We start from the raw sequence: 48,658 nt of genomic DNA on the forward strand, positions 1-48,658 counted from the left end.
AGACGTTCTCCTTTTACGCGAGGCCGGAAGGCAGCCCGTTGGGCCGCCCTGGCGATGACCTTGAACGGAATGTATCGGACCCGGGCGGCGACGATCGCCCGGCGCGAGCGGACTAAGCCGCCGGTCGAGCCCGGACGTGGCGGGCGGGGGCATTGCGGGACTCTGCATGGAATCCTCCTGCTGGGTTGGTAGCCGGGCCCTGGACAGCCGCGGCCGCGCCCCAGCCGCGCGGCGGACGTCGGCGGCCCGAGAGACTCCTCCAGCTCGGCCCCCGCCGCGCCTGAGCCCGCCGACCACGGGGGCCAGCGCAGCCACACCCCGCCGCCGAAAACACGTTGCCGTCCTTGGAGGCAGCCGCCAACCGTGCGGTCAGACGTTCACCGCACGGACCGTTGTCGCCGCGACTGCCATTGCACCCCCGTCGGCGGCGCGCCTACGAAGCGCCCACAGCACGACGGTTTCGATGACCACCCCAGTGCCCTACGGAGCCCCCGTGTGCTGTGTGCGTCCCTCCGCCTACCGGTTGACGGACCGCATCCCTGCCTCGTCGTACCGCTCACCGGCCGCCTCGGGCATCTCCGCGTCGATGCGGGCCAGGTCGTCCTTGGTCAGGTGGATGTCGACGGCGGCGGCGTTCTGCTCCAGGTAGGTGCGGCGCTTGGTGCCCGGGATCGGCACCAGGTCCTCGCCCTGGGCCAGCACCCAGGCGATGGCCAGCTGAGCCGGGGTCACGTCCTTCTCGGCGGCGATCTCCTTCACCTTCGCCGCCAGCCGCCGGTTCGCCTCCAGATTGGCGTCCTGGAAGCGCGGGTTCTGGCGGCGCCAGTCGTTGGCGTCCAGGTCGTCCGGCGAGGTGAACCGCCCGGCGAGGAAGCCCCGGCCGAGGGGCGAATACGGGACGAAGCCGATACCCAGCTCCCTGCAGGCCGGCAGCACCTCGGCCTCCACATCCCGCGACCACAGCGAGTACTCGCTCTGCACGGCCGTGACCGGGTGCACGGCGTGCGCACGCCGGATGGTCCGGGCGCTCGCCTCGCTCAGCCCGATGTGGCGCACCTTGCCCTCGGCGACCAGTTCGCCCAGCGCGCCGACCGTCTCCTCGATGGGCACGTTCGGGTCGACCCGGTGCTGGTAGTACAGGTCGATGTAGTCGGTCCCCAGACGCGTCAGCGAGCCGTGGACGGAGCTCCGGACGTGTTCGGCCGAGCCGTCCTGCGGGCCGACCGTGCTGATGTCGCCCGGTACGGCGTCGTCCATCCGGTAGTTGAACTTCGTCGCGATCACATACTCCTCGCGGCGCCCCCGGATCGCCTCACCGACGAGGGACTCGTTGGTGAGCGGGCCGTACATCTGCGCGGTGTCGAGGAAATTCACCCCGAGGTCGAGGGCGTGCCGGATCGTCGCGACGCCCTCCTCCTCGTCGGCGGTTCCATAGAAGGCGGACATGCCCATGCACCCCAGGCCGATGGCCGATACCTGCAATTCCCGCAGACTACGCTTCTGCATGTTGTGTCCCAACCTTCCTTGCACGCTTGATCGTCCTCCAGGCGGCACGAAGTCTCCCGTCCATCCAGGCACAGCCGCCGTCACCCGGCATCCCGGGAGGAGCGGACGCTGAGACGGCCTCGTGCGCCGTTGCGTCCTCGACGCTATGACTTCGAGCGCACTCCATGGCAAGTGTGAGGCGAGAAGGGCCCGGCTGCTGGTTCCCTCCCAGACGATGGTGACCGTGGCCCCTCCGGGTGGCGCGCCTCCGGCGTGATGAGCCGACCCGACGGGGAGGAGTACCGGGCAGCGTGCATCTCCTCGCGGTGTCGGGGCGAAACAGGGTGGAGAACGACGACCACAGAGGAGAGGGCTCGGATGCTTGTCTGCCGGCTTGTCGGAGGGGCTGTGGACCTGGTCTGTGGAGGCGTTGCCCCTTCGTGACCGTGGCCGGGCTCTCGTGGTCGCTCTTCTGGTCAGGTATCCGCAGGCGGCCGGTTGGGCGTAGGAGTCCGGGTCGTGGTTCACGGATCACCGATCACCGATCACCGATCACCGATCACCGATCACAACAGGATCGACGACATGTCGGCTCGTCAGCACCTGCGCCTACCTCCACCAGCGAGCCACACCTCAGGGCTCCCGAGTCGAAATGCCTCAACATCACCACTCGACCGGGCAGTCCGCGATGGGCGACGATCCGTCGTGATAGAGCGTGGATGTGTATGCGCGTCCCCACCCTCTGGTGAAGGCGGGGCTGGACTGGCTGTTCAGGCCTGGTGTTCGGCGACGTCGTGTGCGGTGCGCAGGAAGCGTATCCAGCGGATGACTGCGGCCGGGCAGGTGCCCGCGGAGGCGAGGCGCAGGGCCTGGATCTGGCGGAGGATGTCCGGGTCCAGGTCGGTGGGCGGGCCGGCGAGGAGGTCCGGCCTGGCTGCTTCTGGATCGAGGAGGCGGGTGGCGTTGAGCCACAACGCCTCGCCCGTTTGCGGAGCTCGGGCTGAGTCGCGCTGTACCTGATTCAAGGCGAGGCCCAGGACCGAGCCGGCGGTCTGGAGGAAGTCGTCGGCCGGCTCGCCCCAGGAAGCCAGCCGCTGTTCCTGGCGGCGCAGGGCGTCTGGGTGACTCAGGTGATCGTCGAGCAGGCGGCGGGCCCGGTTGATTTGGTCGCGCAGCCCAGCAGTGGGCATCAGGGCTTCCGGCGCGGTGAGAGGAACGTATGAGGCGCTGGAGGCGCCGCCTCACACACCGGGTATCACAGGCACTTGACGGTCAGTGTCCCACTGGCGGCGGCCCCGGACGAGGTGCTCCCTGAGGACACTTCCGACCTCCCGGCATCGGCGGTCGCTACGATCTGCAGCGTGTGCGCAAACATTGTGATCGCCGAAGACGACGCGAAACAGGCCGAATTGGTGCGCCGCTACCTGGAGCACGAGGGTCACGCCGTCACGGTCGTCGAGGACGGGCGGACGGCTCTCGAGACGGTCCGGCACCAGGAACCCGACCTGGTCGTCCTCGACGTGATGATGCCCGGGGCCGACGGTCTCGACGTCGTACGGATCCTGCGCGCCGAACGCCGGGAGGTGCCGGTGCTGATGCTGACGGCCCGCAGCACCGAGGACGATCTGCTGCTCGGCCTCGACCTCGGCGCCGACGACTACATGACCAAGCCGTTCAGTCCGCGTGAACTCACCGCTCGGGTAAGGACGTTGCTTCGCCGCAACCGACGCGGCCCCGACCCGGCTCCGGCGACCGTACCCGCCCCCGCTCCCGCCTCGGAGGCCGAAGCGGCCCTGGACGACGAGGTGTTGACGGTCGGCGCGCTCAGGGTCGATCCCTCGCGGCACGAGGTGTCGGTCGCCGGGACGCCCGTCGAGTGCACGCCCGGTGAGTTCCGTATCCTCGCGGCGATGGCGGCCGAGCCCGGCCGGGTCTTCACCAGGGCACGGCTCCTGGGCGAGCTGCACGGCTTCGACAAGTACATCAGCGGCCGGACCGTCGACGTGCACGTCATGAACCTGCGCAAGAAGATCGAGCGCGCCCCACGACGGCCCGCCCGCCTCATCACCGTCTTCGGCGTCGGCTACAAACTCACGGACCCCGCGAAGAACGTGCGCCATGCGTCATCCTGACAGGGGAGGTGCGGCGGGGGCCGCCCGGCTGCCGCTGCGCAAGAGCCTGGCGGGGCGGCTGTTGACCGTGACGGCGCTGGTGGCCTCGTGCTCGGTCGCCGCGACCGCCTGGCTGGCCGTGCAGACGACCTCCGTCGCGATCCGCCAGGAGCAGGGGCAGAACCTCAAGTCCGACGCGAAGATCTACAACACCCTCCTCGGCTACGCCGCCACCCACCCCGACTGGGACGGCGTCGACACCACCGTGCGGGATCTGGCCCAGGAGTCCGGGCGCCGGATCGTGCTCACCACGCCGGGCCGACGCCCGATCATGGACTCGGCCGACTCGCGCTCAGCGGGCGGTGGTTCGTCCGACGCTCTGCTCGCTCAGCAGGCCTCGGCGGTCGTGGATCCACGCTCCGTCGACACGGTGCTGGTGCCCGACGCGGCCAAGGCCGGCGCCGACCGCGTCGATCCACGGGCCGTGGGGCCCTTCCGGCTGTCCGCGAAGGAACACAACGCACTGCGGAAGGCCGCCGCCGGGAGGGTGGAGTGCCTCAGCCGGATGGGTATCGCCGCCGACGTCGTCGAGAGCCCAAGCGGACGGCCCCGCGTCCAGTTCGTGAGCGACGAGACCGAGGGGGACACCGAGAGCGTCACCGACCGTGACATGGAAGCCAAGTGCTTCGCGTCCTACCCGGTCGGTCCCACCGCGACCGAGCGGAAGGCCCTGAGCGCCCTCAATCAACTGGCTGACGCCTGTCTGAAACGACAGGGTCGCACCGCCGTGAAACTGAACCTGGACCTGTCCTGGGACCGGAGTTACGCATACCGGCGGGACGACGCGGTCTCCGCCGCCGCGGACGGCCTCAGCGATCGGGAGGCGAAGGCCCTGGCCGCCAAGAAGGCGGAGGACGCCGCGACGGCCGAACGCAAAGCGGCTTCCGGCGGCGCACTCGACTACGCCCCCGCCGAGATCCGCGACAGCGCGTACGACCGGGCCGTGGCCAACTGTGTCGCAAGCGCCCGCCGGGAACAGCTCACGGGCTACGTCGCCGAGCCCGCACTCCTGTTCATCGACGGCCCCGGTGCCGCCGGCGTGCCCGGCTTCGACCTCTCCCCCGCCAACACCGCACGCATCGCCGGTGTCACCGCCCTGGTCCTCGCCCTCACCGTCGGCGCCTCGGTGCTCGCCGGAGCCAGGCTCGTACGTCCGTTGCACGCGCTCACCGGCGCCGCCCAGCGCATGCGGGAGGGCCTGGACGCGACGCCGGTGCCCGTGCCCGTCGTCTCCGACAATGAGATCGGACGGCTGACGGCGGCCTTCAACGACATGGCCGCGCACCGGGCCCGCCTGGAGGAGCAGCGCAAGGTCATGGTCAGCGATGTCGCCCATGAGCTGCGAACGCCGCTGAGCAACATCCGGGGCTGGCTGGAGGCGGCCCACGACGGCCTGGCCGTGCCGGACCCCGCGTTCGTCTCCTCGCTCCTGGAGGAGGCGGTGCAGCTCCAGCACCTCATCAACGACCTCCAGGACCTGGGCGCGGCCGACGCGGGCGCCTTGCGGCTGCACCGGAAGCCGGTACGGATCGACGAGCTGCTCGGCCAGGTCGCCGCCGCGCACCAGGGGTTGGCCGAGACGGCGGGCGTCACCCTCACGGTCCTGGCACCGGCGCCGGGCACCCCTCACCCACCGCTCCTCGACGCCGACCCCGTACGGCTGCGGCAGGCCGTCAGCAACCTGCTCTCCAACGCGGTGCGCCACACCCCGGCCGGCGGCACGGTGACCCTGCGCCGGTACGTCACCGACCCGGGGGACGAGCTCGCCGTGGAGGTGTCCGACACCGGCAGTGGCATTCCGGCGGGCGACCTCCCGTACGTGTTCGACCGTTTCTGGCGGGCGGAGAAGTCCCGCAACCGCAGCACCGGCGGCAGCGGCCTCGGCCTGGCGATCGTCCTCAAGCTCACCGAGGCCCACGGCGGCACGGTGGACGTGGCGAGCACCGAGGGGAAGGGGGCCACCTTCACCCTGCGGCTGCCGACAGCCGAGTCACGGAAGCCGGAGGACACCGGTCGACCCTGATGGGATGACGACAGCGCTCTGACAGTTTTCTCACAAGTGGCCGTCAGGGTGAAGCCATGCCCGGAACCTGGTGCGGATCGGCAACCAGGAACGACCAAGCCGGGCTGGAACTGGAGCCCTCACATGTCCCGCCGTCTCACCCTGCGCCCGCTGCATGTCGCTGTCCTGACCGGCGTCGCGGCCGGCGCGCTGCTCGTCCCGGCCACCGCGGCCTTCGCCACCGACGCGACTCCGTCGCCGCGCGCGACCGACTCGACCCCGGCCGACAAGGAGGCCCTGGCGAAGAAGAAGGCCGAGGACGCCAGGACGCTCAAGGAGGCCGAGGCCCGGAAGGCCGCCGAAGCCCAGAAGACCGGAGGCAAGGACTATCCGCGTGGCGGTGTCGCCGCGGGCGAGGCCCCTGCCCAGGACGACAACACCGGCACGCTGATCGGTTCGGCCACCGGCGCGCTGCTGCTCGCGGGCGCCGGCACCTACGTACTGCGCCGCCGCACCACCGCCCGCCGCGAAGGCTGACCCGGCAGCACGACCTCTCGTACGACACGGTGGCGCAGCCCTTCACCAGGCGGCGCCCTGTGCGTTCCGGCGAACCCTCGCACCCTGTTCTGGAGCCCGAGTTGCCCCCTGCACACCGTCCGGCCCTGTCCCGGGCCCACCTCACGACCCTCACCCTGTTGACCCTCGTCACCCTGCTCACCGGCTGTTCGTCCGGCCCCGACCCGACGGTCCGGGTCGCCCCCACCGCCCCCACCGCCGCGTCGGGCGCTCCGAAGTCCGAGCGGCCCGCGGCCGACGCTCCGGCGGCCCCTGCCGAGGTGGCCGTTCCCTCCGTGGGGATCACCAGTTCGCTGATGGAGTTGGGCCTCAACAAGGACCGGACGGTCCAGGTCCCGCCTGCCGAGGAAGGGATGACCGCGGGCTGGTACACGGGCGGTGCGGTGCCCGGTCAGATCGGCGCGGCCGTCATCATCGGCCACAACGACACCCGCTTCGGCGAGGCCGTCTTCCACGACCTGAAGAAGATCAAGGAGGGTGCGGACATCACCGTCACCGACAAGACGGGAAAAGCCCTCCACTTCACCGTCACGGCCACGGAGAGCGTCGCCAAGAACGCCTTCCCGACGGAGAAGGTCTACGGGCCGACCCAGGAACGTGCTCTACGGCTCATCACGTGCGACGGCGACTTCGATGCGCAGGGACACCCTGTCGACAACCTCATCGTGTACGCGACAGCGAGCTGAGGGCCGTAGGCGTGTCCGTTTCGCCCTGTCGTCACGAGTGACGTCCGCGGCTCGGTCGTCAGCGGCCGGTTCCAGGAGCGCGCCGCCGAACGGTCGGTAAGCGTCAGTCACGGCGAGGCGAGCCGCCGCCGCGACTGCCTGGCGGCCGTCATCGCTCTCGCCTGCGCCGCCGGCGACCACCGCCGGGCGATGTGGATGCGCGGCGACGCCGTCCTCAAGAACTCCTAACGAGAAGCCTCTTCGGCGGTCTGTGGGTCCTCGTCTCTCGGTCCGGTGGCATAGGCCAGCGGGGGTGCGATGGCTTGGGCATCGGCTCCCTCGCCGACCCACAGCCCGATGAAGAGTGCCGCGGTCGCTTCCAGGAGTCCCGCTCGTTCGAGAGAGCCGCCAGCCACGGGTTCGCAGCCGACATGCCGCACCAACTGGTGCACAAGTGCGAGAGCCGTTTCGTCGTCGCCGCAGACCGGAACAGCCAGTCGCCGCCGGTCAAAGATGGGCGGCGACATACGCCACACGTCCTCGTGGCAGAGATTGAACGCCTTGACCACATGCGATCCCGGTGCCGCCGCGGCCAGTTGCTGTGCGGCCGAGAGGCCGCTCCGGGTCAGCAGACGGAAGCCCGGGCCGACCGGATTGGAACAGTCGATCAGCACTTTGCCGTCCAGGACCGCTTGCAGTTCTCGCACCACGCTCGTCCCTGCGCCGAAGGGCAGCGCGGACAGCACCACCTCACCGAACTCGGCCGCCGCACGCAGACTGGCGGGCTTCGCGCTGCTTCCGAGGCGCGTCGCGAGCCGCTCCGCCTTGTGCATGTCCCGTCCTCCGACGGCCACGTCGTGGCCGGACCGGACCCAGTGCGTGGCGAGCGCGTCCGCCATGTTGCCTGTGCCCAGTACGCCGATTCTCATCACACATTCCCTCCCAGGGCCTGTTCAGCTCGTTCGCAAAGACGCTAGAGGGTCTGTCAGGCACCATTTGGTACGTGACGACCGACGCCTTCCTCGCCGACTGCCGCGCACGCCTGGCCTTCGACCTCCTGTCCAACACCTGGAACGCCGTGGTGCTCTGGGCCCTGCGCGACGGTCCCAGGCGTCCGGTCGAACTACGCGAGCAGATCGGGGGGATCAGCTCCAAGGTCCTCACCGAGACGCTGCGGCGCTTGCAGTCCAACGGACTGGTGGACCGGCGGGCGCACCCTGGAGCGCCCCCGCGCGTTGAGTACCAACTCACAGCCCTGGGACGGACTTTGCTGGCACCCATCGACGTTGTGGGAGCCTGGGGCTTCGAACATGGTGATGAGGTCATGGCAGCCCAGGAAGCCGAATGCACCGCCCCCCAGCGCCCTTCGGAGTGAGCGCAGACGTCTCCAGCAGATGAGTGCGCAGCCGAGGGTGAGGAAGGCTTCGCGGACACCGTCGCGTGTCTCCCACCGGATCCGCCGGCGGCAGAACCAGTGCGAGTGGGCGAACGCGCGCTCCACAACCCGGCGTTGGGCGCCCAGGCCGGAGCCGTGCTCGGTGCCGCGGCGGGCGATCAGCGGCTTCACGCCCAGACCCCAGACCAGGCGGCGGTACTTGTCGTGGTCGTAGCCGCGGTCGCCCTGCACCACATCCGGGCAGCGGCGAGGCCGGCCGCGCTTGCCACGCACGGGCAACTCAACTTTGAGGAGCGCAATCAGCTGGGTGGCGTCGTTGCGGTTGCCGCCGGTCAGGGTGGCAGCGAGCGGAATGCCAGTGGTGTCGGTGATCAGGTGATGCCTGCTGCCCGTCCTGGCCCGATCGACGGGGTTTCGTCCGGTCTTGGGTCCCCTTTTAACGCCCGGATGTGGGAGCCGTCGACCGCCGCACGCGAGAAGTCCAGGGCGTTCGCAGCGCGCAGCTGGCGAGCAGGACCTCGTGCAGCCGGGGCCACACCCCAGCCCCGGTCCACTCGGCCAGGCGCCGCCAGCAGGTCATGCCCGAGCCGAAGCCGAGCTCCTGCGGCAGGTTCTTCGGCCTCGTCCTCGACCAGATCACCGTGGACGGCTCCATCACGAAGGCTCCCGGCGGCGGCGAGATAGCCGGGCGTTCCCCGGTCGACCGCGGCAAACAGGGACTGAAACGCTCATGCTGCCCAACGGCATCACCGTGCACCTGGACGCCGGCTACGACGCGGAGGACCACCCGCACCCTGCCCTACGAACGCGGCCTGAACGTCCGCATCGCGCACGAAGGCGAGAAGGCACCCATCCAGGCCAGTCGGCGTTGGCACTCGAACGCACCCACGCCTGGCAAAACACCTTCCACCGGCTTGCCCGCTGCTACGAACGGAGCGCCACCGTGGTCGATGCGTTCTTCGATCTCGCCGACACGATCATCATCGTGCGCAGCCTGATCCGGCGGACATGGACCACCCACCGCTGGGACAAACGCCCGATCCGCCGACCATGACTGCACCCCTCTCCGCACGACCTCCTACTTGAAGGCTGCGACGTTGCGTGCAGCCCACTCGGCGAAGGTACGGGGCGGACGTCCGAGGACCTGCTCGGCGTCGGGGCTCACCCGCTGCTCAGCGGGTTTCGGCGTGCCCAGGATGTCCAGGGTAGCCTCCACGATCGGCTCAGGCATGAACTGCAGCATCTGTGCCCGAGCCTCCGCGCGGCTCTGCTCGACGAACCGCACCGGCTCACCCAGCGCGTCGCCGATCGCCATCGCCTGCTGCCGAGGTGAGATCGGCGCCGGCCCGGTCAGCTCATAGGCCCTGCCGGCGTGGCCGGCCTCCCGCAACACCACGGCGGCGACTTCGGCGATGTCGGCCGGGTCGATGGTCGGCAGCGCGACGTCACCGAACGGCGCGCCGACCATGCGCTGCGCGCGGACCATCTCGGCCCACTGCAACGTGTTGGAGTCGAAACCTCCCGGCCGCAGCAGTGTCCACTCCAGATCCGACTCCGTGACGGGGTCCTCCAGCGTCGAGGGGTGGCTTCCCATGGCCACGCCTTGGGAGGACAGCAGGACAACCCGGCCGACCCCGCCCGCCCGCGCGACATCGAGGACGTCGCTTACGCCGCCGCCAGCCGATACGAAGTCGCCCGAGGTCAGCAGGAACAGTGCGTCGGCGCCGTCGAGCGCGGGCACGAGGCTTTCCGGCTCGGCCAGGTCGGCCTGATGGTGCCGTACCCCCGCCGGCATGTCCCGTGCGGAGATCCCTCGCGACACCGCTGTCACCTGTTCACCGGCCGCGACGAGCGCCTGAACCAGCGGTTGTCCGACGTTGCCCGTAACTCCAGTAACCACAATCATGTTCGCTCCCGTTGACGAGTCCTCCGTGGGCCCAACAGAAGCTACCGACATGGGGATAGTAGGTACCTACAGGAAAGTAATGGAGAGAAAGGCTCACTGTGACCCACAACACGACTCCGGCGGCCGGTACCGACATCGCCCCCGAGCAGGCGTGCCCGATCGCCCCGGTGGTCGACATCGTCTTCAGCCGCTGGACCACTCCGATTCTGTGGGCGCTCCATGAATACGGGCGGCACCGGTTCGTTGAGCTGGAACGCCGCATCACCACCATCACGCCCAAGGTGCTGACCGAACGGCTACGGCGGCTGGAACGCGATGGCCTCGTCGTGCGCACCTACCACCCAGAGGTTCCGCCTCGGGTTGAGTACGAGATCAGCGAACTGGGCCGCAGCCTGGCACCGTTGTTTGCCGCACTCGCCGACTGGTCGGTCAACCTGGGCAAGGTAGAACGGGTCCGGCGGGAATACGACTCCAAGGAGCAGCGACCCGGTAGCCGTCGAAACTGAAAGAGCCTCGGTCAACCTGACGCAAGCTCAGGCACAGGACCCCAGTGATCACAGAGCGTCGCACCTCCATGATCGCCAAGACCTGTGCCTGTTCCACCTTCCTCAGTCCCCACCACGCCTATCCGTGCGGCCTCTTGGCCCACCGCGGCAAACGTGGCGCCACCGGCCTCGGCCTGCACCCCGTCGAGCGCACTCCGGCCTTTGAGTCGCACCCTGATTGCCGGGCGCGGCCCGACCAGCCGGGCCGAAGGCCTCGTTACTCTGGCACCTGTGCGGCTCGCATGCGCCGCCCGGAGTAGGAATCGCCATGACCACTCCCCCGCCGATCACCGAACCGGACCCCTCCGCCCCGGTCTGCCCCGGCGACAAGATCGGCCCCTGCACCGCCGCCAGCGCAAGGCCACCGGCACGGCACCGGCGGCAGCCCGCTCTGCCAGTGGTGCATGGAACCGGTAAAGGCCGGCTGGGGACCGGCCGTGCGCTTCGTCAGCACGCGCCCGTAGGAGGAGGCCGCCCGCCGGCAGCCCTCGCCCGGGCGCCGGAATCAGGCGCGACTGCACCAGCTGCACGGCGCGGGTCAGCGCGCGGCACCGTCACACATACGTCGCCCGTCGCCGTCGCCCCTGTGCGTGATGACTGCAGGGCTGGTGATTTTGGCAGCCGAGCAGCACCTGTGCGAGCCTGCTGCCACTCCTCCGAAAGGGCTCACCCCGATGCTCGGCATGGTTGTCTGGGACGTCCGCTCTCGCGCTTCGACGCGAGAGCGGTAACGGCCACCTGCCTCAAAGCACACGCCTGTCGAACGGACAGGCGTGGGTTCGGTCTGCTCCTCGTCGAAGTGCTCTTCGTGCCCCTGCACGTTCGACCACGAGGAGTACGTGGTGTCCACCATCCACTGGACCGAAAACCACACCCGCCATTCCGCCCGCTGGCATTCCGAGAACGCCTCCCCTCTTCCCCGGCGAACCGTCGTCGCCGACGACCGGATGAAGGCCAACGACGCCTACCGACAGGCATGCGAAGGAACGGCCCTGCTCTGGCAGGGCGACTTCCACAACGCCCGGCAACTCCTGCAGGCGATGGGCCGCCGCATCGACCGCAAGCCGCCCACGTCCAGCACGTCCCCGAGCGAGAACTTCCACCTGCACCGACGCAGCAGCAACCGCCGCGCCCGTGTCCTCGGAAAGCTCCTGGTGCTGTTGGACGACGACTACACCTTGACGTTGCGCCGGGCCCCGAACGTCCGCCAGGCGTGCCTGCAAGCCTACGGCCCCTCAAAGGGACCCATGGTGGTCTCTCTGCGGGAACTCCTGGGAGTGATCGGGGCTCACCAGTGGCGCCTGAAGGGGATCGACGTGCCGGCGCTCGGGGCTCGCATCCACCCGCACTACGGCGTGTTCGCACCCGTCAGAGGTGAGTACGTCGACTTGGTCTCCCACACTCCGCTGCCGCCCGCGACCCGGCACGGTCCCGCCACCAGTACAGCATTCGACCTCGGCACGGGAACCGGCGTCCTCGCCGCGGTCCTGGCCCACCGCGGTATCAACCGCGTCGTGGCCACCGACATCAGCCCACGCGCTCTGGTCTGCGCCAGGGAGAACGTCCACCGGTTCGCGCTGACCGACCGTGTCGAGGTGTCGGGCCCCGGCCTGTTCCCCGAAGGCCGCGCCGACCTCGTCGTCTGCAACCCGCCCTGGCTCCCCGCCCGTCCGACCGGACCCGTCGAACAAGGCGTCTACGACCCGGATAGCACGATGCTCCACAGCTTCCTCGCCGGGCTGTCCGCCCACCTCCGAGCAGGCGGGGAGGGCTGGCTCATCCTGTCCGACCTTGCAGAGCATCTCGGCCTCCGGACACGTCAGCAACTGCTCGACGCCTTTCAGGCGGCACAGCTCCGCGTCGTGGGCAAGATCGATGACAAGCCCCGGCACCCACGCTCCAAGAACGCTGCCGACCCACTCCACATCGCAAGAAGCGCCGAGACCACATCTCTCTGGCGTCTGACAGCATGACCGGCGCCCGAACCACGCAACGGTGTACCGGCTCTCGGTTCACCAGGTGAGTCCATCCCGTGGGTGACTTCGCCGCGCCCACGGGATGACCTGGCTTTCCTCCAAGCTGGAGGATCAAAGCACCTACACAACACCCGCCGCCTGACAGCCAGTTGCGTAGCGCCAACAGCGGATCGCCGTATGCCCGGTATGACTCTCGATCGGGAAACGGGGCTGGGGCTCGCCACGGCCGCGGGACCGTGCCCCGACCCGCAGTGATGGTGAATGACATCCTCGAACCCGGTGGCAGGACGGTGACAATCGGGACGGATCCGTAGCGGGCGTACAGGGCAACCGTCACGGGTGGTGGCGGGTCGTACGGGGGGCAAGGGCACAAGCCCGCGCATTCGACGGGGGAACCAATGGGGGAAACCATGCAGATCCGTACCCGAGGCATCCGTACCACTGTGGCCGCGCTGGCGGCTGTGGCCGGTATCGCCGCGGCCGCAGTCCCGGCGGCGGCCACCACGCCGCCCTCCGACACGCCCCGGTTTTTGGAGCCGGCCGACCTGCCGCCCCACCCGTCCTCGCCGTGGTACGCCGGAGCCGTCACGGCCGGCCAGCCCGACCCGCTGCCGATGTGCGTCGGCGACGCGCTGCCGTCCACCACCTCGCACCGGGAGTACTGGACGGAGTACGACACGAACGCCCAGCAGCTCACGGTCGAGGGGCGCAGCGAACAGTGGGCGAAGGACTTCGCGGCGCTGCTGCGCAAGGACCTGGCGGGCTGTGCGAAGAAGCTCATGCAGCAGGACCCGGACATCACAGCGACGCAGAAGTACTACGGCCGGCTGAACGTCGAGGAGGGCGCCGACGTCTACGGCATCCACACAGCCTCCGCCTGGGGCTCCTCCGACATCGGCCTCTTCTCGGTCGGCCGCGACGGCGCCACCGTGACGGTCGTTCGTTGGGGCCAGATGGGCACCTTCCAGCACGCCCAGGTGGCCGACTTCAAGGCCACGACCGTCACGGCGGTGAACAAGCTGTACTGAGTGCCGGTCCTCAACCCTGAACAAGCAGGTCAACGGACATCCGTCCGAGACGGGAACTTCGCGCAAGCGTTCGGGGCACGGTCACGGTGACCGTTCCCCGAACGGAAACTGCGGAGGTTGGCACGGCCGGGTGGTCTCGCAGTATCTCGTGGGCGGGCTGAGGGGCCTGGACGAGGTGCTCGGGCCCCCATGGGCCATGGGGGGGGTTGGCGGTGTCGAGGATCAGCAGGTCGCTGAGCACGGTGTCCCAGTCGTTGATGAGGGCGAGGAGATAGCCGTCGCCTTCGGTGGCGTCGTCGCCGGGAGGCACGAACACGGTTCCTGGAAGCTCCGGCCCATGGGCACGGCGTACTGTCCGACGACCCTCTGCTCCTGGAAGTCGTAGCGCTGCACGGAGTCGAGGTCGCGGAAGTTCTGTTCACCGCCGTCGTCGTTGAGCACGCGGGCGCCGATACAGCCGTAGCGGTGACGGGAGGGCTCCACCCGGTCGTCGATCAGTGGGAACTGTGCGAATCGGGCTTGAGCACCCGCTCCTCGAAGGCCTTGCCGTCCTCGGCGGAGTAGTCCACCTTCCAGCGGGTGATCCGGCGTACGGTCTTGGTGAGGTCCCGCTCCTCGCCGAGGGTGTCGGGGTACATGAACGACGCGGTCTGCGCCTCGGGGACGCAGCCGTTCATTCTGATGTCAGCGGCGCCGCTGGTCGGCCCGCAACTCGAAGTCTCCGTAGCTGTTGTCGACCGGGTTGACCGTGACGCCCGGGCGACGATCTCGTCGATGGCGTCGATGGCGTCGAGGTCGTCGGAGGGCAGGGAGATGTCGGCAGCGGGCAGGAACGCCTCCAGCTGCTCCATGGTGCGAGGCCCGATGATCGCCGAGGTGACACCGGGGTGGTTGATGACGAAGGCGACGGCGAGTTCGATCAGGGACATGCCGGCCTTCTCCGCCAGGACAGCGAGCTGTTCGACGGCGTCGGGCTTGCGCTGGTTGGCGGGGGTGTCCATGTCGAAGCGGGGCCTGGGGGCGGGCGGCGGAGGCGGGTCCCTCGGTGGCATTTTTGCGGTAGCGGCCCGAGAGCCAGCCGCCGGAGAGCGGGCTGTAGGTGAGGGTGCCCATGCCGCGGCGGCGAACGGTGGGCAGCACGTCCTCTTCGACGCCGCGGACGAGGATCGAGTAAGGCGGCTGGCTCGGTGACGAAGCGCTCCAGGTTCCGCTCGTGCGAGGTCCACTCGGCTTCGACGATCTGCGAGCCGGAGTAGGAGGACGAGCCGATGTAGCGGACCTTGCCCTGGCGGACGAGGTCGGTGAGGGCGCCGAGCGTCTCAGAGACGTCTGTGTCGGCGCTGGGGCGGTGGACCTGGTAGAGGTCGATGTGGTCGGTGCCGAGCCGCCGCAGGGAGTTCTCGACCGCGCGGATGATCCAGCGCCGCGAACCGCCCCGCTGGTTGGGGTCGTTCTGGTCCATCGGCATGAAGAACTTGGTGGCCAGGAAGACGTACTCGCGGCGGCGCTTCAGCGCCTTGCCGACAGTCTCCTCCGAGACGCCGGCGGAGTAGACGTACGCGGTGTCGACGAAATTGATGCCCGCGTCGAGGGCGCGGTGGATGATCCGGATCGAGTCGCTCTCGTCCTCGTCGCCCCAGGGCCGAACATCATCGCGCCCAGGCACAGCGGGCTGACCTGGACGCCGGTACGGCCCAGCGGTCGGTACTGCATGGAGGGTTCTCCCTTTTTGCATGGGGTTCAGTCGTTGCCGGAGGGCACGACCGTGCCGGTGGTCGTCCAGCTCGCCAGTAGGTTCTCCGCACTGGAGCGCCCCGACGAGATGGCGCGGATCCTGCTCGACGCCGCCTGACCCCAAACGATCGGCACCCCCCGCCCATCCCCGTCCAGACATTCGAGCTCCCCGACGAGGAACGTTGTGACCGCCTTCAGGATCGCCACGTCCTCACCCAGCCGACGGATCTGCGACCGCAGCCGACGGATCTCCTTGTTCTCCTCGATCGTGCCCTCGGGCGCCTCGCCGCGGTCAATCTCGGCCTGGGCGACCCAGCGCCACAACGACTTCTGCCTACCTCGACCTGCTTGGACATCGTCAGGACCGCCGCGGTATCTGGTCGGGTACTCGGCACGGTGCTACGGCACCAGCCGGACGGCTCGGACCCTCAGCTCGGGATCCACCTTCTTTGGCATGACATGCATCCTTCCAACTCGGAAAGATGCGAGAACAAACCGGCTCCTAGCTGGTCCTCGCAGTTCAGTTGGCCTCCTGAGCAGGGTGCTCCTCGACGGAGCGGGAGTCGGTGAGGCTCAGTGCACCGCCTGCGGCGATCAGCCCTACGACGACGGCGAGCAGCGCGTAGGTGACGCGCTCGCCGTGGAAGAAGGAGGCGACCAGGTCGCTGCTCCAGGTACCGGCGGGGAGCTGGGTGGTGACGAGAGCGGCGATCAGGGTGCCGACGACCGCGGTGCCCACGCTGGAGCCGACTTCCTGGGCGGTGTCGTTGAGGGCGGCGCCGATGGAGGTGCGGTTGCTGGGCATCGCGTCGACGAGGGCAACCGCGCAGATCGTCATGACGGTGCGCAGTCCTACGGTCATGAGGACCATACAGACGGCGATGGCGGCGTATCCGTGGTCGACGGCCCAGGAGAGCCCGGCCAGGGCTCCGGCCAGACAGGCGGCGCCCACCAGGCAGGCGATGCGGTGGCCGAAGCGGCGGGCGAGCCACTCGGACAGGGGTGTGGCGGCCAGCATCGTCACGATGATCGGCAGGTTGGCCAGGCCCGCCCGGACCGGGCTCCAGCCGTAGGCGTACTGAAAGTGGAGGATCAGCCCGAACATCACGCTGGCCATCGCGATGGACGTACCGATCTGCGCGATGGCGGCGCCGCGGACCGTGCCGTTGGAGAACAGCTTCAGGTCGAGCATGGGGGCCTTGCTGCGCTGCTCGTGCCGGACGAACGCGACCGCCGCCGCGAGGGCGCCGCCGATCGACGCGAGGGTGACGGCGGAGAGCCATCCGTGCTCGACACCGCTGGTCAGGGAGTAGCAGGCGAGTCCGATGGCGGCGACGCTGAGGACGGCGCCAGGGATGTCGAGGGTGTCGTTGGTGAGGTCCTCGGGCCGGTCGGCGGGGACGCCGAGCCGGACGCCGATGCAGGCGATCACGGCGATGGGGGCGTTCACGACGAGCAGCCACTCCCAGCGGACATGGGCCAGGGCGGTGCCGCCGAGCAGAGGTCCGAGGACGAACCCGGACATGCCCACGATGATCATCACGGTCATGGCTCGCATCCGCAGGCCCTTGTCGTCGAACAGGCGGAAGACGAGTGAGTTCGTGATCGGAGCCATGGCCGCGGCGGCTATGCCGAGTGCGGCTCGCAGGGCGATGAGCTGGCCGGCTGTGGTGACGAGTACGACGCAGAGGCTGAGCGAGCCGAAGACGGCGAGCCCGATGAGCAGGACGCGGCGTCGCCCGAGCCGGTCGGCCATGGATCCGGCGGTGAGCAGGAGTCCGCCAAAGGTCAGTGAGTAGGCGCCGGTGACCCATTGCAGCGCGGTGGTGCCGCTGCCGAGATCGCGGCCGATCGTGGGCAGGGCGATCGACAGCAGCGTGTTGTCGACCATCTCGACGAAGAAGGCCAGGCAGAGGGCGGCGAGGGGAATCCACGCGGCGCGTAGGGACGGATAGGTGCGTGCGGGTGAGTGCAACGTTGCGGTGGTCATGACGGGCTCCGATCGAACAGCGTTTGGTTATCGAACAACGTACGATGCGGTACGATAGAACAACGTTCGATGCGATGCAAGACGCGAAGGGATCAAGCCGTGACACGCCAGCAGAGCCGCTCCGGCGGGGGACGCCGCCGGGCCTCGCACTCCATGGAGTCGGTCCTGGAAGAGGCGGTGGCCCTGCTCGACGAGGCGGGAGCGCCAGCCCTGACCTTCCGAGCCCTGGCCCAGCGCCTGGGCGGCGGCGTCGCCAGCATCTACTGGTACGTCGCCAACAAGGACGAGCTGCTCGACCTCGCCGCCGACCACGCCATGGGCCCCGTCCTGGCCGACGTCGAGAAGCTCCCCCGGAGCGACGACCCGATCGACGATCTCCGCGTCATGGCCATCACTCTGTTCGACGCGATCGTGCAACGCCCCTGGCTGAGCGCCTACTTCATGCGCAACACCAGCATCCAGACCCACACGTTGGGCCTGTACGAGAAGCTCGGCCAGCAGACCCTCCGTATGAACCTCACCGCGTCCCAGCGGTTCCACGCCGTGTCCGCCCTCGTCGGGGTCGTCGTCGGTTCCGCCGTCGACCTCGGACAGGAGCCGACCCAGGAGATGCTCGACGGCAACGTGGACCGCGACGAGTACCTCCACCGCGTCGCCCAGGACTGGCGGGACCTTGACCCCCAGGAGTTCCCGTTCGTGCACGAGATCGTCGACGAGTTCGACGGCCACGACGACGTCGACCAGTTCCGCTCCGCCCTGGAACTGACCCTGACGGGCCTGCGCCTGCAAGCCGGGGCGTGACGGCCGCCCGGGCGCGGACCAGCTGGTGCCGGACCACCGACTTCGGCCGACAGGACAACAGACAGCGCAACACCGTCGAGCGGGGCATCAACTGCTTGGCTCCGCGCAGCAAAGGGACAGCGCTTCCAGTGCACACGGGCCGAACCGGGCTCGGTCAGCGCCAGATCTGGACCACGTACATGGCGCCGATGCCGGTGGCGAGGTCGGGGAGCAGCAGCCGAAGCGCGGTCTCGGGCGGGAGCGGCTGGATACGGGCACCGAGGTAGCCGCCGACCAGGCCCCAGAGCCCGCAGCACAGGCCCAGCGGCCCATCGGGGGCGACGTCACCGGTGGCCGCAAGGGAGAGCGGCGCGTAGGTGATCGCGCCGACCACGGACGTCACGAAAGTGGAGGCCAGAGCAGCGGGCGCAACGGTGGCCACCGGCGCTCCGCGGCCGACGAGAATCGGGCCGAACAGGGAGCCGCCCCCGATCCCGAAGATGCCCCCAGCGACGCCGACAGCCAGCGCCAGCGCCAGTGACATCGCCGCGCGGGGCTTCGGCTCGCGGCGGGCATGGGCCGGTGCCAGGCACACGGTCCGCAGCCATCGGCGGCGGCAGCCTACCGGTCGGCTTCGGCACCCTGCCCTTCGCGGTGTCCGTCACCGCGCCCTACTGGGGCAGCCGCGGTGAGCTGATCGAGGTGCTGGGCCTGGCTCGCTCGGGCGCGGTCTCGGTGCACACCGAGACGTACTCGCTGGACGAGGCACCCCTGGCCTACGAGCGCCTGCCCGCCGGAAAGATCAACGGCAGGGCCGTCATCCTCCCCCACGGCTGAGCCACGCAAGCCGCGGACCCCTGCACACGCACGCGTGCAGGGCTCCGCTTCCGTCCAGACGGGACCGGACTTCGTCAGCCGACGACGCGTACGCCGAACTGGAACGAACCGATGGTGCTCATCGACTCGTAGCGGACATAGGCACCCGGGTAAGGCGCGTGCAACACCTGGCCGTTGCCCGCGTAGAGCCCGACGTGCTCAGTGTTGTTGAAGAAGACGAGGTCGCCGGGCTTGAGCGCGCTCATGCCGATGTGGGCTCCGTCGTTGACCTGGGTGTAGGTGACCCGGGATATCTTCACGCCTGCCTGCGCGTACGCCCACTGCGTGAGGCCCGAGCAGTCATAGGAGTTGGGGCCCGTTCCGCCGCGGGCGTACGGCTTGCCGACCTGCGAGGCGGCCGCGCTCAGGGCTGAGGCGCCGAACGGGGAGGCGGCCACCTCGCCGCCGAGGTCGACGCGGCTCGCGGCGGAGCGGCTGGCGCGCTGCTCGGCGTCGGCGATCTCCTGACGCTCCGCGGCGGTCAGCGAGTTCAGCAGCGCCTGCGCCTTCCTGAGCTTGGCCTGGATCTCCTTCTTCTTCTCACCGAGCGTGGTGCGGGCCACGGCGAGGTTCTTGAGCTTCTCCGAGGCCTCCGTGCGCTCCTGCGCCAGCTCCCGCTGCTTCGCCTGCACCCTCTTGAGCGACTCCACCTGCTGCGCGGACAGTGACTCGAGCGTGGACGCCTGGTCGAGGTAGTCGTCCGGGTCGGCGGAGAGGAAGAGCTGGAGCGAGGGATCGATACCGCCGGAACGGTACTGCTCACTGGCCATCGAACCGAGCTGCGAGCGCAGTTCGTTGAGCTCGCCCTGCTCACGGGCGACCTTGTCCTGGAGCAGACCGATCTCCTTCTCCAGCTTGTCCTGCTTCTCCTGCGCCTCGTCGTACTGGTTGGTGGCGCGCTCCGTCTCTTCGTAGAGCTTGTCGACCTTCTCCTTGACCTCGGCCTTGGTGGCCTTGGGGGCCGCGTTGGCGGACTGGGAGGCCAGGGCCACGGCAGCGGCGGCGGTCGCGGTCAGTACGGTCACGCGGGCTCGGCCGGGCTGTTTCGGTCGACGGTGGGACGCCACGAAGACGAACTCCTTCTTCCTCCAACCACCCGCCGTCACCCGCCTGTTGCGAGCGACCCTCGCAACGAGGGGTCCAGGTCACACTAGTGATCTTCCTGTGACCAAATCAAAGAATGTTGTGCACAACTCCGGTCATGTTCCCCATCGTTCACGTACAAAGTGCTCACAGCTCGCGGAAAGGCTACTCACCGTAGTCATGGCGATACCCGAATGCCAGTCTCACGCGTCCAACCTCCAGTACGTGAGTGAGAATCCGGCTGGGGCTGACCGTGTTCGGCTGCCTGCTCATCGCCGGGTTCTTCGTGGGCCGTATCGCGGGTTTGTGACGCCGGACGCCTGCGACCGGGTCGACCGCCGATTGACGAACGCCTTCAGGCTGGCGGCGTGGACCGGCTCGGCGTCACCCTCGACCCGATGATCGCGGGCTTGGCGGCGACGTCACCGCCCTGCCGATGGCGGTGTCGGTGCTCGGGCTCGCCCTGTCGGCGGTGGTCTGCTTCGTGCTGCTGTGCCGTCCTCGGCGCCCCGCGCCAGACCCGTTGGGCCGGCGAAGGACGTTTCCGCTCACCGCCTCCACGTGATCGAGACCTCTGGCACTCGTGGACTACTGGCCTGCCGAGGGAGAACACCTCGCCCGCACACCCACTTCGGTCATGGACACCGCGATGCGGTCCGGGCGCCATACGTCCCCAGTGGAGATGTCTGCCGGCCCAATCGTCACGGCCACGGCGACCGACACGAGCAGCGCGGCAGTCCTCCGCTCGTCAACAGCAGCGTACGAAGGGTCACTTGGCGAGCCCGAAGTCACGCAGACCGGTTGCGACCTTCTCGATGCCCTCGGCCGTGCGGATGGACGGGTTCATTGCCTGTCCGCCCAGCAGGACGTACCGCTTCTTCTTGACGGCGGTCAGGTTTCGGGTGGCGGGGTTCGTCTCCAGGAAGCGGATCTTCGCCGCCGCGGTCTCGGCGGTCTGCTGCTTGCGCGTGAGGTCGCCGATCACGATGACGTCCGGGTCACGGTCCGCGACGGTCTCCCAGTTGACCTGGGGCCACTCGTCGTCGGTGTCAGCGAAGCCGTTCTTCGCTCCGACGGCGGGGGTGATGGCGCCGGGCGCTCCGCAGCAGCCCGCGAGGTAGGGCGATTGGAAGTTGGCGAACCAGTACATGTGGGAGACGTCGGAGGCGTCCACGTCGGCGGTGGCCTTGCGTACCCGCTCCTTGAGCGCGGCGACCAGCTGGTCGCCGCGCGCGTCGACGCCGAACGCCGGTGCCAGGGCACGTATCTCGCCGTACACCGCGTCGAGTGTCAGGGGCTTGCTGCGGGATCCGTCACCGCCACTGACGTTCTCCTTGCCCTCGGAGCAGTCGGAGGGCGGGACGTAGGTGGGTACGCCGAGTTTCTCGAACTGTGCCGGGTGGCGATCCCGCCCTTGTCGAGCGTGGAGACGAAGGAGGAGGTGACGAAGTCCGGTTCGGCGTCCAGGACTTTCTCGAAGGACGGGTTGTTGCCGGGGAGGCCGGGCACGGTGGCGTTGGACTTCGCGAGGTTCTTCAGCACCGGGTCGGTCCAGGTGGCCGGGGGCGACGAACTGCCGTCACCGATGCCGTGCCAGGCTGTCACCGATGACATCAGGGTTCGTGATGCCCGGCCAGACCGCTTCCCGGGCAGTTCGGGGTGATAGTGGTGCCGTCCGATCCCGCGGGCGGGCGGCGCCCTGCCTTCGACGGGCGGCCGGCCGGCCGGGAGGGTGCCCCTGCCGCGGGTCCCGGATCGGCCAGGAACTCGTCTCATCCACCCCCGCGAACCCGTCTCCGCGCCCCGATCAGGAGTCCCCTTGCGCCTTGTTGTCCCCGGCCGCCGGCACACCCCAACGCGCCTGGCCGTCGGTGTGCTGCTCACCGCGCTGCTGCTCTCCTGCTCCGCGGCGCCGTCCGGCGACTCGCGGTCCGCGCCGAAGGGCTGGCGGCTGACATGGTCCGACGAGTTCTCCGGAGCGGCGGGGCTGGCACCCGACCCCGACAAGTGGGTCCACGACGCCGGCGGAGAACCGCAGTGGGGCAACAAGGAATGGCAGTACTACACCGACAGAACCCGGAACGCGGCCACCGACGGTGACGGTCACCTCGTCATCACCGCGCGCCGCGAGGAACTGCCGGGCATGGGCCACTGTCCGTCCGGCACCTGCGACATCACGTCGGCCCGGCTGACGACGAAGGGCACCTTCTCACAGACGTACGGAAGGATCGAGGCGCGCATCAGGGTTCCGGAGGACGGCCCCTTTCTGCCCGCCTTCTGGATGATGGGCGACAACGACTCCACGACGTCGTGGCCCGGGAACGGTGAGATCGACGTCATGGAGGTCGCGGGCGGTGAACCGGACACCGTCTACGGCACCGTCCACGGACCCGGCTACGGCGACGAGGGGATCGGCGGACATCGCACGCTCCCGGACGGAGAACACTTCTCCGACGCCTTCCACACCTACGGCGTGGAATGGGACAGGAACCGCATCACCTGGTCCGTCGACGGCCACGCGTATCACGCCGACAGGCGAGCGTCCCACGGCGCCGGACGGAAGTGGGTCTTCGACCACGACTTCTATCTGCTGCTCAACCTCGCCGTCGGCGGCGAGTGGCCCGGCCCCGTCCTCAAGTCGACCCCGTTCCCCGTCCGGATGCTGACGGACTGGGTCCGCGTGTACGAACGCGCCTGAACGCGGCGGCCCGGAGCTCTCCTTCGCCCGCCCTGGACCACCAGGACCCGTGAGCAAAGTTCTCCCACCTCGCTCCAGCGGATTGACGCGTAGGCATGACCATGCCACGCTCCGTGTTTGGGAGCGCTCCCATCCCCCACCGCATCCCCTTCCCCAGGAGCCGCTCATGTCCGCGTTCGACTCAGTACGTCGCCATGGCAGACCCCTCACCACCGCCCTGCTGGCGAGTTCGCTCCTTCTCGGCGGCCTGCTGGCAACCCCGGCAGCCGCCGCGGGGACCACGGCGGTCCGGGTCAACCAGGTCGGCTACCTGCCGGACGGCCCCAAGCGCGCGACGGTCGTCACGAGCAGCACCCAGACCCTCACCTGGCAGTTGCGCAACGCCTCCGGCACGGTGGTCGCCTCCGGCTCCACGGTTTCGCGCGGCGCAGACGCCCCCTCCGGCCAGTCCGTGCAGCTGGCGGATTTCTCGTCGTACCAGGGGACGGGTACGGGTTACGTCCTGTCGGTGGACGGCCGCGACAGCGACCCGTTCGACATCCGCGCCAATCTCTACGACGGGCTGCGTTCGGACGCGATGGCGTTCTTCTATCACCAGCGCAGCGGCGTCGCCATCGACCCCTCCCTGGCCGGCTCCGCCTACGCCCGCCCCGCCGGGCACCTCGGTGTCTCACCGAACAAGGGCGACACCTCCGTGCCGTGCCAGTCCGGGGTGTGCGACTACACCCAGGACGTCCGGGGCGGCTGGTACGACGCGGGCGACCAGGGCAAGTACGTCGTCAACGGCGGCATCTCCACCTGGCTGGTCGTCAACTCCTTCGAGCGGGCCAAGCGCGCCGGCACGGACACGGCGCTGGGTGACTCGACCCTGCGCGTGCCCGAGCGCGGCAACGGCGTTCCCGACGTCCTGGACGAGGCGCGCTGGGAGCTGGAGTTCCTGATGCGGATGCAGGTGCCCGCGGGCAGGCCGTACGCCGGGATGGCCTTCCACAAGATCCACGACGCCGCCTGGACCGGTATCCCTACCCGCCCCGACCAGGACGCCCAACCCCGCGAACTGCACCGGCCCTCCACCGCCGCGACCCTCAACCTCGCGGCTGCCGCCGCGCAGTGCGCCCGTGTCTTCCGGCCCTACGACTCCGCCTTCGCCGACCGCTGTCTGGCGGCCGCCCGCAGGGCGTGGACCGCGGCGCAGGCCAACCCCTCCATGTACGCGCCCGATTCGGACGGCACGGGCGGTGGCGCCTACGGCGACGGCCAGGTCACCGACGAGTTCTACTGGGCGGCCGCCGAGTTGTACGCGACGACCGGGGAGAGCACCTACCGGGACGCGGTCACCTCCTCCTCCTGGCACACCTCCGCCGGCGCCTTCACCCCCTACGGCTTCGGCTGGGCGGACACGGCCGCGCTCGGCCGGATCACCCTGGCCACCGTCCCCAACGGGCTGCCCGCCTCCGACCTGGCCCGTATCCGCTCCTCGGTGGTCTCGGCGGCCGACGGCCACCTGTCCACGATGGCCGGGCAGGGCTACGCGGTGCCGATCCCCAAGGACGGGTACTTCTGGGGCTCCAACAGCGAGGCCGCCGACAACGCGGTGGTCATGGCGGTCGCCGGGGAGTTGACCGGTGACGCGCGCTACCGCGCCGCAGTGCTGGAGTCGATGGACTACCTGCTCGGCCGCAACGCCCTCGGGCAGTCCTACGTGACCGGCTACGGCGAGAGGTCCTCGCACAACCAGCATCACCGCTTCTGGGCCCACCAGTTGGACGCCTCACTGCCCAACCCGCCGGCAGGCTCCCTCGCGGGCGGCCCCAACAGCGCGCTGCAGGACCCGGTGGCACAGGAGAAGCTGGCCGGATGCGCGCCCGCCGCCTGCTACATCGACGACATCGGCTCGTACTCCACCAACGAGGTGGCGATCAACTGGAACGCCCCGCTGGCCTGGCTGGCCGCCTACGCCGCCGATCGCCCGGCCGGCGACGGCGGCGGTCCGCAGCCGACGGCGTCCTGCGCGGTGACGTACAAGGTGGACAACGCCTGGAGCGACGGCTTCACCGCGACCGTCACCCTCAAGAACACGGGCACCTCCGCGGTGGACGGATGGCGGCTGACCTGGAGCTACCCGGGCGGCCAGCGCGTGACCAGCGCCTGGAACGCGACCGTCACCCAGTCGGGCGCCGACGTCGTGGCGCGCAACGCCGACTGGAACCGCGCCATCGCGCCCGGCGCGACGGTGAGCTTCGGGGTGCAGGGCTCTCTCAACGGAAGCAACCCGTCCCCCACCGCCTTCGCACTCGACGGAGGCGTCTGTGACTGACCGGCGCCCCTGGGTTCCGTTCTTCTTCGGCAACGCCGTGGTGCTCGCCGTGGGCGAGGGCATCGGCTGGCCCACCATCGTGCTCTGCGCCGCCGCGCTCACCGTCGTGCGCATCCTCCCGGTCATGCTCGCCTTCCTCGGCTCGACGTTCACCTGGCGAGAACGGCTCATGGTCGGCGCGCTCGGACCACGCGGCACTACTTGCCTCGTGTTCGGCCTGCTCGCGTTCAACGCTCTGGGGCGGGGTTTCGGCCGGTTTATTGGCGACAGCCGCTTGTCCGGCAAGGCTGTTCTCGATCGGGGTGCCGGAACACCACGTTGCGGTTCGGGGCGATGCTGACCTGCGGCGTCTCACGTCGCCCGCCTGACGTTCACATCGAGCCGCCGTTCGCCACGCCCGCAAGGGCGGTGCTGCGGCCGTCGGTCAGGACATGGGATCTCCGTGGGGCAGATCGACTGTCCTGATCGCCTTCCTCGTTTCACTGCGAGCGCGAACAGTCCATTGAAGTCGGCGCATTGCTATGGCATCTTCACCCCGCAGTGGACTCGGGCGCGCCACACATCCCATCACTGACGTGCTCGGTCTGATCGCACTTCATTGCGCACGCCCACATGCAAGCACTCTCGCTACTCCCATCGAGAGGTTCACCATGCCGATGTCGAGATCAACGCCAGGACGCGCCAAAGCGGGGAGGGCGGGAACGAGGCGGTGGCCGCGGTGGATGGCGGCGGTGGCAGCCGTCGCGGCGGTCGTCGCTGCGATGTTCTTGGTATCACCGGCGTCAGCCCTGCCGGCGTCAGGCGCCGCCAAGCCGCGGGCTGCCCAGAACAATCCGTACCAGCGCGGCCCTGATCCCACCGTGACCGGTATCGAGGCGTCGCGCGGTCCGTTCGCCACAGCGCAGATGGGTGTGGCGCCGGGCAACGGGTTCAACGGCGGAGCGATCTACTACCCGACGGACACCGGCCTGGGCACGTGGGGAGCGTTGGCGATCGTGCCGGGGTACACGGCGCGGTGCGCCGACGAGGAGGCGTGGATGGGGCCGTGGCTCTCCTCATTCGGGTTCGTGGTGATCTGCATCGAGACCAACAGCCGTACCGACGGGGCCGACGCGCGGGCCGCCGAACTGCTGGCGGGGCTGAAGTGGCTGACCACGCAGAGCCCGGTCAAGGCGGAGATCGACCCGAATCGGCTGTCCGTACTGGGGCACTCCGCGGGCGGAGCCGGAGCGATCATCGCGGCGGAACGCCAGCCGTCGCTGAAGGCGATGATCGGCCTTGCTCCGGGGTTCCCCGGCAATGGCCTGAGCATGGCCACCGACAGGGTGCCGAGTCTGGTCATCGGCGGCCAGAACGACACGGTCGTCACCCCGTCGTATCTCAGCGGTCTATACGCCACGCTGCCGGCCACCACGCAGAGCGGTTTCGCCCAGATCGCCGGAGCGGACCACGTGTATTACACCCGTCCGAACAACGTGGAGATGAAGCTGCTGATCCCGTGGCTGAAGGTGTTCGTGGACAAAGACACCCGCTACACACAGTTCCTCTGCCCGGCCCTGCCGGACCCCTCCACCGTCTCGGTCTACCAGCCCAAGTGCCCCTACGTGCCCCCGAGCGGCCCAACGACGCCTGATCTGGCCATGCAACGGCGGGTCGAACCAGCAGTGGGACGTGAACGCGAACGGCACGATCACCGGGGCACAGTCCGGGCTGTGCCTGGACGTGACCGGCGGGGCCACCGCGAACGGCGCCTTGGTCGAACTGTGGACCTGCAACGGCGGGGCCAACCAGCACTGGACACTCGGACAGCCCGATAAGCTGCGCCGCTTCACCCAGGCAACCCAAGGGCCAGGGCAAGTTCCCTGAAGACATCACGACCCACGACCGTCAGGGACCTGCGGCCGTACTTCGACAACCAGCGCGCGCTCTCGCGGGTTCCGCCTGAGTGACTTCTCGGCGCCCACCTGGAACTGCAACGTACGGACCAAACAGATGTGGACCCTCGGGTGGACCGCAGGAAACACGAATCCGCCCCATCACCCGGCGGCGAGCCTCCGAAGGGACTACACGCACAGAAGGGAGAACCCGATGGGAAACCCGATCGCCAATACACGGGGAAAGCCGGCCACGATGACCAGACTGCTGGCGGTGTTCGCACTCGCCGCAGGAATTCTGGCGGCCGGTCCGAACCAGGCACATGCTTCCACATCGCAGTTCAGAGGAGTGAACTGGGCCGATCAGAGAGACAACTTCGTCAACGGCGTACTGCACCCGTCCGGGCTCGGTGCGTCGGACACCTACTCATCGGCTTCCGCCGTGGCGGACCAGGTTGTTGGCCAGATGTACGCGGTGACGGGCGCCAACACCGTGCGCATGCCTGTCAACGAGCCCACTGTCGCCGACTACTGGACCACCTACACCGGGGCGATCGACACGGCCCTCACCAAGGGAAACGTGATCCTCGCCTACTGGGCGTACAGCGGCGGCAAGCCGGCGAGCACCGCCGGGTTCAACCAGATGTGGGACAAGATCGTACAGAAGTACGGCTCCAACCCCAACGCCTACTTCGAGGTCATCAACGAGCCGTACGGTTACAGCACGACCAGCCTGGACGACATGTACAGCGGCTGGTTGGCCAGGTACCCCTCCGTGCCGCGCTCCAGGGTGATCCTCGACGGCGCCGGGCTGGCCCAGGACGTCGCGGCAGTCGGTCGCGACAGCCGCCTGGACGGCACTTACCTGGCGGTGCACGACTATTCGTTCTTCGCGGGATACGAGGACGAGACCGAGTGGGCGAACCACCTCGCCGGCTACATCGGCGGATACGCCGCCCGCACGATCGCCACCGAGTGGGGCGGCCCGATGGGCCCGGGCAGCAAGAACGGCGTCCACTACAACACCATCGACTACAGCATTCCCAGTGGCTCGTTCTTCGCCGACTACGTCCGGGGTGTCAGCAGCGAACTGCGCAGCCTCGGCATGGGGAGCGTCTACTGGCCGGGCCTGCGTGACGGCGACTGGTACAGCCTGACCAGCAAGAGCGGCACCGGCTCGGACATCAAGCTGTCTTTGGTGAACGCCTCGGGACTGACCCGCCTGCAGTACGCCTGGGGGATAGGCAACGGCGGCGGCACATACGTGCGGATCACCAACGCCGCCACCGGCCTGTACATCGACGGAGAGGGCCGCACGGCCAGTGGGGCCACCGTCGGCGAAGCCAGCGGCAGCAGCAACCGGTACGAGCAGCAGTGGACCGTCGAGAACGATGGGCCCTACGTGCGCATCAAGAACCGGGCAACCGGCCTGTACCTGGACGGGGCGGGCCGCACCTCGGACGGATCCGCGCTCACCCAGTACGGTGACAGCAACAGCACGAGCCAGCAGTGGTCGGTCGTGACCGTCGCCGACAACGTGCGCATCAAGAACCGCACCACCGGCAAGTACATCGACGGCATGGGCCGCACCGGCAATGGATCTGATCTGGGCCAGTGGAGCGACAGCAACAGCACGAACCAGCAGTGGCGGATCGTAGCCGCCGGTTGACCACCACCCGCATCGCCTGCCGCGTACCAACGGCTAGCGCTTCCACCGGCGCCGGTACGTGGCAGGCGATGAACGCATACCACACAGGCTTGTCCATGATCAGCTCGATCCCCGCCCGGTGAGCCGCCCGCCCGTACGTGGCCGGTGTCCTTCCGACCGCACGACCGACCCCCGGTGGTGTTCCAGCTGCTGTCCGTCGCGGATCGTCGCGTAGTCCAGCTGGATGGTCGCGGTGGAGGCAGGTCCCTGGATCCGTGGGTGAGGGTATTGCGGGCCCAGTACAGGTGGTTGGTGGCCGGCGCGGTGCGCAGGCCAAGGCCGTTGTTGACGGACCACTTGTCGTGGTCCGGATTCTGGTTCCCTTCCCGCTTCGGTTTCACGGACCGGCGTCGAAGGTGTCGACGCCGGTCAGCGGGGTGACCTGGCGGGGCGGGGAGCGGCAGGACGGGGCTGGGGTACGACGTGCCCCAGCACGGCCTACACGTTGGACAACGGGCCGGCCGTGCCAGGCCTAACAGAAGGACCACGGCCGCGCGGCACAGGCGCGGGCGTGGCATGGTGCAGGTGATGTCACACGATGCTCCGGGAGGCGATCGGGGCTCGCCGCAAGAATGCCGCATGAGCCCTTCCAGGTCCGGCACTTCGTGTGCGGGGAGAGCCTTACTGGTACGGATGATGCGGGCGCTGTCATGCCCGGCATGTGCGCCATGCGCAAACGCTTCAGCCAGGCGTGTTCGGTACTGCGAACGTGAACCGATCCTTCGGACGGCACGGAGCCTAGGAGTTGAGAGCGGACAGCGCAAGATCCTAGATCGACCCATTCATGCCACGGCGAGGACTGGCGGATGGCCGGCGTGGTCCCGCTTCCGGGCGGTGATCCCGGTTCGGGATCGGACCCCGCCCACGGTGGATCTCACGCACCGACTCCACCCGTGGCCCCTCACACCCTCAACTTGGGCCGGGCGGCAACCTTTTCGGGAGCGGCGGCAACCGGTACTACAACCGCGCCCGTCCAAGCCCGCGCCGCTACCTGACCCTCATGTCAAAGACCCCGTACCACCACGGGACTTGAAGCCTCGTGGTTTCAGCTTGCGAACGTTTCTGGTCGCGAATCGTGTGAGAAGTATTGACGTCATTCATGGGATCTCTAGCATTCTCCTGCTCGATACTTCGACCTTTGTTCTGCATCTCGAACAAAGTCGTGCCATGTCGGCGTCTGGACAGCCCTTGACGGGGCGAACCGGAGTCGCTTGCTCAGGGATAACGAGGTCCTTATGCGCAGTCGCAGTTTCCGTCGCAGACGTCCGTCGGTGGTGTGCGCCGCCGTGGTTGCGGCGCTGGCCGCGTTGGCGGCGCTGCTCGTCGCCGGCCCGGCTCAGGCGGCCACCACCAGTGATGTGCGCGGCGTCGATTCCGGCCGGTGTCTCGATGTGGCGGGCTTCAGCCAGACCGACGGCGCGAACGTGCACATCTGGGACTGCCATGGTGGAGTCAACCAGCAGTGGACGTTGACGGACAGCAGCCAGCTGACCGTGTACGGCAGCAAGTGTCTGGACGTCCGGGGCGGCGCCACCACGTCCGGGACCCCGGTGCAGATCTGGACGTGCAACGGCAGTGACAACCAGCAGTGGCGGGTGAACCCCGACGGCACGATCGTCGGAGTGCGGTCCGGGCTGTGCCTGGAAGCCGCGGGCTGGGGCAAGACCAACGGCACAGGAGTGCAGATCTGGTCGTGCCACGGCGGCACCAACCAGAAGTGGACCGGCCTGTCAGGGGCGAACAACGTGTGTGCTCTTCCGTCGACGTACCGCTGGACATCGACCGGCCCGCTGGCGGAGCCGAAGGCGGGGTGGGCCTCGCTCAAGGACTTCACCAGCGTCGTCTCCAACGGCAAGCACATCGTCTATGCCACGACGCACAACACCCTCGCCGGTGACGAGGGGCGCTGGGGACTGACGACCTTCAGCCCGTTCACGAACTGGTCCGACATGGCCACCGCCACCCAGAACACGATTCCCTTCGACGGCATCGCGCCGACGCTGTTCTACTTCGCCCCGAAGAACCTCTGGGTACTCGCCTACAACGGGGGTTGGCCCTACAGCTTCTCCTACCGCACCTCAAGTGACCCCACCAATCCCAACGGCTGGGGCCCGCAGCAGGAGCTGTTCACGGGCACCCTCCCGAAGGGGGGTCCCCTCGATGTGACCCTCATCGGCGACGACACGAACATGTACATGTTCTTCGCCAACGACGAGGGCGACATCTACCGGTCCAGCATGCCCATCGGCAACTTCCCGGGCACCTTCGGCTCGGTCACGAAGATCATGAGCGACACGGCGCTCAACCTGTTCGAGGCACCGGAGGTCTACAAGGTCCAGGGTCAGAACCAGTACCTCATGATCGTCGAGGCCCAGAACTACACAGGATACGGCCGCTACTTCCGCTCGTTCACGGCCACCAGCCTCGGCGGCACGTGGACACCGCAGGCCGGGGCCGACACGGTGACCAGCCCCTTCGCCGGCAGCGCCAACAGCGGCGCGACGGCCTGGACCAGGGACATCAGCCACGGCGATCTGGTTCGCACCAACCCCGACCAGACCAAGACCATCGACCCCTGCAACCTGCAGTTCCTCTACCAGGGGCGCGACCCCAGCACCGACGGCGGGGACTACGGCCTCCTGCCCTACCGGCCAGGGGTACTGACACTGCAGCGCTAGCCGGTGGCATGACACAGGTCCGGCTCCGGTGTTCCTGACGTTCGCGGGCAACGACGCACCCCGAACCGGGCCCGGAGCCCGACTGAACCGTGCCTCGACACCCCGTCAGGCGCTGCCCACCCGACAACGTGACAACGCCAACCCGTGGCCGGCCAGTGCTTTGTCTGCGAGGAGGCCGGGCATGCCCGGCCTCCTGGGAGCGGTCGCGGACAGCCGGCTACGCACAGGTTCCTCACCGTGCCGTTCCGCCAGTAGGTCATGTGCCCACAGATGCCAGCGGGACGACACAGCAGCCGAGTTGCCGACACGAACGTCGAGCAGCCCGCGCCAGATTCAGCACTCACTCGCAGAAGAGGACGACTACATGAGAAAGTCTTGGATCCTGTCCCTCATTACGATGGTCATGGCCACGCTCGGGATGACGGCAGCAGGTGTGGCCCCTGCCTCCGCCGCCTCGAACACGCCCTTGCGGGTCATGCCGTTGGGCGACTCCATCACCTGGGGCGTGGGAAGCAGCACGGGCAACGGCTACCGGGGTCCGTTGTGGGACAAGCTCGCGGCAGACGGCCATCCGCTGGACTTCGTCGGCACGGGGCGGGGCGGTTCGATGTCCGACCCCGACAACGAAGGTCACCCCGGCTACAAGATCCACCAGATCGCCGAACTCGCCGACGCCTCGCTGACCCGCTACCGGCCCAACGTCGTGACGCTGATGATCGGCACCAACGACCTCAACGAGAGCTATCAGGTCTCCACCGCCACCGCCCGGCTGAAGTCGCTGGTCAACCAGATCACCGCCGACGTCCCCGACGCGACCGTCCTCGTGGCCTCCCTGGTCGTGTCCACCAGCGGCTCGGAGGAGCAGTACCGTGCCGCGTACAACCAGGCCATCCCCCAGATCGTGAGCGAGGCGCAGTCCGCGGGCAAGCACGTCGCATACGTGGACATGAGCAGCCTGACAACGGCCGACCTGGACGACGCTCTGCACCCCAACGACGCGGGCTACCAGAAGATGGCCGACGCCTTCCACCGCGGCATCCAGTCCTCGGACAGCTCCGGGTGGCTGAGGAACCCCGCCCCCGCTCCCTCACGCGTGTAGTCCGAGTTGGGCGGCAAGTGCCTGGACGCCAGCGGCTTCGGCACGGCCGACGGGACCGCTGTCCAGACCTGGAGCTGCACCGGCGCAGTCAACCAGGTCTGGTCCGCCTACACCGACGGCAGCCTGTGCTCCATGGGCAAGTGCCTCGACGCCGTCGGCTGGGGCACCACCAACGGCACCAAGGTGCACCTCTGGACCTGCCACGGCGGCGCCAATCAGGTCTGGGAGCCCTACAACGGCGGCTACCGCAACCCCGCCTCCGGCCGCTGCCTCGACATTCCGGGCTTCTCCACGGCCGACGGCACACAGCTGCAACTGTGGGACTGCCACGGCGGCTCCAACCAGAAGTGGACCACTCTGGCCGCCGGATGACCTGGATCTTCGAACCTTTCCTGCCCCTAGCCCCCGGCCACCCTCTCCCCCGCCCTTGTCAGCTCGTCCCCCTCCCGTGGCGCACCATGTGCGATCTTGAGAAGCTGCACAGTCAACGAGCACCTCGTCAGCCTCACACTCGTCAACCCGGGCCGAGTTGTGCCGTTGGGGCGCTCGGCCGGGGCGGCGTCGTGGGCGGGTGGGCGGCCGCTGGGCGCTCGTTACTGGGCCGAGTAGGGCTCCTGGCTGATCAGGTGGGCCTTCAGGCCTTCGCCGACGCCTGGTTCCGGGGTGCCCGCCCAGTCCTTGATGAGCACGCCACCACTGCTGCAGCCCCATGGGTTCCAGGTCCACGCGAGATACCCCATGTCGTGCGCGTCAGCCCAGTCCACCAACCGCTGCATGTAGTCAAAGCCGCAGTCGTCCTGGCCGAACTCACCGATGACGACCGGAACCTGTTGTGCGAGCGGGGCAACTTGGCTGTCCCAGCAGGACGCTGTCGCACAGGCGTTGAAGCTGTACGAGTGCCATGACGCGGCGGTGTTGTACAGCGGGTCGGCCGGCATGTGCGTCAGCCACTCACGCATGTCGTTGGCCCACTCAAGGCCACCCAACATGAGGACGTTGGTCGCGCCGGTGGCCCGGACCGCGTCGACCAGGTCCTGCATGCCCGCCGTCTCATAGGGCAGGCCCTCGCAGGTGCCGCCGTCCCGCCAGCACTGCCAGCCGACGGTCTTGTCCCAGTCGGCGGCGATCTCCGGGTACGGCTCGTTGAACAGATCGAAGACGACGGCGTCATCGCCCTTGAAGGCGTTGGCGACACCAGTCCAGAACTGGGGGGCGTACTGCGCGTCCGGCATCGGTTTCTGGCAGGTCGCGGTGGCGTCCTTGCAGTGCCAGTCCGGCCCGTTCGTGTAGGCACCCCGCGTCCAGTGCAGGTCGAGGATCGGGGTGATGCCGTTGGCCACCAACAGGTCGACGTAGTCCTTGACGCCCTGCTGGTAAGTGGTCCCATTGGGCGAGCCGTTGAGGCCCAGCCAGCATTCCTCGTTCAACGGCAGGCGTACCGCGTGGATGTTCCAGGTCTTCATCGCGTCGACGGACGCCTGATCGACCGGGCCGCCGTCCCACAGCCCCTTGCCCTGCACACACGCGTATTCACCGCTGGAGCGGTCCACACCCAGCAGCCGGTACGGCTTGCCGCTCGCGGTGACGATCTTGTTGCCGGACACCTTCAGCTCCGGGGCCGGACCGCTGGGACCGCCGGTCGGAGTGACGGTGGGGCCGGGGGTCGGGGACGTCACCGAGCCGGTACAGGTCACGCCGTTGAGCGCGACCGAGGCGGGTTCGGGATTGGCGCCCTTCCACGCACCGGTGAACCCGATGGAAGCCGAGCCGCCTGTGTCCAGCGCCCCGTTCCAGTCGAGGCTGGTGGCGGACACGTGGGCTCCGGACTGTGTCCAGGTGGCACTCCAGCCGTTGGTGACCTTCTGGTCGGAGTTCGGGAAGTCGAACGTCGCGGTCCACCCTCGTACGGGGGATCCGAGATTGGTGATGGCCAGGTTCGCAGTGAACCCTCCCGGCCATTCGCTCTGCACCTTGTACGCGACCGAGCAGCCGGTGGCGGCTGCCGACGCGGGCAGGGTGGCCATGGCAAGGCCACCCAGGATCAGCGCTCCGGCGGCGCCGGTGGCCGATAAAGCGTGACGACGTTTCACCTGATCTCCTCGTTGCCGTAAGGGATCGCTGAGCTCGATACCCAGCTGATCGACGAACCGGTGAGCCGGGGCACAGGCCGAGGGCCTGTGGCTGATCGGTCCACCAGGCGGGTGGTGCGCGCCGTACGGATCAAGGAATCGACAGCTGTCGCGCGTTCAGATCCTGTCGTCCCGACGGATTCCGCGCGGGCGTCAGCAGCCGATCGGTGAGGAACCCAGGGCCACGTCGTCGAACCAGAGAGTGTCGTCCCCGGTGCCGTAGCTCTCCCAGCCCAGGCGCAGGCCGGTGGGGCGGGGAGGGGTCCCGCGGGCGAGCCACTGCCCGTCGACGTCCTGGGTCGGTACTCCGTCCACGTGCAGTCCGGCGACCTCCTGGTCGTCGACCCAGGTGCGCATGGACTGGGCGGTGGTGTCGATCTGGTAGCGCAGGCACAGCCACCGGCCGGTCGGCAGCGGGGTGCTGAGCGCGACCCCCGCCGGGCTCTGTTCCGGCAGCGTCGCGTCGTCGCTCTCGCGGTTCCACTGCAGCGCGCCGTTCTGCCCGCCGACGCGCAGCGCCCTGCCGCCCTGTGAGGCGTCCGGCATGGACACGAAGGTGACGTGGTTGGTGGGCAGGGCGGTGGTGTGCCGCACCCGCATGCGTACGTACACCACGGGTCCGACGGAGGACAGATCGCGCGTGGAGGCCGCGAAGGCGTGATTGCAGTAGCCTGCGCCGCCGTTGATGCGCAGCGACCTGGTGCCGCTGTAGGCGACGGACGTGTCGACGCTCACCTTGCCCGTGCCCTGGCAGTCGGGTGCCGTGGTCTGCCAGGCGCCCGAGGGCACGGTGCCGGTCTGGTCCTCGAAGTCGGAGCAGATCGCCGCCCCGGCGCATTCGGCCGGCGCCGTGGCTGTCGGTGTCGGTGTGGCGGTCGGCGTCGGCGTGGGGGGCGCGGTTCCGCCGCAGGGCACGCCGTTGAGGACAAAGGCGGTGGGAGCCGGGTCGGCGGTGCGCCAGGTGCCCTGGAGGCCGAAGTCCACGGACCCGCCGGCGGCGAGCACGGCATTGTGCGCGGCGTTCACGGCGGTCACCGCGCCGCCCGACTGGGTGACCTGCGCGTTCCAGGCGGACGTGACCTGCTGGTCGCCGCCATAGGTCCACTCCAGCCGCCAGCCGTTCAGGGCGGCGCCGAGATTCGTGACGCGGATCTGGGCGGTGAAGCCGCCGGACCACTCATTGGTGGTGTACGTGACCGTGCAGCCTGTCGCCGCGCCCTGGGCGCGCGACGTCGCGATGGCGGGAAGGGCCACCGCCACCACGGTCAGTACCAATGCCCAGAGCGGCAGTCGGTGGCGGCGCACGCGTAATGAAGTCATGGCCATGATCAATCTCCGACGGTGGTCAGGACGCGGTGCAGGAGAGCGTGCCGAGGTCTCGGTCGTCGCCGCTGAGCGTCATCCCCCAGGTCGTCGACCCGCCCGGTGCCAGCGTGCCGTTGTAGGAGGCGTTGCGAACGGTGGTGGCGGGGCGGGACGGATCCACCACCGCGTTCCAGCGGTTCGCCACGGCCACACCGCCCGGCAGGGTGTGGTGCACCGACCAGCCGGTGACGGGCCGGGACCCGGTGTTGGTGACCGTGACGTCGGCCTGGTACCCGCCCTGCCATGAGCCGGTCAGCTTCCACTCCGCCGTGCAGGCGGTATCGCCGGAGGGACTCGGCGCGGGAGTGGGAGACGGTGTCCCTCCAGAGCTGTCCGTGGTGTAGGGGACGGCGGTGTAGTCCTGCGAGCAGCCTCCCGCGCAGCCTGACGGCAGCGAGAAGGAGTACGTACGGCCGCCGCCCAGCCAGGCGTCGGAGGCGTCGCGGATCCGAATGGTGAAGTCGCTTCCGCCGGAGGCCGTCTCACCGATGACATAGGACTGCCCCATGTCGCTGTTCATGGTGGCGTCGGTCCAGGCGCCGTTCACCAGGTACTGGACGCCATGGATGCCGCCCGGCAGATGGGAGACGGCGATGGCGGGCCAGTACCGCTGGGCTCCCCTGAGGAAGCCGATACGGATGTCGCCGCTGTAGTCCGGGGCCGGGACGAAGCTCCAGGAGACATGACGGTTGTTCCAGTGGTCCGGGAACATCGCCCCCACGGGGGTGCCGTCGATCCGGAAGCGGTTGAGGGAATCGGTCGCCAGGTCGAGGTGGTTGGGGTCGTCCCGGCACCAGGCGTTGGAATCGGCGCAGCTGTCCGCGACGAGCATGGTCAGGGTGGCCCCGTTGTACTTGTCGGCCACCCAGGAGCCGTTGCGGCAGAAGGGCTGGCCCGCGGCGCCGTCGTTGGTGCCGGCGCAGTAGTCCCCGATGGTGACCTTGACCCAGCGGCCGCAGTTGCGGCCGTTGTCGAAGGCGCCCTTGATCGATGCGCTCGAGTCCGGCACCGGGCGGGGGTAGGCGCCCGAATAGTCGCCGGGTGTGTTGAACACGTTGAGCGCCACGAAGTCCTGGCTGTCCAGTTCGCGCTGCGGCAGACCGCAGCCGCCGTAGGGGCTGCCGAGCCCGGAGAAGTGGGTCGCGTTGCCCAGGACCTCAGTGGCGGCGGCACTCGCCGCGGGCGGCTGGGCCGCCGCCGCCACGACGGGTAACGCGGCGCAGCAGAGCGCTGCCACCAAGGTGGCGACGCGCCGGGCGGGTGAGCGGGGGGTCGAAAGAAGCTGCATGGGGGGATCCGCCTTCTTCGTGACGGGGCGCCGTGTCGTTCGTGTGGACCCCTCTGGGAGGGAGGGGAGCGAGTGCTGGATCACCTTCACTGTGGGAGCGCTCCCACAGTGATGTATTCGGGACTGTAGAAGAGGGCCATGACCCTGACAAGGGGTCGCGTACACGTCGGAGTTTTCAGCGTCTCCGGGGCCGGGGCGGGGCGGGCCCGGACAGGGGTGTAGGCCGCTGAGTTTCCGCTTGTGCTTTGGATAAAGGAGCTGCCGCCCTACCCTCCGAGGCGCAGGTAGAGCGTGCCAGCCGGGTCCCTGTCGATCTTCTCGGCCAGGTGAGCACTTCCAGACACCCCGGCCCGTGGCCTTCAGCGGCGCCACGGTGCCAGCTGCGACGGCACGAGTGCCGGCGCTCCGCACGGCGAATCCCCCGCCGTGCTCCATACGTCCGGCCGCCTGTTCAAGCGCCGCCACCCTCGTCCCAGCGACCGGTAGAAGCGGTCCGGCAGGAAGACGGCGTCCGCGATGATCATCGCGCCGGAGAAGAGCGGCAGCCCCATGACGATGGCGATGCCCACGTGCATGCCCAGCAGCATCATCTGGACCGGGTACTTGAGCCGTCCGAACAGGACGAACGGAAACGCGACCTGCAACAGCACGGTCAGGTAGCAGGCGATGCCGATCATGACGTCGTGCCCGTCCACCATGAGCGAGAGCTCGGGCCAGGGGCGGAACAGGTCGAGGTTCAGGACGTAGCGGAGGGCGGTCCCGTTGCCCCAGGTGCCGCCCTGCACCTTGTAGAGGCCCGCGGACCCGTAGAGGAAGCAGACCTGGGCCGCGATGACGAACATGCCGCAGTTGTGCAGCACGGACGTCAGGGTCCGGTGGGACTCGCGAAGCCCGGCCGCAGCCCGACGCGCAGACGGGCACGTGTTGCTTCCCGCGGAGGCCCCCAGACGGGCTCTGCGCGCGTCCAGGGACCAGCGCCGTCCGCATGCGGTGAAGACGAGGTACATACCCATCACGCCGACCGGGGCGGTCACGGTTGCGCCCAGTCGAGCCGCGATGCGGCGTTCAGCTCGGCAAGTGATGCCTCGTGCAGTCGTGGCGTCATGCTGCCCTTGTTCCTGCCGCCGCTTCCTCCGGCCCAGGCCACCCAACTGAGCGCCCTCGGCGGCATGCTCCGCAGGGCCGGCACCCGTTTCGCCCTCCTGCTGACGTTCCTCGTCGTGCTGGCTCACTTCGGCACCTACACCTACGTGACGCCATTCCTGGAGCAGGTCACCCACGCCAGCGATCGCCTGGTCACTGCATTCTTGCTGCTCTACGGTGCCGCCGGCATGATCGGCAACTTCTTGGGCGGCGCCTGGGTGGCCCGGTATCCGCGGACCGTCTTCGGGCTCGCGGCCGGCCTGATCGCCGCGGTGACCCTCCTGCTTCCAGCCTTGGGCCGCTGGGAGACGGGCGCAGTGATACTGCTGCTCGTGTGGGGTGTCGCATATGGCGCTGTACCCATCGCGTCGCAGACCTGGTTCTCCAAGGCGGCGCCGCATGCCCCAGAAGCGGCATCGGTCCTGTTCACCGCCTCCTTTCAGGCAACAATCTCTGTTGGTGCACTCGTAGGGGGAGTCGTCCTGGACCGGACCTCACCCTCCGCGGTCATGCTGCTGGGCGGTTGCACCGCGGTTCTCGTGGTCCTGGCGGTAGGGGCACGTTTCGCCGCGCGCCTCACCGGTCCAGGCTGCACGCAGCGGTCCTGAACGTACAGAGACCCGCCCACGCGTCCTTCTGAACAGCACTTGCCGCATGGTCCCTCGACCTGACTGCTGTTTGGTCAACCACTCACCGCACGCAGCTCGGAGTCTCGATGGCCATCGTCCTCAGCATGGCCCCGTCTGGGGGCATTTCGCAGCTGCTCACGTCGCCCGGATCGCGTCCGCCGGGGCCCTGCGAAGGGCCTGGCGGGTGGGGAGTTCGATCGTGAGGAATGCCGTCGTCACGATCGTCGCCGCGACGCCGGGCAGCAGCCAGGCCGGCCCTGCCGGCCAGGGGCGGCCGAGGAAGCCCTGGCCGAGGAGGGCGAGCGGGAGGGCGGAGAGGAGCATGCCTGAGACCAGCGCCGCCGCCGCGATCACGGCCGCCTCACGGCGCATCATCGCCCGGATCTGCCGCGGCGTCGTGCCGACCAGCTGCAGCGCGGCGATCTCCGTACGGCGCTGGACCGTGGCCGCGACCAGCTTGTTGGCGATGCTGAGGAGGAGGTAGCTGAGGAGTACGACGATCGTCGCCAGGTTGATCCACACCTCGGGTGGGGTGTCCTGCTTGCTGCCAGAGCCCGTTCCGGACGTGTTCTCCAGGGCCAGGCCCGGGTGTGCCGCCGTCAGATCGGTCAGTACGCGTGCCGCCGTCGCCGTGCCGTCCGTGCGGACGAGGAGGCTCTGGGTGAGGCCGGAGGTGGTGTGGCCGGACATGAGTTCCCCGGAGACGATCAGTGAGCCGAAGCCGAGTCCCCGGTCGTACACGGCCGCCACCCGCGCCTCGGTCCGCGTGCCGTCGCCGAGGATCAGCCGGATCCGCCGGCCGAGTCCCGCGTCCCGCGAACCGGCGACCTCACTGCTCACGGCGACCGTGGCGCCGGTCAGGTCCGCCAGCCGGCCCTCCCGCACCCCGGGGTCCAGGACGCCGGCCGCGTCCGGCGTGGCGATCAGAGCCGGCACCGACTCCACATCGGCCTCGCCGAACATCTCGTACGGCCAGACGACCGTCGTCGAGCCGACGGGTGCGGCGGACCGCACTCCGGGCAGCTTGAGTACGGCGTCACGCGTGCCGGCCGGCAGGCCGCCGAGGGCTGGTGCGCTCAGCCGGTACTGGGCGAGCGTGCCAGCGCGGGTGTCCTGCGTGGTCGCCGCGAGGACGGTGGTCTGCGCGAAGGTGTAGGTCAGGACGAACACGACCGCCATCGCCAGCGGGCTGACCACTGCGGCGACCCGCAGCGCGTACGCCTGTACGTTGGCGAGGGCGAGCCAGGTCGGCGCGGACGTCCAGGGCCGCAGCCGACGTACGGCGGCAGCCCCCGCCGTACGAACCAGAGCCGGGCCGCACAGAGCCAGGCCGATCGCGGCGACGATCCCGACGATGGAGGTGGCCGCCGCCCCGATCACTGTGCGGGTGAACAGCGGGGTGACGGACAGCGCGCACGCGGCGGCGATCAGCAGAAACCCGGTGAGGGTACGGCCCTTGGAGGGCTTGCGCGGTTCGCTGCGGGACTCGGCGACGGCCTCCGTCGCGGGCATCCGAGAGGTGCGCCAGGCCGCACCCCGGGCGGAGATCTGCACGGTCAGCGCGAGCAGGAGGAGGGTGGCGAGGGCCGGCAACGGGCTGACGGTCAGCGGGAGTCCGGGCGGCAGGACGCCTCGGTCGGCGAGCATGTCGTGAAAGCGGCCTGCGAGGAGGTAACCGATTGCCACTCCGGGGGCCAGGGCCACGGCGGCCACCACGGAGGACTGCGCGGCAGCCAGTCGGCGGATCTGCCGTGGGGTCGCCCCGACCGCCCGCATCAGCGCCAGGTCGCGGCGCTGCCCGGCAATCGACACACCCAGCGCGCCCGCCGTGACGAACCCGGTGATCAGCAGCACGATCCCGCCGAGCGAACCAGCGAGCAGGATCAGCAGCGAGCGGGCCGTGCCCACGCCCGGCGCGACGGCCTCGCCGATGTCCGCGCCGGTGCGGACGGTCAGCCCGGTACCGGCCACCTGGTCGCGCAGCGCGTCGGCGACCCGCTCACCGGCTTTGGGCGCGGTGCGCAGGCCGATCAGGTCGTAGCGGCGGGCGCCGTCGCGGCTCGCGAGGCGTATCGCCGTGGCATCGGCGAAGTACACGCCCGCGCCCGGTGCGTCGACCACCGCGGTGACGCGATAGCGCACAGCGGGGCGGCCGCCCGCCACGGCCTGGACCCGGTCCCCGATGCGCAGACCGGTCGCGGCGGGGACGGCGATCTCGTCCGCTCCGGCCGGCGCGCGGCCGGTGACGTGCGGGCGGGCCAGCAGTTGAGTGGAGGACCAGCCGTGTCCGGCCGCCGTGGGGTCGTCAGCGGTGGGTACGACCTCTCCCCCGGCGTCGATCAGCCCGGCCGGGAAGCCGAGGTCGCCGACCACGGCCGTCACTCCGGGCAGGTCCGAGAGCCGGTCGATCAGCGACGACGGAACGCGGGCGCGCTCGGGTAGGGCGAGCGGCAAGTCGCCGTCCGGGTGGTACTCCTGGTCGGCCGCCACGACGATGTCCGCGCCGCCGAGCCGGCCCGGCGGCAGATGTGAGCGCAGCCCGGACTCGCCCAGGACACCGGTGCCGGTGAGCAGAGCGGCCCCGCCGAGTACCGCGCACACCACGGCGAGCAGCACGGTGATCCGGCGCGCGGTCATACGCAGGGCGATCGGGAAGAGAGGGAGGTGGGAAGGGGTGCGGAAGTGCTCGGACATGGGTCAGCACGCTCCCAACGCGACGAGTCGTTCGGCCAGTTGGGGCGCAGTGGGGTGGTCGAGGGCCTCGACCACCCGGCCGTCGGCCATCACCAGCGCCTTGTGGGCGCGGGCCGCGGCGGCCGGGTCATGGGTCACCATCACCACCGTCTGGCCCAGTTCGTCGACCAGGGTGCGCAGCAGCTCCAGCACCTCGTGCGCACTGCGCAGATCCAGCGCTCCGGTCGGCTCGTCGGCGAACACGACGGCCGGACGAGCCGCCAACGCCCGTACCAGAGCCGCGCGTTGCTGCTGTCCGCCGGAGAGTTCGGCGGGGCGGCGGCTGAGGTGGCCGACCAGGCCGACGCGCTCCACCAGCGCCGCGATCCACTCCCGGTCCGGGGCGCGGCCGGCGAGCCGCAGCGGCAGCGTGATGTTGTCCTCGATCGTGAGGGATGGGATCAGGTTGTACGACTGGAACACGAACCCGACGCGCTCGCGCCGCAGTTCGGTGCGGCGTGTCTCGTTCAGGCCGGCGATCTCATGGCCGTCGATGCGGACGCTGCCCGATGTCGGCGAGTCCAGCCCGGCCGCGCAGTGCATTAAGGTGCTCTTGCCGGAGCCCGAGGGGCCCATCACGGCGAGGAAGGTGCCGGGCCGGACCGTCAGAGACACCTCGTCGAGGGCCTTCACATCGCCCGGGTAGGTCTTGGTGAGGCGCTCCAGCGCGATGGCGGGGGCGGGCGCGGGGGCCCGTACGGTGGTCGTAGCGAGGTTCACCGGCGGCCGCCCTTCAGGCGGCGTACGACGAGGGCGGTGGCCGCGAGTGCGGTGACCGCGCCGCAGGCGAGGTTCACGGCGACACCGACGGCGGCGTAGGAGGTGACCATGTTCGCGACCGCGCTGATCACCAGGATCAGCCAGAGGAGGACGCGGGTGACCTCGCCGCGGGGCACGTCCGGGGCGAGGGCGTCGTGGTGCCTGTCGTTGTCCGCGTCGTGGACGCTCAGTCGGTAGGGGTCAGTGCTCGCCATCGTGGGCTCCTTAGCGGGGACTCGGCTGATGTCTCGGCCGGCGTCCCGGCTGATGTCTCCGACGCTACGGACCGCGTCCCCCCTCGGCCGATCCCGCCAACCGCCGGATCGGTGGTACAGCCTGCTGTACTCCACGGCGAAATGGGCCTGCCCCTGGGGCCGTTGATGCACATCAGGAGGGGAGCGAGCGTAAGGACAACCGACCCAGCCGGCACCGCGACCCCATGGCCACTGCTGACGCGACCCAACTTCCGAGCGTCCGCGTGAGATCGTCGTCAAGGTCCTGCGGACCTCCGGTGCCGTGCTCGGGCAGCTGGTCGGCGGACTTGGGACGGCGGCGATGGCGCTGGGCGTGCCGGTGCCGGCGGCCGTTGCTGCAGTGACCGCCCGGTGTGGGAGCTGCGGCCGGGTGGTCGGACCCTGCTGCTGCGGGCGAACCGTCAGATCTCGCTGCGTACGGCCGCGCCCTCGCAGGAGCTGCTTCGGAAACCGGAACTGACCGGAGCCATCACCCAACTCGATGTACGAGCGGGTCCCCACGGCGACGAGCGTGGTGGCGCTGGATGCGGCCGGTTTCAGGTGGGACGGCGGATGGCCTGTACGGCGGCGTCGTAGAGGTCGAACAGGTCGGCTTGTCCGCCCAGGCGCACCCATTCCTCGTTGGCTGCCTGCAGGCAGATGATTTGCTGCGGCCGGGACAGCGCGGGCCTGCAGGGTGCGGCGGTCGGAGTCGGGCAGCCGCGGCTCGATCAGCGGTGCGAGCAGGTCCTGCCAGCGGGCTTGCTTCTCGGCGTGTCCGGCGCGAAGGGAATCGTTGCCGAACAGCAGCATGATGAACTCCAGGCGCCCTTCGGCTGTCATGTCGATCTCCTCAAGCACCTGGAACGCCGCACGCAGCGCCGTCCAGGCATCCTCGTCGGCCGGGCGCTCGGCGAGGCGCGCGGGTCTGCGTCGGCAACGTCGACGCGCACGTCACCGCCCCGGCGGCAGCCGCCCTGGAACCCGGCCAGATGGTCGCCATCATGGGCACCTCCACCTGCCATGTCATGAGGTCCGACCAGCTCGGCACCGGGCCCGGCATGTGCGGGGTCGTCGACGGCGAGATTCTCCCGGGCCTGTGGGGCTACGAGGCCGGGCAGAGCGGTGTCGGCGACATCTTCGCCTGGTGGGACCGACGCCCGTGGCCCTGCTGAGGGCCTACCGACCAGCGCGGTCACCGTCGAGATCAGCAACCCGGCGGCCAGACCCGCCCTGATGGTCCACTCCCCCGCTGTCCCCGCCACCGGGCCACCGGGCCACCGGGCCACCGGGCCACCGGGCCACCGGGCCACCGGGCCAGTGTCAACGCGCCGGACACCAGCAGGGAGGAACAGTCGCTTGCGAACTCCACGGCGTGACGTCCAGGACCCCTGGACATGCGCGCCTTACTGCCCAGCGCCGCCGTGGCGTCGTTGGCGTCGGCTGTATTCGGCGATGGCCTGCCAGAGATCACGTCGGTCGACGTCGGGCCAGTAGTCGGGAGTGAAGTACAACTCGGCATACGTGGTGTACCAGGGAAGGAAGTTGGACGTGCGCTGTTCGTTGCCCGTGCGCCACAGCAGGTCGACGTCCGGCATGTCGGGGTGGGGCAGGTGGCGGGCGAAGTCGTCCTCACGGATGAGGCCGGGGTCGATGTCGCCTGCGTGGGCTGCCTGGGCGAGGGCTGCCGCTGTCCGCGTGATCTCGTCGCGGCCGCCGTAGTTGATGCAGACGGTGAGGGTCAGGCCGGTGCGGTTGCGGGTTCGGCGCTCCTCGCGCACGAGAGCCTGGACGAGTTCCTCGGGAAGTTTGTCGGGGTGGCCCAACCAGCGCTGTCGTACGTCGAGGTCGCGGATAGGTCCCTCGTCGAGGTCTCGTCGGATCTCTTCCAGGATCGTGGTGATCTCCTCGGTGTCGCGTTTCCAGTTCTCGGTGGAGAACGCGTAGAGGGTCAGGTGACGCAGGTCGATCTCCAGGGCGCCGTAGACCATCTCGTGGGCGGCGGCGGTGCCGACGCGGTGGCCTTCCGGGCGGGGCAAGCCGCGCTGCTCGGCCCAGCGGCCGTTGCCGTCCATGATGACCGCCACGTGGGCGGGCATCCGGTCGGCCGCGATCTGCGGAGGCCGGGCACCGGCGGAGTGCGGTGGCGGGGGGCGAAGGGCGGTGCTTTCGGCTTCAGCGCTCGGGCCCCTCACGGTCGCCGCGGGTCGTCGGGGTCCGGGCATGGTCAGGGGCGTCAGGCTCCAGGCAAGTTTCGAGCGGATGCGGGCGGGGACGAGGATGCCGGTACGGGCCGCGAGAGACGGGCGCGGGGCGCGTTTGAGCAGGGAGTGGCCGGCCGCGTCGACGGCATCGAGCTGGGCGCGCATCAGGCAGGCGGCCGCGTCGAGCACGATGGCGGGGCCCGGGTGCATACCTCTGGTCATCGCGGGCCGGGTCACCCATTGACGGGCCAGAGCCGTCAGCTCCCGGATCAAAGCCGCTGTGGCCGGGCTCCACTTCCCTTGCCGCAGGGCGTCCTCGGCGCCGGGGAAGGCGTCCAGGGCCTCCTGCGGCAGCAGCAGGTCGCCCTGGGCGAGATCGGCGCTCAGGTCGGTGAGGACGTCGGTGAGCTGGGCGCCGTCGATGAACCGCTGGTAGTCCTGCTGTCGGCCCAGCCGGAGCGTCATCGGCACTCCGGCCTGTTCGAACAGGTGCCGCACCTGGTCGACCCAGGGCACGACTCCCTCGCTGCACCAGGACCGCCAGGCGGCCCAGTCGGCGAAGTGCCGACCGCGGGCGTCATCGCGTGTGCTGTTCATGGCGCCTCGGAGGCTGGACAGGTCAAGGCGCCATCGCAGGGCGGTGTCCACCAGGGCCTGCCGGACCGGATCCCCGCTCGTGCCGGCCACCAGATCGCATTGCAGGGCTTGGGTCCACGCTTCGACGCGGGTCGCACGTTCGGCCGGCTCCGCATCCTGCTGGTCGGCCAGGTCGTCCAGGACAGTCGCTGCCGCCCACAGGGCCCACCCGGCCGGGCGCAGCACGGCCGGCATCAGTTGGATGAGGACGTAGATCTCGGGATCGTGCACGCGTGTGGTGCGCCGGCACAGCCGGTACGCGGCCCGCAGAGATGGGTCTTCATCGGTGGGCGGGCGGTGCGTGGGTAACGGACGTTGTGGCGGCACAGCGGTGTCGAGGTCCGCCGTGGTGGAGTGCGTGGTGGTGCGCATGTCGGGAGCCGGGACCTCAGTGTGCTTTCGTGTCGGACGCCTTGGCCGATGGGCCGGCCGTTGGGCGCGGTGCGGGAATATCGGTCTTGTTGCTTGCCAGCCCGGACGGCGCAGTGGAGGCGGTCGGCAGGCAGTTGCGGGTGCTGTGGCGGAAGCCCAGCAGGGCTACAAGGGCGGCCAGCCCGAACCAGGTGAGCTCAAGGGCCAGATGCCCGGGGACCGGGCTGGTGGAGAATCCGGCCGCCGTACCGGCCTGCATGGCCCCGTACGAGGGCAGGCAGCGCATGACCGGGTTGTCAGCCCCCGAACTCGTGATGGGGTTCTGCAGCGCGAGATCGATGATGCTGGTCATCACGATGGCGAACATCCCCTCGACTTCCCGGCGCAGCAGGGACCCGAAGACGACTCCCAGAGCGCCGTAGGTGAGTCCGGCGCAGAACAGGGAGGCGGCGAGCAGGAGAGGCTGGCGGGGGGCCCAGGACAGGCAGATGACCGCGGTGGCATAAGCGGCCACCGTCGCCGAGACCAGGACCAGAGCGGTGACTTTTGCCAGGACGAGGTGGGTGCGGGGGTAGCCGGCCATCGCCAAACGGCGGTCGAAGCCGCTGCCGGAGAAAGTGGCGGCGAACATCATGAAACCGGTGATCAGGGTGACGGCGTTGAGCGCTCCGCTGAGCGCGGTCAGTTCATTGCCGTGCGGGGTCAATGCTTCCCCTGTGGCGCGAAGCCGCATCCGGGCCGGGGTGTCGGGCATCGCCAGGTACGCCAGGGAGGTCCACACCGGGACGAACAGGATCACCAGAATCATGGCGAACCGGTTGCGGCCGTGTTCGAGGAGCGTGAACCGGGTGGCGACAGCGAGGCGGGTCAGGTGAAACCTCACGCCGCGGCCCCCGCCTCGCCCGTGCGCAACATTCCGCTCTTCAGGCGCCACAGCTCGTCCAGGCGTTCAGTGTCGTACGCGAGGTGGGAGACGATCAGCACCGAGCGTCCCGCGTCCCGCAGCCGCGCGGCCAGATCCCAGAACCGCTGGTAGGTGTCCCAGTCGAAGCCCTGATACGGCTCGTCCAGCAACAGGACCTGCGGATCGTGCATGAGAGCCAGCGTCACGTTCAACTTCTGCCGTGTGCCGCCGCTGAGAACCCCGGCCCGCTCATCGGCGTATTCGGTGAAGCCCAGCACATCCATGATCTCTTCGGCGTAGCGCACATCGGTGAGGCGGTAGGCCGTCTGGAAGTACGTCACGTGCTGTTGGACCGTCAGCGCGTCATTGAGTACCACGTGCTGCGGGCAATAGCCGAACCGGCCGCCGTGACGGACCGATCCACGCACGGGCCGCAGTTCGCCTGCCAGAATCTTCAGCAACGTGGACTTGCCGGCGCCGTTCTCCCCGACGATCCCGCACAGAGTCCCGGGCCGCAGCCGCAGGTCAACGCCCCGCAAAACCACACGCCGACGGTAGGCATGATGCACATCCCTGATCTCCACGCCCATCTCCTTTCCTCTGTAGTCCTGGACCGCCCTTGATCGAACGGCCTAACGCTCGCGACGCGTCACAGACACGGGACCCATTCGCGACGCGACTGCCGTAGGCCCGGACGCACCGGCCCGTTGCCCTGGTGCGCGTGGAACTCGTAGAACCCGCTGACCACCGATAGCGCGTGGTTGATCGTCCGTGGCGCGTAGCCGGCACGCAGGACCGGCTTCCCAGTGCGCAGGTTCACCGAGCCCGGAGCCGGGCCACTAGCCGACTTGCGCTGTCGTTGAGGGTTCGGCGCTGTCCGCAGCCACCCGGCTAGCACTGCGGTCTCGGCCTCGGTCGCATTCTCCCAACCGACCCCGAGCAGCCACAGCAGGCGGAACCAGCGCAGCAGCCCGTACCCGTAGCTGCGAACCGTTAGCGGGCTGCTGTCGTGCAGGGCCAGGTCCCTCAGATATGCAGTGATCGGCTCGATCTCGTCGTCGTACCCGTTGAGGACGATGTACGGGGGATGCACCCTCCTCGCCGGAACTACCGCCCCGACACGGGGGACGTCCGCTCGTCCCTCCATCAGTTCATGCCGCAGGTCCACTCGCGCTCTCCGTGTTGGTCTTGGGTACCAGCACCCAGACCAACGAGAAGACGTAGTGCAGATAACTGTGCATGACGGTGCCCTCGATGACGGGCACGGGCCATCGTGGTCGAGCATGGTTGCCATGGTGATCGGTCCAGCGCCGTCCCCGGACCGGATCGGCCGGCATGAGGGCTCGATCCGGTGGTTTTCCCCATTTTTCGGGCGTAGACAGCGGTGTTCGGGGATCCTGCCGAGGTACCCCTGAAGACCCCTGCAAGGAGACCCTCAGTGCGCCGCCCGACCCGGAAAGCCTTCGCCGCCCTCATCGCCGCAGCCGGCCTCGCCCTCCCTCTCCTCACCCCCACATCCGCCTCGGCTGCCACCCACACCAGTCGCTTCGCGAACTACCGCTACGGAGACTGCCTGCGCGAGAACTCCGAAACCGGCCTCAAGGGCGACCGCTGCACCACCGGACGCGGCAGCCTCCTGTGGCAGTGGAACGGCCGCCTCAACACCAACACCACTC

32 protein-coding genes and 13 pseudogenes are annotated in these 48,658 nt (G+C 69.2%); 22 read left to right on the forward strand and 23 right to left on the reverse strand.

Going from position 1 to position 48,658, the window contains the following annotated elements; all coding sequences use genetic code 11:
- Nucleotides 1-516: 516 nt before the first annotated feature.
- Together AQI94_RS32410 and AQI94_RS44315 are read right to left on the reverse strand one after the other, a co-directional pair.
- Nucleotides 517-1,506, reverse strand: coding sequence for an aldo/keto reductase (locus AQI94_RS32410; protein WP_031044913.1), 990 nt, complete (start codon nt 1,504-1,506; stop codon nt 517-519).
- Nucleotides 1,507-2,255: 749 nt separating this feature from the next.
- On the reverse strand, nt 2,256-2,675 hold the full coding sequence (locus tag AQI94_RS44315) for a hypothetical protein (RefSeq protein ID WP_031044915.1): 420 nt from the start codon (nt 2,673-2,675) through the stop codon (nt 2,256-2,258).
- A 186-nt stretch (nt 2,676-2,861) separates the two neighbouring features.
- On the opposite strand from AQI94_RS44315, the gene AQI94_RS32420 reads away from it, so the two are divergent.
- From AQI94_RS32420 to AQI94_RS32435, 4 genes are all read left to right on the forward strand, one after another.
- Nucleotides 2,862-3,617 (forward strand): response regulator transcription factor, encoded by a 756-nt coding sequence (locus AQI94_RS32420; RefSeq protein ID WP_078902722.1) that lies wholly within the window; start codon nt 2,862-2,864, stop codon nt 3,615-3,617.
- The gene (locus AQI94_RS32425) at nt 3,604-5,679 is read left to right on the forward strand and encodes a sensor histidine kinase (RefSeq protein ID WP_031044921.1); all 2,076 of its coding nucleotides are present in this window, start codon (nt 3,604-3,606) and stop codon (nt 5,677-5,679) included. Before AQI94_RS32420 ends, AQI94_RS32425 begins: the two co-directional genes overlap by 14 nt.
- A 123-nt stretch (nt 5,680-5,802) precedes the next feature.
- Nucleotides 5,803-6,195 carry a hypothetical protein gene (locus tag AQI94_RS32430; protein ID WP_031044924.1) on the forward strand — a complete coding sequence of 131 codons (393 nt, stop codon included), beginning with the start codon at nt 5,803-5,805 and terminating at the stop codon, nt 6,193-6,195.
- A 101-nt stretch (nt 6,196-6,296) separates the two neighbouring features.
- Entirely contained in the window at nt 6,297-6,920 is a 624-nt protein-coding gene (locus AQI94_RS32435) for a class F sortase (RefSeq protein ID WP_199814322.1), read from the forward strand.
- Between the two features lie 224 nt (nt 6,921-7,144).
- Here AQI94_RS32435 and AQI94_RS32440 read toward each other — a convergent pair whose 3' ends face one another.
- Nucleotides 7,145-7,828, reverse strand: coding sequence for an NADPH-dependent F420 reductase (locus AQI94_RS32440; protein ID WP_037942283.1), 684 nt, complete (start codon nt 7,826-7,828; stop codon nt 7,145-7,147).
- A 74-nt stretch (nt 7,829-7,902) separates the two neighbouring features.
- Here AQI94_RS32440 and AQI94_RS32445 point away from each other — a divergent pair, with 74 nt between their 5' ends.
- Nucleotides 7,903-8,274: a winged helix-turn-helix transcriptional regulator gene (locus AQI94_RS32445; RefSeq protein ID WP_031044934.1), complete on the forward strand. Its 372-nt coding sequence runs from the start codon at nt 7,903-7,905 to the stop codon at nt 8,272-8,274.
- On the opposite strand, the pseudogene AQI94_RS43415 reads toward AQI94_RS32445, so the two are convergent.
- Nucleotides 8,272-8,905: pseudogene (locus tag AQI94_RS43415) on the reverse strand (IS5 family transposase); the annotation flags it as partial. The gene AQI94_RS32445 and the pseudogene AQI94_RS43415 sit on opposite strands and share 3 nt — an antisense overlap.
- On the opposite strand from AQI94_RS43415, the pseudogene AQI94_RS43420 reads away from it, so the two are divergent.
- A pseudogene (locus AQI94_RS43420) lies at nt 8,904-9,349 on the forward strand (IS5/IS1182 family transposase); the annotation flags it as partial. The pseudogenes AQI94_RS43415 and AQI94_RS43420 overlap by 2 nt on opposite strands.
- A 24-nt stretch (nt 9,350-9,373) precedes the next feature.
- Here the strand turns inward: AQI94_RS43420 and AQI94_RS32460 are convergent.
- Nucleotides 9,374-10,201, reverse strand: coding sequence for an NAD(P)H-binding protein (locus tag AQI94_RS32460; RefSeq protein WP_031044936.1), 828 nt, complete (start codon nt 10,199-10,201; stop codon nt 9,374-9,376).
- A gap of 98 nt (nt 10,202-10,299) precedes the next feature.
- On the opposite strand from AQI94_RS32460, the gene AQI94_RS32465 reads away from it, so the two are divergent.
- The 3 genes from AQI94_RS32465 (at nt 10,300) to AQI94_RS32475 (ending at nt 13,750) form a co-directional block, all read left to right on the forward strand.
- Entirely contained in the window at nt 10,300-10,707 is a 408-nt protein-coding gene (locus tag AQI94_RS32465; RefSeq protein ID WP_031044939.1) for a winged helix-turn-helix transcriptional regulator, read from the forward strand.
- 881 nt (nt 10,708-11,588) lie between these two features.
- Nucleotides 11,589-12,719: a methyltransferase gene (locus tag AQI94_RS32470; RefSeq protein ID WP_031044943.1), complete on the forward strand. Its 1,131-nt coding sequence runs from the start codon at nt 11,589-11,591 to the stop codon at nt 12,717-12,719.
- Nucleotides 12,720-13,120: 401 nt separating this feature from the next.
- Nucleotides 13,121-13,750, forward strand: a complete 630-nt coding sequence (locus tag AQI94_RS32475; RefSeq protein WP_199814323.1) for a hypothetical protein — start codon at nt 13,121-13,123, stop codon at nt 13,748-13,750.
- Between the two features lie 494 nt (nt 13,751-14,244).
- Here AQI94_RS32475 and AQI94_RS46640 read toward each other — a convergent pair whose 3' ends face one another.
- From AQI94_RS46640 to AQI94_RS32500, 4 genes and pseudogenes are all read right to left on the reverse strand, one after another.
- On the reverse strand, nt 14,245-14,427 hold the full coding sequence (locus AQI94_RS46640) for a hypothetical protein (protein WP_031044952.1): 183 nt from the start codon (nt 14,425-14,427) through the stop codon (nt 14,245-14,247).
- A gap of 7 nt (nt 14,428-14,434) precedes the next feature.
- Nucleotides 14,435-15,463: pseudogene (locus AQI94_RS46645) on the reverse strand (aldo/keto reductase).
- Between the two features lie 27 nt (nt 15,464-15,490).
- Nucleotides 15,491-15,808 (reverse strand): hypothetical protein, encoded by a 318-nt coding sequence (locus tag AQI94_RS46650; RefSeq protein ID WP_051832181.1) that lies wholly within the window; start codon nt 15,806-15,808, stop codon nt 15,491-15,493.
- A gap of 196 nt (nt 15,809-16,004) precedes the next feature.
- Complete coding sequence (locus AQI94_RS32500; RefSeq protein WP_031044954.1) at nt 16,005-17,474, reverse strand: MFS transporter; 1,470 nt, start codon at nt 17,472-17,474, stop codon at nt 16,005-16,007.
- 153 nt (nt 17,475-17,627) lie between these two features.
- Between AQI94_RS32500 and AQI94_RS32505 the strand changes: the two genes are divergently transcribed.
- The gene (locus AQI94_RS32505; RefSeq protein WP_031044956.1) at nt 17,628-18,275 is read left to right on the forward strand and encodes a TetR/AcrR family transcriptional regulator; all 648 of its coding nucleotides are present in this window, start codon (nt 17,628-17,630) and stop codon (nt 18,273-18,275) included.
- A 154-nt stretch (nt 18,276-18,429) separates the two neighbouring features.
- Here the strand turns inward: AQI94_RS32505 and AQI94_RS32510 are convergent.
- Nucleotides 18,430-18,861: pseudogene (locus AQI94_RS32510) on the reverse strand (TSUP family transporter); the annotation flags it as partial.
- Here AQI94_RS32510 and AQI94_RS32515 point away from each other — a divergent pair.
- Nucleotides 18,861-19,091: pseudogene (locus AQI94_RS32515) on the forward strand (NAD(P)-dependent alcohol dehydrogenase); the annotation flags it as partial. The pseudogenes AQI94_RS32510 and AQI94_RS32515 sit on opposite strands and share 1 nt — an antisense overlap.
- 74 nt (nt 19,092-19,165) lie before the next feature.
- Here the strand turns inward: AQI94_RS32515 and AQI94_RS32520 are convergent.
- Nucleotides 19,166-20,197 (reverse strand): C40 family peptidase, encoded by a 1,032-nt coding sequence (locus AQI94_RS32520; protein WP_079062574.1) that lies wholly within the window; start codon nt 20,195-20,197, stop codon nt 19,166-19,168.
- 785 nt (nt 20,198-20,982) lie between these two features.
- A pseudogene (locus AQI94_RS32525) lies at nt 20,983-21,989 on the reverse strand (ABC transporter substrate-binding protein).
- 43 nt (nt 21,990-22,032) lie between these two features.
- On the opposite strand from AQI94_RS32525, the gene AQI94_RS32530 reads away from it, so the two are divergent.
- The 8 genes and pseudogenes from AQI94_RS32530 to AQI94_RS32560 all read left to right on the forward strand — a co-directional run bounded on the left by AQI94_RS32530 (nt 22,033) and on the right by AQI94_RS32560 (nt 32,959).
- The gene (locus AQI94_RS32530; RefSeq protein ID WP_051832831.1) at nt 22,033-22,911 is read left to right on the forward strand and encodes a glycoside hydrolase family 16 protein; all 879 of its coding nucleotides are present in this window, start codon (nt 22,033-22,035) and stop codon (nt 22,909-22,911) included.
- 166 nt (nt 22,912-23,077) lie between these two features.
- Nucleotides 23,078-25,228, forward strand: coding sequence for a glycoside hydrolase family 9 protein (locus tag AQI94_RS32535; RefSeq protein ID WP_078902931.1), 2,151 nt, complete (start codon nt 23,078-23,080; stop codon nt 25,226-25,228).
- A complete protein-coding gene (locus AQI94_RS32540) occupies nt 25,221-25,568 on the forward strand; it encodes a cation:proton antiporter domain-containing protein (RefSeq protein ID WP_031057707.1) in 348 nt (115 codons plus the stop codon). The genes AQI94_RS32535 and AQI94_RS32540 overlap by 8 nt, the downstream gene beginning before the upstream one ends.
- 421 nt (nt 25,569-25,989) lie before the next feature.
- Nucleotides 25,990-26,766: pseudogene (locus AQI94_RS46745) on the forward strand (poly(ethylene terephthalate) hydrolase family protein); the annotation flags it as partial.
- A 94-nt stretch (nt 26,767-26,860) separates the two neighbouring features.
- A pseudogene (locus AQI94_RS43430) lies at nt 26,861-27,034 on the forward strand (ricin-type beta-trefoil lectin domain protein); the annotation flags it as partial.
- 510 nt (nt 27,035-27,544) lie between these two features.
- Nucleotides 27,545-28,771, forward strand: a complete 1,227-nt coding sequence (locus AQI94_RS32550; RefSeq protein ID WP_225890341.1) for an RICIN domain-containing protein — start codon at nt 27,545-27,547, stop codon at nt 28,769-28,771.
- 1,274 nt (nt 28,772-30,045) lie between these two features.
- Nucleotides 30,046-31,488 (forward strand): non-reducing end alpha-L-arabinofuranosidase family hydrolase, encoded by a 1,443-nt coding sequence (locus AQI94_RS32555; RefSeq protein WP_208611872.1) that lies wholly within the window; start codon nt 30,046-30,048, stop codon nt 31,486-31,488.
- Between the two features lie 364 nt (nt 31,489-31,852).
- Nucleotides 31,853-32,959, forward strand: a pseudogene (locus AQI94_RS32560) (ricin-type beta-trefoil lectin domain protein).
- A gap of 221 nt (nt 32,960-33,180) precedes the next feature.
- Here the strand turns inward: AQI94_RS32560 and AQI94_RS32565 are convergent.
- The 4 genes and pseudogenes from AQI94_RS32565 to AQI94_RS32580 form a co-directional block, all read right to left on the reverse strand.
- The gene (locus AQI94_RS32565) at nt 33,181-34,677 is read right to left on the reverse strand and encodes a cellulase family glycosylhydrolase (protein WP_031057688.1); all 1,497 of its coding nucleotides are present in this window, start codon (nt 34,675-34,677) and stop codon (nt 33,181-33,183) included.
- A 192-nt stretch (nt 34,678-34,869) separates the two neighbouring features.
- Nucleotides 34,870-36,036 (reverse strand): cellulose-binding domain-containing protein, encoded by a 1,167-nt coding sequence (locus AQI94_RS32570; protein WP_031057687.1) that lies wholly within the window; start codon nt 36,034-36,036, stop codon nt 34,870-34,872.
- A 25-nt stretch (nt 36,037-36,061) separates the two neighbouring features.
- The gene (locus AQI94_RS32575) at nt 36,062-37,369 is read right to left on the reverse strand and encodes a cellulose binding domain-containing protein (RefSeq protein ID WP_031057686.1); all 1,308 of its coding nucleotides are present in this window, start codon (nt 37,367-37,369) and stop codon (nt 36,062-36,064) included.
- 359 nt (nt 37,370-37,728) lie between these two features.
- Nucleotides 37,729-38,385 (reverse strand): annotated as a pseudogene (locus AQI94_RS32580) (HTTM domain-containing protein); the annotation flags it as partial.
- A gap of 84 nt (nt 38,386-38,469) precedes the next feature.
- Here AQI94_RS32580 and AQI94_RS32585 point away from each other — a divergent pair.
- Nucleotides 38,470-39,120 (forward strand): annotated as a pseudogene (locus AQI94_RS32585) (MFS transporter); the annotation flags it as partial.
- Nucleotides 39,121-39,276: 156 nt separating this feature from the next.
- Here the strand turns inward: AQI94_RS32585 and AQI94_RS32590 are convergent.
- Genes AQI94_RS32590 through AQI94_RS32600 form a run of 3 tightly spaced genes read right to left on the reverse strand, consistent with a single transcriptional unit; the run spans nt 39,277 to nt 42,848 of the window.
- Nucleotides 39,277-41,835: an ABC transporter permease gene (locus AQI94_RS32590; protein WP_037945124.1), complete on the reverse strand. Its 2,559-nt coding sequence runs from the start codon at nt 41,833-41,835 to the stop codon at nt 39,277-39,279.
- 3 nt (nt 41,836-41,838) lie between these two features.
- Nucleotides 41,839-42,594 (reverse strand): ABC transporter ATP-binding protein, encoded by a 756-nt coding sequence (locus AQI94_RS32595; protein ID WP_031057682.1) that lies wholly within the window; start codon nt 42,592-42,594, stop codon nt 41,839-41,841.
- A complete protein-coding gene (locus AQI94_RS32600) occupies nt 42,591-42,848 on the reverse strand; it encodes a hypothetical protein (protein ID WP_031057681.1) in 258 nt (85 codons plus the stop codon). The genes AQI94_RS32595 and AQI94_RS32600 overlap by 4 nt, the downstream gene beginning before the upstream one ends.
- A gap of 935 nt (nt 42,849-43,783) precedes the next feature.
- Between AQI94_RS32600 and AQI94_RS32605 the strand changes: the two are divergent.
- Nucleotides 43,784-44,035: pseudogene (locus tag AQI94_RS32605) on the forward strand (FGGY-family carbohydrate kinase); the annotation flags it as partial.
- 237 nt (nt 44,036-44,272) lie between these two features.
- On the opposite strand, the gene uppS reads toward AQI94_RS32605, so the two are convergent.
- The 4 genes from uppS to AQI94_RS32625 all read right to left on the reverse strand — a co-directional run bounded on the left by uppS (nt 44,273) and on the right by AQI94_RS32625 (nt 48,075).
- Nucleotides 44,273-45,937, reverse strand: a complete 1,665-nt coding sequence (gene uppS / locus AQI94_RS32610) for a polyprenyl diphosphate synthase (protein WP_078902929.1) — start codon at nt 45,935-45,937, stop codon at nt 44,273-44,275.
- Between the two features lie 157 nt (nt 45,938-46,094).
- Entirely contained in the window at nt 46,095-46,961 is an 867-nt protein-coding gene (locus AQI94_RS32615; protein ID WP_037945123.1) for an ABC transporter permease, read from the reverse strand.
- Nucleotides 46,958-47,566, reverse strand: coding sequence for an ATP-binding cassette domain-containing protein (locus tag AQI94_RS32620; protein ID WP_031057671.1), 609 nt, complete (start codon nt 47,564-47,566; stop codon nt 46,958-46,960). Before AQI94_RS32620 ends, AQI94_RS32615 begins: the two co-directional genes overlap by 4 nt.
- A 65-nt stretch (nt 47,567-47,631) precedes the next feature.
- Nucleotides 47,632-48,075: a hypothetical protein gene (locus tag AQI94_RS32625; protein WP_225890342.1), complete on the reverse strand. Its 444-nt coding sequence runs from the start codon at nt 48,073-48,075 to the stop codon at nt 47,632-47,634.
- A 345-nt stretch (nt 48,076-48,420) separates the two neighbouring features.
- Here AQI94_RS32625 and AQI94_RS32630 point away from each other — a divergent pair.
- Nucleotides 48,421-48,658: pseudogene (locus AQI94_RS32630) on the forward strand (RICIN domain-containing protein); the annotation flags it as partial.

The sequence above is a fragment of the Streptomyces pseudovenezuelae genome (genome assembly GCF_001513955.1).
Lineage (GTDB): Bacteria > Actinomycetota > Actinomycetes > Streptomycetales > Streptomycetaceae > Streptomyces > Streptomyces pseudovenezuelae.

Bases quoted from the DNA above. Each gene is read 5' to 3' on its own strand.
- AQI94_RS32505 (WP_031044956.1), top strand. From the start codon at position 17,628: ATGGAGTCGGTCCTGGAAGAGGCGGTGGCCCTGCTCGACGAGGCGGGA.
- AQI94_RS32440 (WP_037942283.1), bottom strand. From the start codon at position 7,828: ATGAGAATCGGCGTACTGGGCACAGGCAACATGGCGGACGCGCTCGCC.
- AQI94_RS32475 (WP_199814323.1), top strand. From the start codon at position 13,121: ATGGGGGAAACCATGCAGATCCGTACCCGAGGCATCCGTACCACTGTG.
- AQI94_RS32460 (WP_031044936.1), bottom strand. From the start codon at position 10,201: ATGATTGTGGTTACTGGAGTTACGGGCAACGTCGGACAACCGCTGGTT.
- AQI94_RS32600 (WP_031057681.1), bottom strand. From the start codon at position 42,848: ATGGCGAGCACTGACCCCTACCGACTGAGCGTCCACGACGCGGACAAC.
- AQI94_RS32590 (WP_037945124.1), bottom strand. From the start codon at position 41,835: ATGTCCGAGCACTTCCGCACCCCTTCCCACCTCCCTCTCTTCCCGATC.
- AQI94_RS32410 (WP_031044913.1), bottom strand. From the start codon at position 1,506: ATGCAGAAGCGTAGTCTGCGGGAATTGCAGGTATCGGCCATCGGCCTG.
- AQI94_RS32570 (WP_031057687.1), bottom strand. From the start codon at position 36,036: ATGACTTCATTACGCGTGCGCCGCCACCGACTGCCGCTCTGGGCATTG.
- AQI94_RS46640 (WP_031044952.1), bottom strand. From the start codon at position 14,427: ATGAACGGCTGCGTCCCCGAGGCGCAGACCGCGTCGTTCATGTACCCC.
- AQI94_RS32425 (WP_031044921.1), top strand. From the start codon at position 3,604: ATGCGTCATCCTGACAGGGGAGGTGCGGCGGGGGCCGCCCGGCTGCCG.
- AQI94_RS44315 (WP_031044915.1), bottom strand. From the start codon at position 2,675: ATGCCCACTGCTGGGCTGCGCGACCAAATCAACCGGGCCCGCCGCCTG.
- AQI94_RS32535 (WP_078902931.1), top strand. From the start codon at position 23,078: ATGTCCGCGTTCGACTCAGTACGTCGCCATGGCAGACCCCTCACCACC.
- AQI94_RS32575 (WP_031057686.1), bottom strand. From the start codon at position 37,369: ATGCAGCTTCTTTCGACCCCCCGCTCACCCGCCCGGCGCGTCGCCACC.
- AQI94_RS32430 (WP_031044924.1), top strand. From the start codon at position 5,803: ATGTCCCGCCGTCTCACCCTGCGCCCGCTGCATGTCGCTGTCCTGACC.
- AQI94_RS32555 (WP_208611872.1), top strand. From the start codon at position 30,046: ATGCGCAGTCGCAGTTTCCGTCGCAGACGTCCGTCGGTGGTGTGCGCC.
- AQI94_RS32500 (WP_031044954.1), bottom strand. From the start codon at position 17,474: ATGACCACCGCAACGTTGCACTCACCCGCACGCACCTATCCGTCCCTA.